Raw genomic sequence first — 57,157 nt, 5'->3', positions numbered from 1 at the left:
CGCTCTGTACATGGGCGCCCGGCTGGATCTCCTTGCCCCGATAGGGGGCAAAGGCTTCCTGGCCGAAGATTTCCCGGGTCAGGCGAATGCAGGTCCGGAAATCCTCCCAGTCTTCGTCCACGGACATGTAGTTGAAGAAGACGGAGGGTTTCTGGCGCGGATCATTCGAGGTGAGGCGCACATGTCCGCGCGATTTTGAACGCATCGGGCCGACATGGGCCTGGAAGCCGTGGCCCTCGGCGGCCGCCTTGCCGTCATAGCGCACGGCGAAAGGCAGGAAGTGATATTGGATGTCGGGATATTTCACCCCGGCTTTGGAGCGGATAAAGGCACAGCTTTCAAACTGGTTGGATGCGCCAAGGCCTTTCTTGAAAAACAGCCACTGCGCCCCGATCAGTGCCTTGGAAACAAGGTTCCAGTGTTTGTAAAGAGTGATCGGCTGGGTGCAGGCCTGCTGGATATAGAGTTCAAGATGGTCCTGCAGATTGGCACCAACCCCCTGCCGGTCCGCAACAACGTCGATGCCGAGGGCGGAAAGCTGGCCGGCCGGGCCGATCCCGGAGTGCAGCAGGATTTTCGGGGAGTTGATGGAGGAGGCCGACAGCACCACCTCGCGGCCGGCATAAGCGGCCCGGATCTGGCCGCCGGTTTCAAACTCGACACCGGTGGCCCGGTTGTTTTCAATAAGCACCTTGCGCACAAGGGCGCCCTTGATCAGGGTCAGATTGCTACGTTTGAGAGCGGGCTTCAAATAGGCATTGGCGGCGGACCAGCGGCGGCCCCTGTGGACCGTCATTTCCATGTCGCCGAAGCCTTCCTGGCGTTCGCCGTTATAATCCTCCGTCACGCCGTAGCCGGCTTGCAGTCCGGCGTCGCGGAACGCATGGAACAGGGGGTTCCACTTGGTGCCGCGCTGAACATGCAGGGGGCCGTCCGTGCCCCGCCAGCCGGCCTGGCCTTCCGGGTTCTGCTCCAGGCGTTTGTAATAGGGCAGCACATGGCGGTAGCCCCAGCCGCTGGCGCCCATCTCTTCCCAGGTGTCGAAGTCGCAGGCATGTCCGCGCACATAGACCATGCCGTTGATGGATGAGGAGCCGCCAACGACCTTGCCACGCGGCGTGGCAAGCCTGCGCCCGCCCAGATGCGGTTCCGGTTCACTTTCATAGCCCCAGTCGTAAAGCGGCATGTTCATGGGGTAGGAGAGGGCCGCAGGCATCTGGATCAGCGGTCCCATATCCGTGCCGCCGAACTCCAGCACCAGAACCTTGTTGGCCGGATCTTCCGACAGCCGGCTGGCGAGCGCGCAGCCTGCCGATCCGGCGCCTACGATGATGAAATCAAACCTGTCTGTCATTCGCTCAAGCTCCGGCTGTCCGGCCGTTCTGAAGGGCCGCATGGGCGGCAATCTGTGTTTCGACATAATCCTCCACCAGCGCAATGGCTGCGTGACGGTCGGAGGGGGTGTTGCGCAGGGCCTGACGGATCCAGACACCGTCGATCATGGAAGCGGTGCCTTCGGCAATCCGGCGCGCTTCATGTGCCGGCATGAAGACTTTAAGATTGTGGGTCAGGTTGGACGTCAACCTTGAGGCGTAGATCTTCAAAAGGCGGCTGTTGCTCTGTGTGGTGCGCGATTGCACGTAAAAGGCCAGCCAGGCGGCGATGACGGCAGGCTTGAACTGGTCCTGCGCAAAATTGCCGTGAATGATCGCGGAGATGCGCTCACGGGGCGTTGCGGCCGTGGCCAGATTGCTGCGGATCGCGCGGCCGAGCTCCGTCAGAAGATGGCGCATGGTTGCGGCAAGCAATTGATCTTTTGAGCCAAAATAATGATGCACCAGACCGCCGGACACACCCGCGCGTTTCGCGATCTCCGCCATTGTAATGTCTGTGTATCCACGTTCGTGAATCGCATCGACAGTGGCGTCAATCAGGCTTCGGCGCCGCTGCGCCTCCATTCCAACCTTGGGCATTGTCTTCTCCGAAGTTCCTGGTGTCTTATTTTTAATTGATCAGTCAATCAATGAAAACTTGCAAAATAATTCCACGGATGTTTGGATTGTTTGGTGGCAGCCTGTTAAACAAAACACCAGAGGCGGTTCTGCCCATGATCACATTCGCTTCTTGCAGCAAAGAACGAATCCAATTTCCCGAAGGAGGTTTACTCATGAAATTCACAGCGACACTCGCTGGAGGTCTTGCAATTGGCCTGATGTTGTCCGGAACGGCGCTGGCAAGCGACCCGGAAAGCTGCAAGACCGTGCGTTTTTCTGATGTGGGCTGGACAGATATTACGGCGACGACTGCGGCCTCCTCAGTGGTTCTGGAAGCGCTTGGCTACACGCCGGATGTGAAGCTGCTCTCCGTACCCGTGACCTATGTATCCTTGAAAAACAAGGACATCGATGTGTTCCTCGGGAACTGGATGCCGACTATGGAAGGGGACATCAAACCCTATCGCGAAGATGGTTCCGTGGAGACTGTGCGGGCCAATCTGGAAGGGGCAAAATACACCCTGGCCGTGCCGCAATACACTTATGACAAAGGCCTGAAGAGCTTTCAGGACATTGCCAAGTTCCGCGAGGATCTGGACGGAAAGATCTACGGCATCGAGCCGGGCAATGACGGCAACCGCCTGATCATCGGTATGATTGATGAAAACCTGTTTGACCTGAAAGGCTTCGAAGTTGTCGAATCCTCCGAGCAGGGCATGCTGTCCCAGGTGGCCCGGGCAACCAAGCGGGACAAGGATATCGTGTTCCTTGGCTGGGAGCCGCACCCGATGAATGCCAATTTCGACATGGCCTATCTTGAAGGCGGGGATGATGTCTTCGGCCCGAACTATGGCGGCGCCACTGTCTATACCAATGTGCGTGCTGGCTATACCAAGGAGTGCCCCAATGTTGGCAAGCTCCTGGAAAATCTCGAATTCTCCCTGCCGATGGAAAACGAGATCATGGGGGCGATCCTGACAGACGGTGAAGATCCGAACAAAGCTGCCGCCGCCTGGCTGAAAGAGCATCCGGCGACTTTCGAAACCTGGCTGGACGGCGTGACAACCTTTGATGGCGGTGACAGTGTCGCGGCCGTCAAGGGCGCCCTTGGCCTTTAAGCAGGCACAATCCACCGAGAGCGCCGGCCAAAGTGCCGGCGTTCAAGCTTTTTAAGAACGAAAAACAAGAAGGGGCAGCAGGTTGGACTGGCTGACAGAACACAAGATACCGATTGGACCTTGGACTGAAGATGTTTTCGATTGGCTGACAAAGCATGCCGCCGATTTCTTCGATTGGGTGTCTTACGTTCTGGCAAACCTGATCGACGGTATCATGTGGGTGCTGCAGGCCCCGCATCCGCTTGCCGCTGTCGTGATTGTCGCCGCCCTGGCCTATGTGGTTAAACGCTCGGTAGCCTTCGTGCTGTTTGTTGCGGCCGCGCTGCTGATGATCATCAACCAGGGCTATTGGGAAGAAACCACGGAGACGCTGTCCCTGGTGCTTGCCGCTTCGGTGGTCTGCATGGCAGTGGCGGTGCCGGTTGGCGTCATGGCGGCACACCGGCCGCGTTTTTATGCCTTTCTAAGGCCGGTTCTGGACATGATGCAGACGATCCCGGCAATGGTCTATCTGATCCCGGCCATGATCCTGTTTGGCCTCGGTATGGTTCCAGGGCTGGTTGCCACAGTCATCTTTGCCATTCCGGCCCCCATCCGTTTGACGCAGCTTGGCGTGTCTTCGACGCCGACGGCCCTGATTGAAGCCGGCGAGGCGTTCGGGGCCACCAAGTTCCAGCTCCTGTGGAAGGTGGAGTTGCCCTATGCGCTGCCGCAGATCATGGAGGGACTGACCCAGACCATCATGCTGTCCTTGTCCATGGTCGTGATTGCCAGCATGGTCGGCGCGGAGGGGCTTGGAGTCGAAATCATGCGGGCTCTCAACACGGTGAACATCGCCAAGGGCTTTGAAGTGGCCGTCTGTATTGTGTTGATTGCCATTGTGCTGGACCGGTTCTGCCGGAGAAAAGAAGGAGGCGGGCAGTGAGCGGTCAGACATCCCAGGCAGTTGTGTCCTTCCACGGTGTCGACATCGTTTTCGGCGAAAAGCCGGAAACGGCGCTGCCGCTGATTGATGCCCGCAAGACGCGGCAGGAAATCCAGGCCGAGACCGGCCAGATTCTCGGGGTCGCCGGGGCGGATTTCGAGATCTATGAAGGCGAAGTGCTGGTGCTCATGGGCCTGTCCGGCTCAGGCAAGTCCACGCTGTTGCGCGCGGTCAATGGTCTCAATCCGGTGATCCGGGGGGAGGTCAAGGTTCATGACGGCGAAACCTATGTGAACCCTGAAACCTGTTCCCCGGCAGAACTCAGGGCCTTGCGCCGGGGCCGTATTGCCATGGTGTTCCAGCAATTCGGTCTTTTGCCCTGGCGTACTGTCTCGGAAAATGTCGGCTTCGGCCTGGAACTCTCGGGCCTCACCAAAAAGGACCGGGCCGCCAAGGTGGCCGCGCAGTTGAAGCTGGTTGGCCTTGACGGCTGGGGCGAAAAATATGTGCATGAATTGTCCGGCGGCATGCAGCAGCGTGTGGGCCTTGCCCGCGCCTTTGCCACCGATGCGCCGATCCTGCTGATGGACGAGCCGTTCTCCGCCCTTGACCCGCTGATCCGTGACAAGCTGCAGGATGAGCTGCTGGACCTGCAAAAGGAACTGAACCGGACCATCATCTTTGTCAGTCACGATCTGGATGAAGCGGCCAAGATTGGCTCGCGCATCGCCATTATGGAAGGCGGCCGGGTGGTCCAGCTGGGCACACCGCAGGAGATCGTCAAGAACCCGGCGGATGACTATGTGGCTGATTTCGTCAGCCACATGAACCCGCTGAATGTGCTGCGCGCCCGCGACATCATGGTGCCGCCTGGCAGCCTGCCGGGATCGCTGGCCAGCGGTGTGACCTGTGAGAGCAGCACGCCGGTGCGCGAGATCGCCCGGCTGAAAAAATCCAGCTCAGACCCGGTGGTGGTTCAAAAAGACGGCGCGATTGTCGGTGTGATCGGCGAAGCCGAACTTCTGGAGTGTATGCTGAAATGACCCCGTCTGTGCGCTGCAGGCGCGGGGCACAAGGGCTGCGACCACATGAAACAGACCTTTTCAAAGGTGGATGACGTTCGCCGCGCCATGGGCTTCCTGAGCCTGGAAGAGACAATGGACCTGGGCAGCAGGAACAGGGTTCTTGATCCCTTTTCCGTACTCATTTCCGCAGGAATTCAGGTCGGAGAGGGCAACATATTCTATCCGGGCGTGACGCTTCAGGCCGATGGTGCAGCTGAAATGCGGATCGGTGACGAAAATATCTTCCACAGTGGCACTCTTTTTCTGGCAACACGTGGCCATATCACCGTCGGGTCTCACAACCAGTTCGGCGATGGCGGTTTTACTGCAAAGTCGAACCGTCCTGGCGCCTTTATCGAGATTGGGGACAGAGGCCGTTATAGCAACAATCCCACGCTGCTTGGTCAAACCCGGTTGGGCGATGGCGCACAAGTGCTCGGGACCATTCTGGTCGAGTCTTGTATTTTGCAGTGCGGAGGCAGTTTTGAGGAACCGGATCCGGATTTGCGGGCCGCTGTTCTGAAAGGTTGGGGCTTGGCGCGGAACCTGAAAGTCGCCAGAGGCTACGTCATCAACGGCGCTGGTCCATTTGACGAGGCGCTGCCGCTGCCACAAAGCCACTTTCACCCAAAAGCCACATAGAGGGCGCGCAGTTGTCTCGGATCAAACGCGATCTGCCCTAAAAGATCCGGCACAAAAAGCAAAACGGGGCCATAGGGGCCCCGTTCGAAACTCGCGTTTTCAGGCAGGCTGTCTGGCCGCCTGTGCCATGAAAGACTTAGAGCAGTTCCAGCTGGGCTGCCTGCTTGCCGCGGCCGCGGCGGTCGTCTTCAGCGACGAAGGAGATCTTGGCGCCTTCGACGGGCGTTCCGATACCGGCCTGCTCGAACGCGGTTACGTGAACAAAAACGTCCTTGCCGCCATTTTCAGGCGTAATGAAGCCGAAGCCACGGTCGTGGTTGAAGAACTTGATGGTGCCGTTCTCACGCATGGAGAAACCTTTCCGTTGGTTTGGCGTCTGCCGGATTCCCGGCGGACGCGAGAAAACGAGAAGTCAATAAGAAACGGAAAGCTTGGGTTTTCAGAGCAGCGCTTAAAAGAGCGTCACCGAAGTCAGTCTCACCGGGTCTTTCGTCATGTCCCGTACGGCGCAACGCGCGCCGATGCTCGGCAATGTAGGTCCGAGGTGCGGGCAAGGCAAGTGAAAGAAACGTGAGAATTCGTCCTAAGGAGGTTTGTCAAGGGTGCAAAGGGGGCGAATTGCCAAAGAAACAGCCTGTGACTGCGGTCACAGAACCAAAGACCGGCCAGGGCTAAAGTCCTTTCATGAGCTGAGGCAACGACGAACCGCCTCACAGAACCGAAGGGACACCGACATGTTCAGGAAAATCGCACTCACCGCTTCTGCGCTGGCTCTTGTCGCCGGTGTCACGCTGACCGCCCAGACAGAAACCGCACATGCCGGGAACGGCTGGCGGGTTGGAGCCGGCATCGCCGGAGGCCTGGCCGCAGGCGCTATCATCGGCTCAGCGCTTTCTCGTCCGCGCTATGTGGCTCCGCGCTACTATGCTCCGCCCCCGGCCTATTATCCGGCTCCGGTGGTCACCTACCGCCCGGCGCCCTGGACCCCGGCCTGGTACAATTACTGCCACGCCAAATACCGGTCCTTCAATCCGAACACCGGTTATTTCCTGGCCTATTCCGGCCAGTACAAGTTCTGCCGCTAAGCCGGTCCCGGCACGGGACACCGTGCAACCGGCCAAGCCCTGCAAGGTGTGCCTCCCCACCTTGCAGGGCTTTTCATGGGGTGGTTCCGGACAGGCGCCTGGCAGCCCGCATGGTCGTTTCAAGCTGGTTGAGAAAGCGGGACCGGTCCGCCTTGGTGAAGGCCGGGCCGCCTTCCCGGATCTCGCCAGCCTCGCGCAAATGGGTATTGAGGTCACGCATGGCGAGCCGCATGCCGATGCCTTCTTCCCGGAAGGGTTTGCCGGTGGGGCCGATCACCAGAGCCCCTTCCTTCACGCAGCGCGCGGCCAGCGGCACGTCCGCCGTGACCACCACATCCCCGATGCTTGCCCTCTCCGCAATCCAGTTATCGGCCTCATCGGGGCCTTCGGGCACGACCACCCGCTTGATCAGGTCGCCCTCCGGCAGCCGCATCCAGCTGTTGGACACAAAGACAATCTCCACCCCGTGCCGCTCCCCGACACGCACGGCCTCCTGCTTCACCGGGCAGGCATCCGCATCCACATAAAGTCTGGTCATTTGAGGTCCTTTCCGGCTGCCGTTTCCAGATAGGCCATCAGCCCGTCGCTGGCCCGGTGGGCGGTGGCAAAACAGGCCTGTAACAGGTAGCCACCCGTCGGGGCTTCCCAATCCAGCATTTCTCCGGCGGCAAACACCCCCGGCACCGCCTTTAGCATCAGGTCCCCGGCGACCGCGTCAAGCGGAACACCGCCTGCCGATGAAATCGCCCGGCTGATGTCATAGGGCGCCTTGCAGGAAAGGGGCAGGCTCTTGATCAGTCCGGCCAGGGCTTCGGCTGAGCCGGGCAGGGGGCCGGCCTCACGCAACAGCGCCTGTTCGGCAGGGAGGAGCTTCAGGGTCTTCTTCAGAAAGGTGGCCCAGGACTGTTTGCCGCGCGGGCGGGCCAGCTTTTGGGCAAGTGTCTCCTCACTGGCCGCCGGGCGCAGGTCGAGGGCAATGCGGGCTGATCCTTCGCAGGCAATGGCCTCCCGGATCGCGGCGGAGAGGGCATAAACAGCGCCGCCCTCAAGTCCCTGGTCTGAAATCACCGCCTCGCCCAGCACTGTGTCGTCTCCAAGGCGGAGGCCGATCCGTTTCAGCGGGGCACCTGCAAAGCGCTCTTTCAGAACCGCGCTCCAGGCGATCTGAAAGCCGCAATTGGCGGGCTTGAAAGGGTGAAGGGCAACGCCCTTGTCTTCCAGCGCCGGGCACCAGGCGGCATTGGACCCAAGCTTGGGCCAGCTTGCACCACCCAGGGCAAGCAGCACCGCACGCGCCGGAACGGTGATCGTCTCGCCGGTTGCCGTTTCAAGCTGCACGGCCAGAGTGCTTTCAGGGGCGCTTTCCCTTGTCCTGCTTTGCCCGGCAGTCTCTTCTTGCGCAAACCCGGTGAAGCTGTGGCGCATCATCAGCGTCACCCCATTCTGCCGCAGCCTGCCCAACAACGCCCGCAGCAGGGGCGAGGCTTTCATGGCCTTCGGGAACACCCGGCCGCTTGTGCCGGTGAAGGTCTCCTGTCCGAGCCCCTCGCACCAGCCGGTCAGCTTGGCCGGGGGGAAGGCCTCAATCATCGGCGCCAGAAAGGGCTCCGCCTCCCGGTAGCGGGACAGGAACCGGGGCAGGTCTTCGCTGTGGGTGAGATTGAGCCCGCCCCGGCCGGCCATCAGGAATTTGCGCGCAGGCGAGGCCATCCGGTCGGCCACCGCAACGCGATGGCCTTCGGCCGAAAGCCGGTCGGCCGCATAAAGCCCGGCAGGGCCGGCACCAAGGATCAGGACATCAAGCATGAGGCCTTATAGAGCCTTCGCTTCAAAACGCCACAGGGGTGTTCCGCGTCTCTGCGACTTTTGGAGGAAACAGCGCCCGGAAACGGAACAGAAACGCAAGATTTTGTTATCGCTATTGTGGCATGCTTTGGGATCACCCGTTGCGGAGTGGCCCCAGAACAAGGGCCAGTCCCGGAAAAAGGGGGCTTTGATGGATAAGGCGGCCGAGCTGATTGTCGTAATGGATCCGGACCCAGCGGTCCGGTCGGCATTCGAGCGCCTGTTTGGCGATTTCTACCGGCTGGCCAGTTTCGGCGACCCGGAAGAAGCCCTTGTGTTTTTGAAGAAAAATCCCTCAACCGCGGTTGTGTTCTCCAGCTACAATCTGCCTGGGCTCAGCGGCTCTACCTTCTTAAGCGCAGCCGAGCAGATTGCGCCGCAGGCCGCGCGGGTCATGCTGACGCGCGAAACTTCTGCTGAGGCCATCAAGAAGACGCTGAATGAAGGCCATGCCTTCATGTATCTTGAAAAGCCGTGCCAGCAGAAGGACCTCGCTGCGGCCCTGGACAGCGCGCTGGCCCACCATGCGCAACTGGTCAAGGACAGGGGCATGCTGGAGCGGACACTCGCAGGTTCGGTCAAGCTTTTGATCGACATGCTGGGTCTGTTTCATCCCGAGGCGTTCCAGCGCACCGGGCTAGTGCGCAAGCAGGCGCTGAAACTGGCCCGCAAGATGGGCATGCGCAAGACCTGGGAACTGGAGATGGCCGTGTTGCTGTCGCCGCTCGGTGAAGCGCTGCTGCCCAAGCAAATCCTGGCCCGCTACCGGGCAGCCCGCAGCCTGACGGAACAGGAACGGGACGTGCTGGAACGGTCCCCCGCCCAGACCCGGGATCTTCTTTTGAACATTCCGCAACTGGAAAAGGTGGCCGAACAGCTTTACCTGTCCTCCCGCGGCTTTGACGGCTCCGGCTTTCCAAAAGACGGGCCGAAGGGTACAGATATTCCGGTGGTCTCGCGCATCATCAAGCTGCTGACGGACCTGTGGTATGCCAGCCCGCAAAACGGGCCGGATGCGGCTGCTTTTGAAGCGCTGACCATCAACCGGCGCAAATATGATCCCGATCTTCTGGCCGCAGCAAAGGAAGTGCTGCTGGATGACGTGCCCGAAGAGCGCAAGATGCGCATCATCGAATGCCACATCCGCTCGCTCCGGCCGGGCGACATCCTGGTCGATGATGTGCTGACGCAAAACAGCCACGAACTGGTACTGGCGCGTGACCATACGCTGACACCCACAACCATCCGCCGCCTTGTCCATTTCGATCAGACTGCCGGTGTGCGCCAGCCCATCCGGGTGGAGCGTCAGATGGCGTCAGAAGAGGCCGTGGGATAGGTCCCTCCACTGACCGGTAGCGCGCGCGATGCGGGGTTCCGTCAGCGGGGTTTGCCGTCCTTCCGGTCCGCAAGCTCCGCCTCATAGGCCTTGGCAACCCGCAGAAACCGGGCGTGGGCGTAGTTCACGGCAAGGATCAGGCCCCACCAGCCATATTTGCGGTATTTGCGGGCAAAATAGGCTTTCAGAAAACTGACTGGAAATTCGGTGAGCAGCCGGCTGCGCGGCAGTTTGCGGCCCCTGGCGCGCATATCCTCCACCTGCATACCGGAGTAGCGGTTGTATTTGCCAACCTGAAACGCCAGTGACCGGATTGAGCGGTGGGCCATGATGCCGGACAGATCTGCGATTTTTGCCCCGTCATCCGGGCGCACCGTGTCATGCACGATGGAGTCGGAAAACCGGCCCTTGCGCCGGTCGTAGAGCCGGATCTGGTGATAGCCATAGGCCCAGGCGGCGGGGTCTGCCTCATGGGCAAAGATGTCGCGGATCATGATCCGCCAGCCATCCGCCGCTTTGTAGCTGCCATCTGCAAATTTCGCCTGGATCTCGGCGGCCAGCTCTGGTGTGACTTCTTCGTCCGCATCCAGATTGAGCAGCCAGTCATTGCGGCACTGGTCTTCGCCGAAGCGCTTTTGCGGGCCATAGCCGGGCCAGTCATGATGCAGCACCCGGGCGCCGAGTTCTGAGGCCACCTTGACGGTTTCATCGGCTGACCCACTGTCAATCACGATCACCTCATCGGCCCAAGTGATCACGCTTTGGATCGGCCTTGCAATGCGGTCGGCTTCGTCTTTGGCAATGATGAAGACGGAGAGGGGCAGGCGGTCGCTCATGGAAGGGTCCGGCAAGTCTTGAAAACGGAGCGGGGTCTGGCCCGGTGCGTTCTTTTAGCCGCACCGGGCCGGATTTTGAAGCCGCAAGATCAGGGTTTCACACGGGCAAAGGCGGCGTCCAGCCCCGGCAGGGTGAGGGTGCTACCCTCCAGGGAGCCGGAAAAGCCGGGGACGGGCAGAAGATCAAGGGCCCGCTCGCCCAGGTCGATCACCGCAGGCGCGTCTGCCAGATTGAAGGCGCACAGGAGGGTTTCGCCCTGATGGCTGCGGGTAAAGACCAGGGTCTCCCCGGCACTGTCTGCAAAGACAATGTCCCCTTTCAAAAGCGGCAGCTGCTGCTTGCGCCAGGCAAAAAAGGCCCGGTTCCGGTTCAAGATGGAGGCCGGGTCCACGTCCTGATCAAGCGCTGCAAGGGCCAGGTGCTCCGCGGGAACCGGCAGCCACGGGGCGGCCTCCGAAAAGCCGCCATGCACGCGGTCCCCGTGCCAGGGCATGGGCGTGCGGCAGCCGTCGCGGCCCTTGTAGTCCGGCCAGAAGCGGATGCCGTAAGGGTCCTGGAGCTGGTCAAAGGGCACATCGGCCTGGGGCAGGCCCAGTTCTTCGCCCTGATAGAGGCAGGGCGTGCCTCTGAGGGAGGCACACAGGGCTGTTGCCAGCGGGGCGAACCGGTGCGGGTCCAGCTCTGCTCCCCACCGGGTGGCAACCCGCATCACATCATGGTTGGACAGCGCCCAGCTGGCCCAGCCGCCTTCAATGCCATGGGTCATGTCTTCAACGATCTGGCGGATATAGCTGGCGCCGTGCTGGGGCGTCAGAAGATCGAAACTATAGGCCATATGGATGCGCTTGTCCGCTTCCGTATAGGAGGCCGTCAGCTCGACAGCCTGGCCATCCGCGCCGATTTCTCCGACCGAGGCCGTGCCCGGATAGCTGTCCAAAAGCGCGCGGAACCGTTCCAGAAATTCAAGATTCTCCGGCCGGGTCTTGTCGTAAAGATGCTCCTGGAAGCCGTAAGGGTTGGTGGGATCGACCGTTGACGGCAATTCATTGGCGCTGAGCGGGGGATTGTCCCGCAAGGCGGCGTCGTGGAAATAGAAATTCACCGTATCAAGGCGGAAGCCGTCCACGCCCCGCTCCAGCCAGAACCGGGCCGCCTCCAGCACGGCGGTCTGAACCTCGGGATTGTGAAAGTTCAGATCCGGCTGGCTGGCCAGGAAATTGTGCATGTAATACTGGCAGCGGCGGCTGTCCCATTCCCAGGCCGGGCCACCAAAGATCGACAGCCAGTTGGTGGGGGGGGTGCCGTCCGCCTTTGCATCGGCCCAGACATACCATTCTGCCTTGGCATTGTCCTTCGACGACCGGCTTTCCTTGAACCACGCGTGCTGGTCGGAGGTGTGGGAGATCACCAGATCAATCATGACCTTCAGCCCGTGCGCATGGGCGGCGGCGGTCATGCGGTCGAAATCCGCCAGGGTGCCGAACATCGGATCGACGGATTCGTAGTCCGACACGTCGTAACCGAAATCCTTCATCGGCGAAGTGAAGAAGGGGGATAGCCAGACCGCATCGGCCCCGAGTGAGGCGATATAGTCCATCTGCCCGGTAATCCCGTTGAGATCTCCGATGCCATCGCCATTGCTGTCCTTGAAGGAGCGGGGATAGATCTGGTAGATCACCGCGCCGCGCCACCAGTCCAGATCTTTGGCCTGCCGGGAGGCGTCCGTGCGGGCTGTGTCGGCATCTTCAAACATGCAGGGTCTCCACGCCGCGTCCCGTGCGGCACTCAAAATTTCAAAGCGCTTTGAACCGCTACAGACAGGGGATCTTCAGGTCAAGATGGCGTTTTGAAAAAGACGGGGGCTGCTGCAGCAGGCGCACAAAAGGCAGAGATTGTCAGGCACGGCGCGGGCGTGGAGCCGACCGGTGCGCGGGCCCCAAGAAATCGCGGCATGCGGCGAAGTCCTCAATCTTAAACTATTGTGCCAAAACGAAAAACCGGCCCTGAAATTCAGGGCCGGTGACTCGTCTGAAAAATCTCGAAAAACGATTTTGTCCGGAACGCGCAGATGAATAAACGCTTCTCGTGACAGGTCAATGAAAGATTCCGTAGGGTTTTGCTGAATTTTTACGCAATTTTGACGAGGGGTGCCGCTGAAGATACCCGAAATCTCATTTTGAAAATAAAATAAGATATTGAAATAAAAGATATAATAAAAATTGAATGACGTTTTCGTCAATTTCTTCTTGCAATGCCGACGGGAAGCTGGAACTGTCCCGATCAACAAATTGTCATTTCTGCCAAAGTGAGTTTGGGAGGCATCCGCCCGGTTTGAAGCCGTGCGCCTGTCCGCTCAGCTGGAGCGCCGGTCTAGCCTGCAGACGGGTTGGCCCTCTTTCAGAGGGGCTTCTCGGGTTCTCTTTGGTATAAAGTCGATACCGGACCGGACAGGCGGTCCCTGCTGCTAGGGGGATACCCCTGCGGGGCAACCGGTCAGACCAACTGGAGGAACTCTCATGACGGCAGCAATGGTGGGCTGGGCCCATATGCCTTTTGGCAAACATGCGGACGAAACGGTGGAAAGCATGATCGTCAAGGTGGCGGTCGAGGCGCTTCACGACGCGGGCATTGCCCCGGAAGAGGTCGATGAAATCCTGCTCGGGCATTTCAATGCCGGGTTTTCGGCCCAGGATTTCACCGCGTCGCTCGTGCTTCAGGCTGATCCGGCGCTTCGGTTCAAACCGGCTACACGGGTGGAAAATGCCTGTGCCACGGGGTCTGCGGCCGTGCACCAGGGCGTGCGCGCGATTGCCTCCGGAGATGCCCGTATCGTTCTTGTGGTTGGCGTGGAGCAGATGACCACGACGCCGGGACCGGAAATTGGCAAGAACCTTTTGAAAGCCTCCTATCTGAAGGAAGAAGGGGATATTCCGGCCGGGTTTGCCGGCGTTTTCGGCAAGATTGCCGATTCCTATTTCCAAACATATGGCGACCAGTCCGATGCGCTGGCCAGAATCGCCGCCAAGAACCACAAGAACGGGGTGAACAACCCCTATGCCCAGATGCGCAAGGATCTTGGCTTTGAGTTCTGCCGGGCGGAAAGCGAGAAGAACCCCTATGTTGCCGGTCCGCTGAAACGCACGGACTGTTCACTTGTGTCCGATGGGGCGGCGGCTCTGGTTCTGACCGACACGGCGACCGCGCTTGGTATGAAAAAGGCGGTGGCCTTCCGCGGCATGGCCCATGTGCAGGATTTCCTGCCCATGTCCCGCCGGGACATCTTAAAATTCGAAGGCTGCTCCAAGGCTTGGGGCGAGGCTCTGGGCGATGCCAATCTGGCGCTTGAGGACCTGTCCTTTGTCGAGACACATGACTGTTTCACCATCGCCGAACTGATCGAATATGAAGCCATGGGCCTGACGGCAGAGGGCGAAGGGGCACGGGCGGTTCTGGAAGGCTGGACCGAAATGGGCGGCAAGCTGCCGGTCAACCCGTCCGGGGGCTTGAAGTCCAAGGGCCACCCCATCGGCGCCACCGGGGTGTCCATGCATGTGCTCACCGCCATGCAGCTCACCGGAACCGCCGGGGACATTCAGGTCAAGGACGCGGAAATCGGCGGCATCTTCAACATGGGTGGCGCAGCCGTTGCCAATTTCGTCTCCGTCCTTCAGGCGATGAAATAAGATTTCTGTCTTTCAGGAGTGGTTCGGATCCTCTAAGACCACCGCGCCACTCCTCGTCCCACGGGCTGGCCGCCCATCTGCCAGCCGGGAATCTCAGGACGCAAAGGCGGCCGTATGGCCGCTCCTATCGCAAGTGCTGAGACGCGTGTGCTGGGTGTGGCCCGTCAGCTGCCCGCTACTCAGTTTTCCCACGCAGCGCACTCGATTGCTGCTTTCGCTGGAATGACGGCGGGGGCAAACCGGCGTGTTGCTCCGGGTGCCGTCCCGGCCCAGCGAAGCCCGTAACAGGATCCAGTCTGCGAAAACCGGGACATCTCACCATTTCCAATGGGCTTCGGGGTTCCGCGAGCGCCGTCCCGGATCAGATCCGGGACCGGCCCCTTTGGTGTGGTTGGCATCAAGCTCCTACTGGATTGCCGCCATGGCGCGGCTGAAGCCGGTCAGAGGGATTTCAACAGCTTGCCGGCTACCCGCTGCCGGGGCGAAATCGATTTTTAGCTTTGCCCCCGCTTTCATGGCCTCGATCATGTCTGGCGTCGCTTTAGCCGACAGGAAGCAGCCGCGGCCGTCACAGGTGCCCACATCCAGGTCGCGCATCGGCGTGCCGTCCACCGACAGCTTGATCTTGCCTGGAATATAGAACCCCAGCGGCAGCTGCATCTGCAGCACCGGGGCGGCCTTGTTGGCCGGATAGATGATATCGACCTTGAAGAGCAACTGGCCGCTGTCTTTGACGCGAACGCTCTGGGACGCTTCGCAAATCAGCGCATCGGCGGCGCGCGAGCCGCCGGCGCATCGGGTCTGCCACAGGGCGTCACCGGTTGCCGGGGCAGGAGGAGGGGTCTCCTGGGCGCTGGCGGGAAGGGCAACGCTCAGGAGGCAGCAGGATGTGGCGGCGGCCACGAGAAAGGCTTTGAGGGAAGACATATTTACGATCTTTGTCTGGATGGGTCGCGTCCGGGCGAAGTCATAGCGTTCAAAGCCAGCCCCGTCACGCAAAACGTGCCGGATTTCGCCAGACAGCGTCCGGATTTTCCGCCTGCCGCAAGGGCAGTTTTGCAGCTCCGGAAACCGGAATCGGCCAAATGCCGGGAACGGAAAAAACTATTCCCCTTCCGCGCCAAGCTTTGAAAACCGGTGCCCGGCACCGGTGGCTGCAGCCCTCTACATTAGAGCCATCAAACTGGGATTGGAGACCCTTGACGATGGCAATCCGCCGTGGCGACAAAGTGAAAACGCTGAAAAAGCCGGAAGACCGGCTGGACGTCTTCCCGGCGTTCATGAAGGTGGCGGGCCGCAAGGTGATTGTGGTTGGCCATGGCGGCGAGGCAGCGGCGAAGGTCCGTCTTCTGGGCGAGACCAATGCGCAGATCACTGTGATCGCCCGGGAGATCGAACCGGATCTTCAGGAGGCTGTCGATCTGTTCCAGGCAGACCATCTGGCCGAAGACTTCCGTCCCGCCCATTTGACCGGGGCCGCTCTTGTGTTTTCCGCGCGTGAAGATCTTGCGCTTGATAAAGCGGTGGTCGGCGCCGCCCGGATCATGGGCGTGCCGGTCAATGCGGTCGACAAGCCGGAGCTGTGCGATTTTTACACCGGGGCGCTGGTCAACCGGGCGCCGATTGCTGTTGCCGTCAGCTCCACCGGGGTTGGTCCGGTTCTCTCCCGCCACATCCGCGCGCGGATTGAGGCAATGCTGCCTTTGGCCACCGGAGAGCTGGCCCGGCTGGCGGAAAGCTTCCGTGATGCGGCCACAAAGGTGATTGCCGATGGCGCGCTGCGCCGGACTTTCTGGGCCCGTTTCTTTTCCGGCTCTGTCGCAACCAACCTTTATGCCGGACGCGCCGGTGTGGCGCGTGCCGAAGCGCAGCGTCTCCTGAACGGCATGGCCGACGAGCCGGGCTTTGTCTGGCTGGTCGGGGCAGGCCCCGGTGCGGAAGATCTCCTGACGCTGCGCGCGCAGCGCCTGCTGCAGGAGGCGGACGTGATTGTCCATGACGCGCTGGTGCCGGCAAGCGTTGTTGCCATGGGCCGCCGGGATGCGGAGCGGATTTCGGTCGGCAAGCGCAAGGGCGCCCATTCCGTCCCGCAGTCGGAGATCTGCCATTTGCTGGTGGAGCTGGGCCGCAAGGGGCATAAGGTGGTGCGGCTGAAAGCCGGTGATCCGATGATTTTCGGCCGGGCGGCGGAAGAGATGGATGCCCTGCGGAAAGACGGGATCGGTTTCGAAATCGTGCCAGGTGTCACGGCTGCCTTTGCGGCAGCAGCCTCGGCCCAGATCCCGTTGACCCTGCGCGGAGTTGCCTCCAATCTGGTATTTGCCACCGGCCACAATGCCAAGTCCGAAACCCTGCCCGACTGGGCCGGGCTGGCGCTGAAAGGCGCGACGGTTGCTGTCTATATGGGCCGCACGGTGGCCTCAGCTGTTGCTGACAAAATGATCAGCGCCGGCCTGAAGCCGGAAACTCCCGTTGCTGTTGTTGAAAACGCCGCCCATTCCGACGAGCGCCTGTTTGCCGGCACCTTGTCCGAGCTGGCGGTCCTGTCGAACCGGGCGGAGATTGACGGCCCGGTCCTTATTGTCATTGGCGAGGCTGTTGGCCACGCCGCCCTTCACAAGGCCGAACCGCTGGCGCCGCTTGATGTGGCCCGCGCGGCGGTTGCCTGAGGCAAGAAAGAGACGCGATGAAAGTCATTACCGCCAACCGCCTGTTGAATGGCGATGTCGTCTGGCTTGGAGAACACGGCACCTGGGTCGAGCGGGTCACGCTGGCCCGGGTCTATGACGGCAAGGAGGCCGTTGCCGAAGGCCTCGCCCTTGGCCAGGAGGCTGAACGGAACCAGGAGGTCGTTGGGGTCTATGACATGGCGGTGACCCTGGAAGACGGCGTCATTGTTCCGGTGCGTCTGCGCGAGCGCATCCGCGCCGCAGGCCCGACCACCCACCCGGAGCTCGGTAAACAGGCCCAGCCTGTTTCCGCCTGATCACCCACCACCACGAGGGAAGGGCTGCGCCAGCACTCACGGCCCCGGCAGCGCCCGCAAGGAGAGTTCAAGATGTACCGCTACGACGAATTTGACGCCAGCTTTGTCAATCAGCGCACGGAACAGTTCAAGGATCAGGTCCGCCGCCGCATGGCCGGCGAATTGTCTGAAGACGAGTTCAAGCCGCTCCGGCTGATGAACGGGCTCTACCTCCAGCTACATGCCTATATGCTGCGGGTCGCCATTCCCTATGGCACCTTGAACAGCCGCCAGATGCGCAAGCTTGCCCATATTGCCCGCACCTATGACAAGGGCTACGGCCATTTCACCACACGCCAGAACATTCAGTTCAATTGGCCCAGGCTGGAAGACACACCGAAGATCCTGGAAGAACTGGCCGAAGTGGAAATGCATGCCATCCAGACCTCGGGCAACTGCATCCGCAATGTAACGGCGGACCACTTTGCCGGGGCAGCGGCGGACGAGATCGCCGATCCGCGCCCCTATGCGGAAATCCTGCGGCAATGGTCGTCTCTGCATCCGGAATTCTCGTTCCTGCCGCGCAAGTTCAAGATTGCGATCACCGGTGCGCCGAATGACCGGGCCGCCGTTCAGGTCCACGACATTGGCCTGCAGCTGGCCCGCAACGACGCGGGGCAGATCGGTTTCGTGGTGTTTGTCGGCGGCGGGCTTGGCCGCACGCCCATGATTGGCCGTAAGGTGCGTGACTTCCTGCCGGAAGAAGATCTTCTAGCTTATTCCGAAGCGATCCTGCGTGTCTATAACCGCTATGGCCGCCGCGACAACAAGTATAAGGCGCGGATCAAGATCCTGGTGCATGAGACCGGCCTGGACGAGCTGAAGGCGGACATTGAGGCGGAATTTGAAAAGATCCGCTTCGGGGTTCTGCGCCTGCCGGATGAGGAAGTGCGCCGCATCGAGGCGTATTTTACCCCGCCACCGCTGGAAGTGGGCGCCCCTGAGGCCGAGGCCGTCGAGGCGCGGCGCGCCAGCGATGCCGCCTTTGCGCAATTTCTGGCCCATAATCTCAACCCGCACCGGGTTCCCGGTTATACGTCCGTGACCCTGTCCATGAAGCCGATCGGCGGCATCCCGGGCGATGCGTCCGATGCGCAGATGGAGGTGATCGCGGATCTGGCGGAGCAGTTCGGCCATGACGAAATCCGGATCAGCCACGAGCAGAATGTCATTCTGCCCCATGTGAAACTGGAGGATCTGCCTGCCCTGTTCGACCGTCTGACGGCGGCGGAGATTGCCGAGGGCAATGCGGGTCTGATCACCGACATCATCGCCTGCCCGGGCATGGATTACTGTGCCCTTGCCACGGCCCGATCGATCCCGGTCGCTCAGCGCATTTCGGAGCGGTTCGGCACGGCGGAGCGCCAATCGGAGATTGGCGAGCTGAAGATCAAGATCTCCGGCTGCATCAATGCCTGCGGGCACCATCACGTCGGACATATCGGCATTCTCGGCCTGGAGAAGAAGGGCGAGGAATTCTACCAGGTGACGCTTGGCGGCTCCGCCAATGAAAACGCGTCCATTGGTGAGATCGTTGGCCGCGGCTTTTCCTCAGATGAGGTGGTCGATGCCATTGAGACCCTTGTGGACACCTATCTCGGTCTGAGATCGGGCAAGGAGGAAACCTTCCTGGAGGCTTACCGCCGGGTCGGGGAGGAGCCCTTCAAGGAGGCCCTTTATGGCGCTGCATGATACATTTTCCCTCGGAGTGGATCCGGAGCTCGGTCTTCAGGCAGAAGCTGCGGCACTGAACACGCAGTTTGAGGATGCCCCGGCCGAGGAGATCTTGCGCGGTGCGATCCGGCATCAATTTGCCGGCCGTATTGCCATGGTCTCCAGCTTCGGCGCGGACAGCGCGGTGCTGTTGCATATGGTGGCGCAGATCGATCCCACGACGCCGGTCCTGTTCATCGACACGGTGAAGCTGTTTCCGGCAACGCTTCTTTACCGGGATGAACTGGTCGCCCGGCTTGGCCTCAGCGATGTCAGAACCTTCAAGCCGGAAAAGGAGGATATTGCGGAGAAGGACCCGGCGGGCATGTTGTGGATGTCCGATACGGATGCCTGCTGCCATATCCGTAAAGTGGTGCCGCTGGAACGGGCGCTCACCGGGTTTGAAGCCTGGGTGTCCGGACGCAAACGGCATCAGAGCGCGACCCGTTCCAGTCTGGAGCATTTCGAGATTGACGCCGGGCGCGTGAAGGTCAATCCGCTGGCCGAGTGGTCGGCGGCCGAGGTGCTGGACTATGCCCGCGCCCATGACCTGCCACCCCATCCGCTTGTGGCCCAGGGCTATCCGTCCATCGGATGCCTGCCCTGCACCAGCAAGGTCGCACCGGGGGAAGACCCGCGTGCCGGGCGCTGGCGCGGACAGGAAAAGACCGAGTGTGGTATCCACTGGCCGACCCATGGCAAGGAAATTGACGGCAGCGGGATCTGACCTGCGCCGGGATCAGGGCAGGTCCGGGAAGGGGAAAACCGGTTTTTCTCCGGAACTGCCGCAAGAACAACGAGTTAGAGTGAGCCTCGGGCTTTGTGTGAGACCGGAATGCTCTGGAATGTGAGGACGCAGGAATGGCCACGATTTTCAAGGACGGTGAGTTCGCCGAAGAAAGCTGGACCCGGCTAGAGGCAGATGCCGCGCAAACGGCCAGCGGTGAGGCGGATCTGCTGGTGCCGCAGACGCAGTTTCTGGACGCAGCAGACGCTTTTCTGGCCCGCTCCGGGAAAACAGCGGTTCTGGTTGAAGCCGGAGATGATGTGGAGCTGATCCAGCCCTATCTGGACCGGCTGGCTCATGTGGCGGTCGACTTCCCGAGCTTTGCGGACGGCCGTAGCTTTTCCGCAGCGCGCGTGCTGCGGGAACGGATCGGGTATCAGGGCGACATCCGCGCGGTTGGAAGCTATATCCTGGATCAGGTGCCGCTGGCCCGCCGCTGCGGGGTGTCGTCTTTCGAACTGTCCAAGCCGGAAGTGCTGAAGGCGCTTCAAGCTGGCGAGTGGCCGGAAGTTACCAAATACTTGCAGCCGGTCGGCACAGTGGACGAAATCCCCGAGGGCACCCGCCCCTGGGCCCGCCGCTCCGTCCGCGATGTGGCTGTGGCGGCAGAATAGCGCTTTCCCAGGTTTTGCCTAGGGTCCCTCACGCGGTTGAAATGCGCACAGCAATATATGTGTGACAGCCTCACAGCGTGCGGGGCTGCTTTATCTTAGCTGGGCACCGGCAAGAACCGGATTTCGAAACAGGCGCCCTTGTCCTGCGGTACGTGGGTGATGGTGCCGTGGTGGGCCTGAAGAAGGGCGCGGATGATGCCCAGGCCCATGCCGGTGCCGCCGCTGGCGCGGCGGGTGGTGAAAAACAGATCAAACACCTGATCCTGATTGCCCGGCGAAATCCCGGTGCCAGTATCCCTGACCGTGAGCACTAGCCCGTCGGCAGACCGGTCCGGTATGAACACGATCCGGTCGGCCCCGTGGCGCCGGGAATTGTCGATCAGGTTTTCAAACACGATCCGGGCATTTTCCGCCGACAGCGGCAGCAGGCAATCGGCTGTCATGTCGATGGAAATGCCCTGAAATCGGGCGCGGCTGGTCTCCAGCACATTGCCCATCCGGCAATTGCCGCCGATCTGGACGCTCTCGGCGCGTGCAAGGTCCCGCAGCCGGTTGAGCAGCCGCGAGGCCCGGTCCGTATCGGTCAGGATATTGCCGAGAAATTTTGCCCGTTCGGCCTCCGTCAGGTCCCCGCCGCCATCGCGCAGCAATTCGGCCGCCCCCTGGATGGCGGTCAGCGGGGTCTTCAGCTCATGGGTGACATGATTGGCGAAGGTATTGATATAGTCGTTGCGCTCAAACAGCTTTTGCGACGTCTCCAGCATGCTCTGCGAGAGCTCATGGATCTCCCGGTTGCCATGAAGGGCCAGCGGCTTAAGCGCGTCCCGGTCGCCGCGGCCAATTTTGCGTGAGCGCTCCGTCAGAGCCTTGATCGGCGCGGAAATGCCCCGGGAAAAGATAGCGCCGACGATGAAGGTGGCGCCGAGAATGAAGGCCAGAACCCAGAAGACGGTTTCCCGCTTCAGGAACATTTCCTTCAAGATGTTGCTCGGCGTGCGCGAGGCATAGACCGCCCCGGCCACCCGCCCGTCGACCAGCACCGGCAGGGCCACAAACACCCGCACGCTGGTGCCCCGGCTGAGGGAGTAGATCGGCTGGGGATTGTTGACCACCCGTTTGCGCAGCGCGCTGCCATAGCGCCCGGCAAGGGCGCTTTTGACTTCTATCACATGGGCGAGCGACCGGCCTTTTTCGGTCCGTCCCGCAATCACGACGCCTTTGGGGTCCAGCACCCGGAACCCGGCCAGGGTCAGCCTTTGGGTCTGAAGCAGGATCGGATCAAGCTGCTTGCCGACCTTTGTATAAACACGTGCAACCGGCGAGGAGGCGGGCCGTGCCTCTGGCCGGCTTGGCAGGACCGGTGTCTTGTTGAGATTGAGCACCGGCAATTGCGGTGTCCATCCACCTTTGAGGCGATCGGAAGCACTCCGCTCTTTCTTTTGTGGAGACGGGCTGCCACTTTCCGGGGACGCGGCTGCAGTCCGGGCCGGGCCGAGGGGGATCTGACGGGCCCGTGACTGGGACAGAAGCTGGGCGGTCGTTGCTGCGATTGCCGCCGACTGGGCAATCAGCTCAGCCTCTGTTGTTTCAATCAACTGGTTTTCATAGACCCGGAAGAACACGATGCCGGCAAGCGGCACCAGCAGCATGATGGCCAGAACCAGGGCAATCACGAGGCTGAGCGGAGGGCGCCAGCGGTCCCGGAACGCGCGGGGGAACAGGCTCAGCACAGGTCAGCCCGCTGCATCGCACGGACCGAGACGGAAGCCGACCCCGTGGACGGTTTCAATGGCATCCTTGCAGCCGGCTGCTCCGAGCTTGGCTCTGATGTTGCGGATATGGCTGTCGATGGTGCGGTCTGAAACGTGAATATTGTCCCGGTAGGCCTGTTCCAGGATCTTGTCCCGGGTGAAGACGATCTTGGGCCGGGTCATCAAGGTGGTCAGAATGTCGAATTCAATGGCCGTCAGTCCAATGGCGCTGCCGTCGACCCGCACCTGCCGTTCCTCCTTTTCAAGGCTGATCAATCCTTGCTCAAGCCGGGACACGTCCGTAGACGCGGCGGAGACAGGGGCTCCATAGCGTTTGAGAATGACGCCAACCCGTGCAATCAGCTCCCGCGGGCTGAACGGCTTGGTCACATAGTCATCGGCGCCAAGCTCCAGGCCGATGATCCGGTCAATTTCATCATCCCGGGCGGAGAGGAACAGGATCGGCACGTCGGAGGTCTTGCGCAGCTCTCGGCAGACGTCAAGACCATCCATTTCCGGCAGGCCGATATCCAGAATGACAAGAGCGGGGGTGAACAGGACAGCCTTGTCCAGCGCCTCCTTGCCGTGGGTGGCGATCTCATGGCTGTAGCCGGCTTTCTGGAGCGCGAAACAGATGACATCCCGGATATGCGGGTCATCATCGACAACGAGAATGGTTCTGGTCTGCACTGAACGTTTCCGAAGAAAAGTTGGCCTTGCCGGGCTGCAACGCCATTGAATGACAGGGGCTGTCCAAACCGGCTTTCTCTCAAGAGATAGCCGAGGCTGGCTCAGGTTTCCAGCCACCAGCCATCGCGGGCGAGGCTGCGGGGCAGGGTCCGGTCCAGAACTGGAGCCCGGCGCCAGCGGCGGCGCACCGGTTCTGCAAGCCGGTCGGCAGACCAGGGCGTAAAGGGGCAGGGGCGGAACCTGAGCGGGACCTTGAACAAGCGCAAAACCATGACAGCCACCTCGCAGTCGGGTTGGTCGGCGGGGCTTTGAGGCAAAGGGTCAGCCGCAGAATGCCCCAGGGAACAGACCCTTTTTGCCGGAGGGGCTTGCAGGGCCGTGTCAGGCCATGTGCAGATTTTGTGCAGTTTCAAAAAAGACGGGTGGAACCCAAGCGGGCGGCACACTCCCGCCCGCGCTTGTGTGGTCTGGAGATAGGCCGGGGTCAGCCCAGCCAGCCATCTTTTTTCAAGGTCCGGTAGGTTTCATCCAGGGCCTTTTCCGCCGTTGCCACCAGAATGTCTGCTTCTTCATGGCTGAGCACAAGGGGTGGAGAAATGATCATACTGTCACGCACGGCGCGCATGACCATGCCTTGCCGAAAGGAAATGTCGCGGCAGAGTGTGCCAACCGTGCCGGTCTCCGGGAAGCTTTTGTGCAGGTCCTGTTTGTCCGGCACCAGTTCCAAAGCGCCCATGAGGCCGGTCATGCGGGCTTCGCCCACTAGTGGGTGATCCCCCAGTTTCTCCCAGCGGCTCTTCAGGTAAGGGCCGATATCGGTCTTGACCCGGTTGACCAGGCCCTCGCGCTCCATGATCTCCAGATTGGCAAGGGCGGCTGCCGCACAGACCGGATGGCCGGAATAGGTGTAGCCGTGATTGAAATCGTCGCCGCTTTTCATCAAGCCGTCCGCGACCCGGTCCGAAACGAGAACACCGCCCATGGGAAGGTAGCCGGAGGTTAGGCCCTTGGCGATCGGCATCAGGTCCGGGGTCATGCCGAAATAGGTCGAGCCGAACCATTCGCCCAGCCGGCCGAAGCCGCAGATGACCTCATCGGCCACAAACAGAATGTTTCGCTCGTTCAAAATGCGCCGGACTTCCGGCCAGTAGCTGTCGGGCGGAATGATGACGCCGCCAGCTCCCTGGATCGGCTCGGCAATGAAAGCGGCAACCTTGTCTTCACCGATCTCGTCAATCGCCTGTTCGAGCTTTTTCGCAGACGCAAGCCCAAACTCTTCCGGGCTCATGTCCTGGCCCTCGCCAAACCAGTAGGGCTGGTCGATATGGTGGACACCGCTCACGGGAAGGTCACCCTGGGCATGCATGGCTTTCATGCCGCCCAGGCTGGTTCCGGCCAGGGTTGAGCCGTGATAGCCGTTCCAGCGGCCGATAATCACCTTCTTGTCCGGTTGGCCCATCTTGTCCCAATAGGTGCGGACCATGCGGAACACGGTGTCATTGGCCTCCGATCCGGAAGAGCAGTAAAACACGGTGTTGATGTGATCGGGCGCCAGCTTGGCAAGCTTTTCAGACAGGGCGATCGCCGGCGGATGGGACGTTTTGAAGAAGGTGTTGTAATAGGCCAGCTCGTTCATCTGCCGGTAGCTGGCCTCGGCGATTTCCTTGCGCCCATGGCCCACCTGCACGCACCACAGACCGGCCATGCCGTCCAGGATCCTGTTGCCCTCTGAATCGGTCAGCCAGACGCCGTCGGCGCTGGTGATGATCCGGCTGCCCTCTTCATTGAGAGACTTCATGTCCGAGAACGGATGCCAGTGGTGGGCCGCGTCAAGCTCCTGCAGGGCCTTGGTCGGATAGATGTTGGAATGGGCCGTCATGGCTGGTGCTCCAAAGAAAGAAAGGGGGAAGCGGACCGCTCAGACATTGAGCAGGAGGTATTCCCGCTCCCAGGGGCTGATCACGGACATGAAGGTTTCGAATTCCTCGTATTTGATCGCCCGGTAGGTGGCGACGAACTTTTCGCCGAACACCTCGATCATCTCGTCGGATTTCTCGAACTTGGCCACCGCTTCGGGCAGGCCGCGCGGCAAGGACTTGGCCAGTTCCGTGCAGTCGTCCTTTTTCGGTGCGTCGGGTTTCAACCCGTTGACAATGCCCAGATAGCCGCAGGCCAGGCTGGCAGCAATGGACAGATAGGGATTGGCATCGGAGCCGGGAATGCGGTTTTCCAGGCGGCGGGCATCCGGGCTGGAATAGGGCACGCGCAGCCCGACCGTGCGGTTGTCATAGCCCCAATAGACATTAACCGGCGAGGTCGAGGTCTTGGAAAAGCGCCGGTAGGAATTGACGAAGGGCGCCATGATGCAGGCCACACGTGGCAGGAACCTCTGGTGGCCCGCGATGAATGACAGAAAGGCAGGTGTTTCCGCACCGTCTTCATCGGAAAAAATGTTCTTGCCCGTGTCCAGATCGACCACGGACTGATGAATATGCATGGCCGAGCCGGGCTGGTGGGACATGGGCTTGGACATGAAGGTGGCATACATGTCATGGCGTAGAGCTGCCTCGCGAATGGTGCGCTTGAACAGAAATACCTGGTCGGCCAGGATCAGCGGGTCGCCATGGCGCAGGTTGATTTCCATCTGCGCGGCACCTTCCTCATGGATCAGCGTGTCGATCTCCAGGCCCTGTTTTTCCGAAAGATCATAGATGTCGTCGATCAGGTCGTCGAATTCGTTCAAGGCCGAAATGGAGTAAGACTGGCGGCCCACTTCCGGGCGGCCGGAGCGGCCGGTGGGTGGCTCCAGCGGATAGTCGGGATCCGTGTTCGGGCGCACCAGATAGAACTCGATTTCCGGGGCAATCACCGGCTTCCAGCCCTTGGCCTCGTAGAGCTTCAAAATGCGCTTGAGCACATTGCGCGGGGCCGTTTCCACAGGCTCGCCTTCCCGCGTATAGGCATCATGAATGAGCTGGGCTGTCGGGTCGCTCTCCCACGGTACAGTGGTCAGCGTGCTGTAGTCGGCCCGGAAATAAAGGTCGCCATCGGTCGGGTTGTGCTGAAACCGGTCGTCATCATCGGGATAGTCGCCGGAAATCGTCTGCGCAAAGATCGAGGCAGGCATGGTCATGACCGGGCCGGAAAAGAACTTCTCAACCGGCATCATCTTGCCGCGGGCGACCCCGGCAATGTCCGGCACGATACATTCTATGTCCTCGATATTGCGTGCATGCAGCCAGTCCTTGGCGGCGTCTCCGTCCGGGACACCGCGCAGACTATCGATGGCATGTTTGTTGTCTTTTGTCGGCGGTGTATCGCTCACGTCAGGCTCCAAAGGTCTGGTGCGGATCGGGCTGGAAAGAGCGCCCGTCAAATCTACTCTGCGGCCTTGCCCTGGCAGTAGCCGGACAGACCGGACAGAGAGCGCAGGAGGTCGAGGAGAAGTTTGTGATCACAAAATGACATGGAGTGGAATGCGGATCAAGCGTTCCGGGCGCTGTTCAAGATGGCAGTTCCCAATAGCCCCATGCCGTCGCTGATGTCCCCGGCAAGTGCAGCCCGCAAAGCCGCTATATTTTTCTGCTCAACCGCGCGGATGGCTTCCTTGTGCTGATCGATCAGGCTGGCCGTGCCCACCCGTCCGTAGACCGTGCGCATGAAGGGGGCGAATTGCAGCCACAGACTGTCAATCAGAGGCAGCAGAACCTTGGACCCGGACGCCCGGTAGATATGGAAATGAAAGGCGTGATTGAGCCGCATATAGGCTTCCGCATCGCCGCTGTCGATGCAGCTATCGATCTCGTCATCAAGGGCCGTCAGGGTGGTCACATCGGCGTTGTGAAGGTTGGGTAGGGCGCGTTGCGCCAATTCTGGCTCTAGCAGCAACCGGGCCTTTAGCACTTCGTCGAAGCGCTCCGGCGTCATGTCCGGCACTTGAACCCGGCCGTTGCTTTTCACTTCCAGGGCGTTTTCAGCAGCCAGCCGCTGCAGCACTTCGCGCACCGGCATGGGACTTACCCCCAGCTCTCCGGCAAGGCCGCGGATGGTCACAGCCTTTCCGGGAATGAAGCGTCCCGTCAGAAGTCCGGCCCGGATGGCTGCATCCACCTGTCCGCGGGTTGTCTCCCGGCGCTTTGACGCCATCGTCACCACCGCCGCAGGTTCGGCGGGACCTGAGGAACTGTTTGTGCGGTCGGACTGCCGGGCCATTGCGGCCGTCTTCCTTTCATCTGGACGCTGCGATTTTGCGATCTGCCTTGACAGGCTTTTCCGAAAGTGATCACATTTTTAAAAAGGACGCAAACAAAAGCTGCGGGCGGGCCGGGTTTGCCGGGCAGCGCTCCGTAAGTTGTGAAAGCAGGGTTTTATGAACGAGCTTCCCCATCAGATTCTGGAGCATCCGGCGGAGCCGGGATGGAAGACGGAATTTGATGCCTTTCTCGCTGCCAATCCGGATCTGGACACGCTGGAAGTTATTTTGCCGGACACCAACGGGGTCTTGCGCGGCAAGTGGCTGCCGGGCAAGACCCTGCCGAAAGTGTTCGAGCAGGGCGTTGCCTTTCCATATTCCCTGTTCGGGCTGGATGTGTGGGGGCGGGAAGTGGAAGCCACGGGCATGCATCTGGAAACCGGTGACAAGGACGGGGTTTGCTGGCCGATCCCGGAAACCTTGAAGCTGGTGCCCTGGACAGACCGCAAGACCGCACAGGTGCTGTTGTCCATGTATGACCGGGACGGCCAGCCGTTTCTGGCCGACCCGCGCCATGTGCTGGAAAATATGGTGGATCGGCTCCAGGCCGAATTCGGGGTGACGGCTACGTGCGCCTTTGAACTGGAATTCTACCTGTTTCAGGAAAGCGACGGCGACTGGACGGAACAGCCCAAGCCGCTCTTTTCCACGCATCTCGGCCCGGCCCGTCAGAACATGTATGCGCTGTCGGATCTGGAAGCGCTGCTGCCGGTGGTCGATGACCTGCGCAAGGCCTGCGAAGTGCAGGGCATTCCGGCCGATGCGGCGGTCTCCGAAGCCGCACCCGGACAGTTCGAATTGAACTTGCACCACCGGCGCAATCCGCTGCTGGCCGCCGATGATGTAGTGCTGCTGCGCCGTCTGGTGGCCGGGGTTGCCCGCAAACACGAACTCAAGGCCTCCTTCATGGCCAAGCCGTTCGTGGAATGGCCGGGCAACGGCATGCATGTGCATGTGTCGATGGAAGACGGTAACGGCAATCTGTTTGCCGATCCGGAAACGGGTCCCGAGCGTCTGGGGCATGCCATTAACGGCCTCTTGAAGACCATGCCGGAAGCCTTGCTGCTGTTTATCTCCACGTTCAACGGCTTCCGCCGCATGCAACCGGGCTCTTATGCGCCTGCCTCAATCTGTTGGGGCTATGACAACCGGTCGGTGGCCCTGCGCGTTCCGGCCTCCAGCCCGGAAGCGGCGCGGGTGGAGCACCGGATCGCGGGGGCGGATGCCAATCCCTATCTGGTCCTGACCGGCATTTTGGCCGGCATGATGCAGGGACTGGTGCTGCAGAAAGATCCGCCGGCCCCGGTGACCGGCAATGCCTATGAAAAAAGAAAGAAGCGCCTGACGCCCTGGATGGACGAAGCGATTGACGCGTTCGAAGCCTCCAAGCTGATGAAACAGGCGGTGGGACGGGAAATGCACAAGGTCCTGACAGAGATCAAAAGAGAGGAGTTGAATGAGTTCGGGCGGGAGATCTCCTCGCTGGAACGCCAGACCTATCTTTGAGGCGTTTCCTGCTCAAAATCGGCGCTGGACAAACAAGATCCCCAGCGCCAATCTGCCAGTGAAAGATGACCGTAGCAGACCCGAATGTCTGTTTACAATCAGGGACAAGGCCGGAAAGGCTGCCACCGAACCTCCGAGGGGAGACCAGAATGAATTTGAAATGTGTGTTGACCGGAATCGCCGCCCTCAGCCTCATGGGCGGGGTTGCCCATGCCCAGGACCGGACCGTGAATGTCTACAACTGGTCCGACTATATCGATGAGTCGATCCTGGAAGATTTCACCAAGGAAACCGGTATCAAGGTTGTCTATGACGTCTTTGACAGCAACGAGGTTCTGGAGACCAAGCTGCTGGCAGGTGGGACGGGCTATGATGTCGTCGTGCCGACCGGCAGTTTCCTGTCACGCCAGATCACGGCCGGTGTCTTTGAAAAGCTGGACAAGTCCAAGCTGCCGAACCTGAAGAACATGTGGAAGGATATCGAGGAGCGCGTCGAGAAATACGATCCGGGCAACGCGTATTCCATCAACTACATGTGGGGCACCACCGGCCTCGGCTATAATGTCGACAAGGTCAAGGCGATCCTTGGCGATGATGCGCCCGTGGACAGCTGGGACCTTGTGTTCAAGGAAGAGAACATTTCGAAACTAAAGGACTGCGGTGTGTTCATGCTGGACGCGCCGACGGAAGTGTTTCCGGCTGCCCTGAACTATCTTGGCATTGACCCGGACAGCAAGGACCCGGCGGATATCAAGAAGGCTGGCGAGTTGCTCACGAAGATCCGGCCCTATATCCAGAAATTCCACTCTTCTGAGTATATCAATGCGCTCGCCAATGGTGATATTTGCCTGGCGCTTGGCTGGTCCGGCGATGTGCTTCAGGCCCGCGACCGGGCGGCCGAGGCTGACAATGGCGTGACCGTTGAGTACAGCATCCCGAAGGAAGGCGCGCTGATGTGGTTCGACCAGATGGCGATCCCGGCAGATGCTCCGCACAAGGAGGAAGCGCTTGAATTCCTCAACTACATCATGAAGCCGGAAGTGATGGCGAAAGCCTCCAACTATGTCTATTACGCCAATGGCAACAAGGCCTCGCAGGAGTTCCTGAACGATGATGTCATCGGCGATCCGGCCATCTACCCCTCTGAAGAGGCGATGAAGAACCTTTACACCGTGACGGCATATCCGCCAAAGGTGAACCGGGTCGTCACCCGGACCTGGACTGCGGTCAAGAGCGGTCAGTAAGGACAAGCAACAGCGCCGGGCAGCCTCAAGCGGTCCGGCCCTTTTCTTGGCACGTCTCTTTTGGGGTAGGGGATCACAGTGGCGAAGAAATCGATTGGACCGGTGCGGCGGGAGTTCAGTCCCTGGGAAAGTCCGGACCACCCACCCTTTATTGAGTTCCGCAATGTTACCAAGAAGTTCGGGGACTTCACGGCGGTCAGGAACCTCTCTCTGAAAATCTATGAACGCGAGTTTTTTGCGCTTCTGGGCGGGTCGGGCTGCGGCAAGACCACCTTGATGCGTATGCTGGCCGGCTTCGAGACGCCCACATCCGGGCAGATCTTTCTGGACGGGCAGGATCTGGCCGGCATCCCGCCCTACCGGCGGCCCTCCAACATGATGTTCCAGTCCTACGCGCTGTTTCCGCATATGAATGTGGCAAAGAACATCGCCTTTGGCCTGAAGCAGGACAAGGTGCCTGCGCAGGAGATCGAAGACCGGGTCGCGGAGATGCTGCGCCTGACCAAGCTGGAGCAATTTGCCAAACGCAAGCCGCATCAGTTGTCCGGAGGCCAGCGCCAGCGGGTGGCCCTGGCCCGCTCGCTTGCCAAAAGGCCCAAGGTTCTGCTGCTGGACGAGCCCCTGGGCGCGCTGGACCGCAAGCTGCGCGAGGAAACCCAGTTCGAACTGATGGCGCTGCAGGAAGATCTCAAGATGACTTTCCTGATTGTTACCCATGATCAGGAAGAGGCCATGACGGTGGCCGACCGGATTGCCGTAATGGACAAGGGTGAACTGGTCCAGGTGGCCACACCGGCTGAAATCTACGAAGCGCCCAACTCAAAATTCGTCGCCGACTTTATCGGTGACGTCAATCTGATCGAGGCCAAGGTGTCAGAGACCTCTGCGGAGGGCACGAAAATGGTCGCTGTTCACGACGGCTTGGCCATTGAGTGCGACCAGACGACGGCGGCCGGGGTCGGTGACACGGTCTGGTATGCGATCCGTCCGGAAAAGATGCGGATCAAACAGGGCACGGCTGAGCCCGGCCAGGTCAACCAGATCGGCGGTATCGTCTGGGACATTGCCTATCTCGGTGACGTCTCGATCATCCATTCCAAGGTGGGCGAAGACGACGGGGACACGCTCCGGGCGACGTTTGCCAACGTGTCGCGCTTGGTCGAAAACCCGATCAACTGGGACGATCCCGTGGTGCTGAGCTTTGACCGGGACGCCGGTGTCATTCTGACGCGATAGGAGGGGTTGATGGACGAGGAACACATCGCCGCACCGCCAAGAAGAAGCCTGGGGGGGGGGCTGTTGATCGCCGTACCCTATCTCTGGCTGTTCATCTTCTTCCTGGCGCCCTTCCTGATCGTCTTCAAAATCTCTTTGTCGGAAGTGGCGATTGCCATTCCGCCCTATCTGCCGACCTTCGATCTGGGAGAGGGCTGGCAAGCCTTCAAGGACAATCTCGCCGCCTTTTCCCTGGACAATTACATCTGGCTGACCGAGGACGACCTCTACTGGAAGTCCTATGTGTCCTCGGTCACCATCGCGGCGATCTCCACCGTTTTGACCCTGTTGATCGGCTATCCGATTGCCTATGGCATGGCCAGAAGTCCGCAAGGCTGGCGGCCAACGCTTCTGATGCTGGTCATTCTGCCCTTCTGGACCAGCTTCCTGATCCGGGTCTACGCCTGGATCGGCATCTTGAAGAATGAGGGACTGTTGAACCAGTTTCTGATGATGCTCGGGGTGATTGACCAGCCGCTGGTCATCATGAACACCAACATTGCCGTCTATATCGGTATCGTTTATTCCTATCTTCCTTTCCTGGTACTGCCGCTCTACGCCAGCCTGGAACGGCTGGATGGCAGCTTGCTGGAAGCGGCTGAAGACCTCGGCTGCCCGCCCTGGAAAGCTTTTTGGAAGATCACCGTGCCGCTGTCTCTGCCCGGGATCATCGCTGGGTGTTTTCTGGTCTTCATTCCGGCCGTGGGGGAGTTTGTCATTCCCGATCTGCTGGGCGGGTCCGACACGCTAATGATCGGCAAGACCTTGTGGGTTGAGTTCTTCAACAACCGGGACTGGCCGGTGTCCTCGGCCGTGGCGGTGATCCTGCTGCTGATCCTGGTGATCCCCATCGTTCTGTTCCAGAACCAGCAGCAGAAAATGGCGGAGAAAGACGGATGACGCGCGGCCCGACCTGGTTCAACATCACCTCGCTGGTGCTCGGATTTTCGTTTCTTTACCTGCCGATCGTGCTGCTGGTGATCTATTCCTTCAATGCCAGCCGTCTGGTGACGGTGTGGGGCGGGTTCTCAACAAAATGGTATGTGTCCCTGCTCGACAATGAGCAATTGCTGGATGCGGCCTGGGTCACATTGCGGGTGGCCTTCACGTCGGCGACCATCGCAACCGTCTTCGGCACTCTGGCCGCGCTGGTTCTGGTGCGCTCCGGGCGGTTTGCCGGCCGCTCGCTGTTTTCCGGCATGATCTTCGCGCCGCTGGTGATGCCCGAAGTCATTCTCGGACTGTCGCTGCTGCTTCTCTTTGTGGCCATGGACACGGCACGGGGGTTCTGGACCGTGATGCTGGCCCATACGACCTTTGCCATGTGTTACGTCGCTGTCGTTGTGCAGTCGCGTCTGGTCGGCTTCGACAAGTCGATCGAGGAAGCGGCGGAGGATCTGGGGTGCCCGCCGGTCAAGACCTTTTTCCTGATCACCTTGCCGGTCATCCTGCCAGGGGTGATTGCCGGATGGATGCTGGCCTTCACCCTGTCTCTGGACGATCTGGTGATCGCCAGCTTCACCACCGGTCCCGGTGCGACAACCTTGCCAATGAAGATCTATTCCCAGGTGCGGCTTGGGGTCACACCGGAAATCAATGCTGTCTGCACCATTCTGGTGGGGCTGGTCACGCTTGGGGTGATCGCCGCATCCATTGTGACCAGGCGCCAGCAGGCCCAGCGGGAGCGGGACGAACGAGCGGCATTCGGGGCAGACGGGTAGCGAAATGGGAAAGGCCCGCTGGTATCAGCCTGCACGGGGCGGGCGCACCAGGTAGATCAGCAGCCAGACCGGCACGACAATGAATGCGCCCAGGATCATGTTCGGGATCGCCCAGTCGCGGAATTCAAGCAGATAGATCCACAGCTGCAGCGGGCTCAGACCGGCCGAGGCCAGTATGTCTTCCGCCGTGATGTCGAGAAAGGACAGCCCGGCCCCGACAAGCAGGGAAAAGATGGCGATCTTGATCAGGGTCGGCCAAAATGGGTACACGGGATGCGGGTCTTTCACTTGTGGCGTGCGGCAGAAGATAGCAGGGACTGATTTGCTCCTGCCCGGTCAGATCTAGTCTTGGCTTTAAGCATTTAAAAACCATAAACACCTTGCAAAAAACGAACCCGTTGCGATGCGGAAGGCCTGTCTTGCCGCTGGCTACGTGTGTTTTATTGCCTCTTCTTTGCGTGAGTGACGCGGTAGTCATGTTTTTCGCTGCAATGCGACAATGATCCCTTGACCGCAATGCACCAAGCGGCGAATGTGCGCGGCACGCACCATGCGGTCCTAACTGGGAGTGAAACATGAACAAGATATACCCGGACGCAAAGGCCGCCCTTGACGGGCTGACCTTTGACGGCATGACGGTGATGGCTGGCGGGTTCGGCCTCTGCGGCATTCCGGAGAACCTGATCGTTGCGCTCAGGGAAACGGGCGCCAAGGACATCACGGCGATCTCCAACAATGCGGGCGTGGACGATTTCGGCCTTGGCCTGCTCCTGCAAACGCGCCAGATCAAGAAAATGGTGTCGTCCTATGTGGGTGAAAATGCCACGTTCGAAAAACAGTATCTGAACGGCGAGCTGGAGCTGGAATTCAACCCTCAGGGCACGCTGGCCGAGCGCATCCGCGCCGGCGGGGCCGGAATTCCCGGCTTTTACACCAAGACCGGTGTCGGCACGCTCATTGCCGAAGGCAAGGAGCACAAGGATTTCAACGGGGAAACCTACATCATGGAGACCGGTCTGGTCGCCGATGTCTCTCTGGTAAAGGCCTGGAAAGCGGACAAGGAAGGCAATCTCGTCTACCGCAAGACTGCCCGCAATTTCAATCCGATGATGGCAACTGCCGGGAAGGTCTGCGTCGTGGAAGTGGAAGAGCTGGTCGAGATCGGTGAGCTTGACCCGGACAACATCCACACCGCCGGGATCTTCGTCGACCGCATCATTGTCGGCAATCACGAAAAACGCATTGAAAAGCGCACCACGCGCGCAGCCTGAGGAGATACATCATGGCCTGGACTCGTGATGATATGGCGAAGCGCGCCGCGCAAGAGCTTGAAGATGGGTTCTATGTGAACCTGGGCATCGGCATTCCGACGCTGGTATCCAACTACATTCCGGAAGGGGTGCATGTCGCCCTGCAGTCGGAAAACGGCATGCTGGGCATGGGCCCGTTCCCGACCGATGACGAGGTTGATGCCGACCTCATCAATGCGGGCAAGCAGACCATTACCGAATTGCCGCAAACCAGCTACTTTTCCTCTGCCGACAGCTTCGGCATGATCCGCGGGGGGCATATCGACCTGTCCATCCTGGGGGCGATGGAAGTGGCCGAGAACGGCGATCTTGCCAACTGGATGATCCCGGGCAAGATGGTGAAAGGCATGGGCGGCGCCATGGATCTGGTCGCCGGTGTGAAGCGGGTCGTGGTGATCATGGATCACACCTCCAAAGCGGGTGATCCGAAGCTGCTGAAAGCTTGCACCCTGCCGCTGACCGGAGTGCAATGTGTTGACCGGGTTATCACAAATTTCGGTGTCTTTGACGTCGTGGAGGGCGGCCTGAAAGTGGTCGAGCTGGCTCCGGATGTGACGCTGGAAGAGGTAAAGGAAAAGACGCAGGCAACCCTCGTCTGACCCGGATCCGGTAAATTGGGGGGAAGCGCTGACTGGGCTTCCCCGTTTTTCCGGCAGAGATATGCGGGTCCCGATTTTTGTCCGGACCTTTGATAGGCATCATTCCAGGAATGGTGCCTTTGCCGTTTCATGGCCTGGGCTGATGGCCAAAATACCCTGAAAGACATGCTGGATGGTGCGTGTTTTCGGACAGATTGGATAGTATTTTATCAATTTAATCAAAACAAATACGTAAAAATCGATTTTTAGCGGCTGAAATATCTCCGGTTTTACAAATCTAAATTTAACGCTTTAAGCGAAGGTGTGTCATATCGGGCCTTATACGTATAAATGACATGGGAAAAAGTTAACAAAACAGACCCTCTCACCTGTGAATAAATCCGATAAAACCCGCAAAATGGGCTCACCGGCTCCTAGATTCCGCCATGGAAGCTTTTCCAGCTAAAGAACACTTCAACGTTTACGAATTGACGGCAATTCAGAAGGTGCTGATCAACCCGGTTGCAAGACTTTCTCAGTAAATTATCGCAGTTTTCAAAAGGGGTCAGCCGTGCCAGGAACGCCGAGAGCCATGGAAAAACTTTTGGAAGTCCTGTCGTCCTGGCTTCCGAGCCTGCGCAGCCGATTTGTAATACTTGTCGCAGGGTTGTTTCTGGCCCTGTCGGTCGTCATGATCATGGTTGCAAGCTATCTGGACCTGCGCGATGAAGAGCAGCGGGTTGTATCGGATGCAAGGGCCATCGGCGCTACCGTCAGCCGGCTGGCGGTGCCGCACCTGATCAACCACCACTATCTCATTCTGGAGCAGGAGCTGGAAAGCATCGCCTCAAGCGGTGTGGTGGAATTGGCTGAGGTGCATGATCCGGCCCGTTCGGTGACCATCGACAGCGACCCGGCAACCAGCTATTTCGACGAGCGGCAGCAGCAGCCGCTTGTTGCAGAGGTCTACAAGACCGGCGAAACCCGGATGCACCAGTCCCGGGACCGGATCCAGATCGCTCTTCCCGTCCGCGACATTTCCAACGGCACATTGCTGGGCGTGGCCTTTGTTGCAGTCAAGCGGGCCCCGGCCGAAGGCATGCTCTTCACCATATGGAGCCGCAATTTTGTCATCACGCTGGTGCTGCTGGTCTTCTGCGTTCCCGTCACCGTGCATTTTGCGGAGAACTTCGTCCGGCCGATCAAGGAACTGACCCAGACCGCCCATACAGTGAGCGCGGGCAATTTCGATGCGCCGTTTCCTGTGGAACGTCAGGATGAGATCGGGGGTCTCGCCCGGGCGTACCGGGATATGGTCGCTACGATCCGCAACAACATGGCGCGCATCCATGAACTCGCCTTTGTGGATTCGGTCACGAAACTCTCCAACCGAGAGCATTTCCGCCAGCATTTCACCAAGAACCAGATCCGCGCTGATGGCACGCAGAACCGCATGTCGATCCTGTTCATCGATCTGGACCGGTTCAAGCGGGTCAATGACAGCTATGGACATGACCACGGGGATGCGCTTTTGAAGGAAATCGCCTCGCGGCTGCGGCGTTTGCTCAAGTCGGCGAATGGCTGTGTCTCGCTTGCGTTGCCTGCGCCGCTGGATCAGGACCCGGAAACGGGAGAGCCCCGGAAGGGGGACATCCAGCCGCTGGTGGCCCGGCTTGGCGGCGACGAATTTGCCGTGCTTATCCCAGCCGAAGAGGGGATGAAAAATGTCTATCTGCTGTCAGAGCAGCTGGTGCATTGCATCGAGCAGCCGCTGGAGATCCACGGTCTGACCATGACGGTTGGGGCCAGTATCGGCGTGTCCACCTATCCCGATGACGGCGAGGACTATACCGCCATCTTGAAAAATGCGGACATTGCCATGTATGCCGCCAAGCGCACGGGTGGGAACAGGGCGTGTTTCTACAATGAGATCGAGCGGGACACACGTTCCGGCGAACGTATCCGCCTGGAAGCCGAGCTCAAGAAAGCCTTGCTGCGGGACGAGATCCGCATCGTGTTCCAGCCCAAGATCGACTGTGCCAGCGGCACGGTGGTCGGCGCGGAGGTGCTGGCCCGCTGGGAACATCCGGAAAAGGGCCTGCTGGGCCCAGGTGTCTTCATCGAGGTGGCCGAGGAGAGCGATCTGATCACGCGGCTCGGCGACCGGGTGCTGGAGCTGGCCTGTGTTCAGGGGCGCACCTGGCTGGACCATGGCCAGCGCATCCCGCTGGCGGTCAATGTGTCGATCCGTCAGCTGGAAAAACCTGGTTTTGCCACGCGTGTGCTCGACATTCTGGACTTTACCGGCTTTCCGGCCGAGCTGTTGCAGCTGGAAGTGACCGAGACTGTGGCCATGGCCGATCCGGAGCGGGTGTCCGCCACCACAAAGCCGCTGCTGGAAGCAGGGATCACCTTTGCCATTGACGATTTTGGCACCGGCTATTCCAGCCTCGCCCATTTGCAGCGCCTGCAGTTCAACACCTTTAAAATCGACCGCAGCTTTGTCAGCGGTGTTGCCAGTGATCTGCAAAGTCGGTCCATTGTCCAGACCATCCTGGCCATGGCCAGAAGCCTGGATTATGAAGTTGTCGCCGAAGGCGTGGAGACCAGCGAACAGCAGGATTTCCTCACAGAGCATGGCTGCAGTATTGCGCAGGGCTTCCTTCATGCCCGGCCCATGCTGGCCGAGCATTTCGACGCCTGGCTGCTGACGACCAATCCCGATGGCAGCCCGCGCTACGATTTGCCGGCCGCCAAGACCCAGTCCGGCACACCGCACCTTGCGGAGACCGGCTAATACCATAAGCAACTGCGCTTGCTATTAAGAGGTCTGCCGGAGACGGTCGAGCGGTTGGATCTGACTATTCTGCTGCTTTGGGCTTCTGCCGTTCTGCAAGCGGCCGGATTGCCGGGAAATCCGTATCCGTCAGGGTTTCCTTGGCCAGCAGCAGCTGGGCGCCTTCTTCCAGATCGGTGCGGTGGGCGACCAGAAGATCCTTGGCCTGTTGGAAAGCGGTTTCAACCCGGGCCTTGATCGCCAGATCGATTTCCCGCTGGGTGTCGTTGGAGACCTCCGCGATGTCCCCGGCGGGCTGGCCCAGAAAGGCCTGCCGCTGAGTGGCATAGGCCCGGTTCCCGAGGCTCTCTTCCATGCCGTAGCGCATGACCATGTCCCTGGCGACCTCCGTCACCTTCTGCAGGTCATCGGAAGCGCCGGTCGAAATCTCCCCAAAGACAACGTCTTCCGCAGCCCGGCCCCCCATCAGAACGGCCATGCGGTTTTCGAGATCTCTCGCTGACAGCAGGAACCGGTCCTCCGTCGGGCGCTGCATCGTATAGCCGAGGGCACCAATGCCACGCGGGATGATCGAAATCTTGTGCACCGGGTCGCAGCTGTCCAGATTGGCGGCCACAATCGCATGGCCCATTTCGTGATAGGCGACCGTGGTACGCTCCTTTTCGGAGAGAATGCGGCTGCGTTTTTCAAGCCCGGCAATGACCCGTTCCACGGCCTCGTTAAAATCCTGCAGGGTCACCGCGTCGGCCTGGCGGCGGGTCGCCAGAAGCGCAGCCTCATTGACCAGTGTTGCCAGATCCGCCCCGGAAAAGCCTGCGGTGAGCTGGGCGACCTGATCAAGATCCGTTTCGGGCGCCAGCTTAATCTTCGCCACATGCACATCAAGAATGGCGCGCCGCCCGGACTTGTCCGGCCGGTCTACGAGAACTTGCCGGTCGAAGCGCCCGGCCCTGAGCAAGGCCTGATCCAGAATTTCCGGCCGGTTTGTGGCAGCCAGAAGGATGATGCCGCTGGACGGATCAAACCCGTCCAGTTCGGTCAGGAGCTGGTTGAGGGTCTGCTCTTTTTCGTCATTCGTACCCATGGCACCGCTGGAGCGGGCCCGTCCAAGGGCGTCCAGTTCGTCAATGAAGATGATTGCCGGGGCTGCCTTGCGGGCCTGCTCAAACAGGTCCCGGACCCGGGCGGCACCGACACCGACGAACATTTCGACAAATTCGGAGCCGGAGATGGAAAAGAACGGAACGCCAGCCTCACCGGCAACGGCGCGCGCCAGCAGGGTCTTGCCGGTGCCGGGAGGGCCGACCAGCAGGATGCCCTTGGGCACATGGGCCCCCAGGCGGCCATAGGATTTCGGATCTTTCAGGAAGTCGACCACCTCCTTCAGCTCCCGCTTGGCCTCGTCCACCCCGGCGACATTGCCGAACCGGACTTTCACATCCGTTTCCACATAGACCTTGGCCTTGGACTTGCCGACGGTCATCATGCCACCGATGCCCTGTTTTTCAGCAAAGCGGCGGATGACGAACATCCAGAGGCCGAAAAAGAGCAGGACCGGCAAAACCCAGGACAGGAGATCCCGCAAGAAGGTGCTCTGAACCACGCCGGTGAATTTGACGTCGTATTTGCTTAGCTCCTCGGCCAGCGGAACATCGACCCGCGTTGTGACAAAGTATTTCTTGCCATCCTTCAAGGGCTCCTTGAATTTGCCTTCGATGGTATTGGTCTTGATCGCGATTTCTTCGATCTTCTTGTCTTTGAGATATTGCTCAAATTCGCTGTAGGGGATCGGCTCCACGGTCCTTTAGGTCGCCCACCAGCTCTGGAACGTGAACACCAGCATGATGGCAATGAAGGCGTACCAGAGATTGATCTGATGTTTCTTGTCCATGAAAACACATCCCGGCAATGAACAATGCAATGGCGCCATTGGGGCGATTTGGGAGCAGCCTGTCAAGGCGGGGGGACGGAACGCCTTGTTTGTCAGACCGCTTTTGCCGGCGTGTTGCGGCGGGACGTGCTGGTGCGGAAAGACCGGGCGCTGGAGCGGGCCAGATAGATCACCGGGATCAGCCCGACAAGCACAATGGCAAGCGAGGGCAGGGCGGCCTCCTCGAAGGCCTCGCGGGAGGCCGCCTCAAAGACGGTGGTGGCCAGCGTGTTGAAATTGAAGGGCCGCAACAGCACGGTTGCCGGTAGCTCCTTCATGCAGTCGACAAAGCTGAGCAGGGCGGCGGACAAGAGCACCGGCTTCAGCATGGGCAGATGCACCTGGGTCAGGGTCTGGCCCGTATTTCGGCCAAGGGTGCGGGCGGCCATGTCGAGATGGGGACTGATACGTCCGAAGCCCCCCTCTACCTGGCCATAGGAAACGGCAAGAAAGCGGACGACATAGGCATAGACAAGGCCGGTGCCGCTGCCGAGCAGCAGGAGGCCGGTGTTGATCCCGAACCAGGCCTCCATGCGCGCATCCAAAAAATTGTCAAACCCGGCGAGCGGAATGAGAATGCCGATGGCCAGAACCGTGCCCGGGATCGCATAGCCGATGGAGGCAAGGCGGACAGCAGCCTTCAAGGGGCCGTGATTGTTGAGGCGCAGGGCATAGGCGAGCGCCACGGAAATCAGAACTGTCAGAAGCGCTGCGGCCGCAGCCAGGCTGAAACTGTTCCAGACGATCTGGAAAAAATCTCCCGTCATCAGACTGTCCAGCCTGCGGCTTGCCCGGTCGGCCAGCATCAGGCCGGGAATGACAAAGCCGATCAGGACCGGCAGCAGGCACAGGGCCAGGACAGCGCCAGCCCGAAGCCCCTTGAGCTCGAACCGTTTTGGCGCGCGTTGCCTGGCGCTGCCCCCGGCATCAAAGCGCTGTCTGTGCCGCCCAGCCCGCTCCAGCCACAGCAGCAGCAGCACCATAGCCAGCATGGCCAGCGCCAGTTGGGCCGCCCCGCTGAGGCTGGACCGGTTCAGCCAGACATCATAAACGGAGAAGGTCAGGGTTCTAACACCGAAAAACGTGACCGCGCCAATGTCGTTCAGGCATTCCATCAGTGCCAGGGAAACGCCGATGGCAATGGCCGGCCGGGCCAGCGGCAGGGCCACCCGGAAGAACAGGCCGGCCGGGCTGGCGCCAAGCGTGCGTGAGACATCGAGCGTGGCAGCGGACTGGATCAGGAAACTGGCTCTGGCGGTCAGATAGACATACGGGTAGAGCACCGCGCTCATGACAAAGATGGCCCCGCCAAGTGAACGGATTTCCGGGAACCAGTAGTCTCGTGACGTCTTGAAGCCGAAAAGCGCCCGGATGCCGCTTTGCACCGGCCCGGTATAGTCAAGAATCTCGATATAGGAGAAGGCGATGATATAGGTGGGCACTGCGAGCGGGATCAGCAGCGCCCAATCGAGGATCCTTCGGCCTGGAAAGCTGCACATGGTCACGAGCCAGGCAAGGGCAACCCCCAGACTTCCGGTGATCAGCCCGACACCAAGCATCAGCAAGACGGTTGTTTTCAGGGAGCCGGGCAGAACGGTCGTCAGAAGCCGGGTCCAAAGGTCCCCGGTCGGGCTCAGTGCGATCCACAAGATGGCCGCCATCGGCATCAGCACAAGCGCGGTGATCACCAAGGCAGCAATTTGCCAGATCCGGTCAGCCAGGGTGAGGGATGGGGTGCGGAGCAAGGGCGGTCTTCGTATTCTTGAACTGTGACCAAGGTCTACTGGCAAATGCTTGAAAATGCAAAAAAGCGCCGTCCTGAAACGGCGCTTTTCGCGGTTCCGGTCAAGCCGGATCAGCTTGCCGGTGCTGACGGGCCGGTCAGGACGCCGGGCCGTCGTCGAAGCCCACCTTGTCGACCAGCTCACTCGCGGTCTTGCGGTTCTTGGCGATGTCCGCGAGGGACAGGTCGTCCGGGGTCAGTTCGCCCCAGTTCTTCACCCGCTCGGACACCGGAACGCCCGGGGTCACCGGATATTCGAAATTCGATTCCGCATAGATTTCCTGGGCCTCATGGGAGGTCAGGAACTCGATCAGCTTCATGGCCGTGTCCATGTGCGGCGCGTTCTTGGCCAGCACAATGCCGGCGACGTTCACATGGGTGCCCCGGTCCGCGGCGTTCGGGAACAGGATGCGCACGGATTTGGCCCATTCCTTCTGCTCCGGTTCCTTGTCGTTGGTTTCCATCTTGCCCATGTAATAGGTGTTGCCGATGGAAATGTCGCATTCACCCGCATAGATGGCCTTCACCTGGGCGCGGTCGTTTCCGGCCGGTTTGCGGGCCAGATTGTCCCGGACACCGGCCAGCCATTCTTCCGTCTTCTCAGCACCGTGATGCGCGATCATTGAGGCAATCAGCCCGATCGTGTAGACGTGCTGGCCCGAACGGGTGCAGATGCGGCCCTTCCATTTCGGATCGGCCAGTTCTTCATAGGTGATGCTGTCCTGATCAACCCGGTCCCTGGAGGCATAGATAATGCGCGCGCGCGTGGTCAGGCCGATCCAGTGGCCGTCCGGATCCCGGAACTGGGACGGGATGTTTTCGTTGACGACATCGGAGACAACCGGCTGGGTGATGCCAAGCTGCTTGGCGCCGTCCAGACGCCCAATGTCAACGGTCAGAAGCACGTCGGCGGGAGAGTTCTTGCCTTCGGCCGCGATCCGCTCGCCAAGGCCCTTGGAGGCGAACACGACATTCGTCTTGATGCCCGTTTCCGCCGTGAAGGCGTCCAGCAGGGGCTGGATCAGAAAGGGCTGGCGGTAGGAATAGATATTCACCTCATCGCTGGCAAGCGCCGGGGTGCCGGCAAAGGTCGCGGTGGTTACGGCAAACGCGCCAGCCAGGGCGCCAAGGGTCATACGCATTGAAGTCTCCCAAAAAACCATCTGGTTTCCCGACCCGGTCTCCGCCGGATCCGATGGGCGCCTATATGTCGTTCAGGCCGGGTCAAGTCAATAAACTTAAGAATATCAATAGTTTAGAATTGTTCAAAACAGTATTCGTGAGGGGGTGCTCCTTGTTTCAAAAACAAAGAAAAAACAGGAGTTTATTTATCATATTTTCCAAATTTTGCGACGAAAATACATGCCCCGCCTAACCTTCACGAAACCGTGAGCAGGAGGGGCCGCACCTTTGCAAGGTCCGCCGCCGGACCGGGCCGGTTTCCGTTCAGGCGCCGCGGCAGGCCAAGGGTTTGTCTGCGGGGGCTTCTACTCTGACAGCACCCGCTGGGTTGGAAAGATGATTTCCACAAGGGTTCCCTGATCCGGAGTGGAATCGATGTGGAAGCTTGCCCGGTTGGCTTCCACCAGCGCTTTTGTCAGCGGCAGGCCCAGACCCGTTCCACCACCCCGGCTGGAGGTGTGCAGCTGCCGGAAAGGCTCCAGCGCTGCCGTCAGCTGTTTTGCGGTCATGCCGGTGCCCGTATCCCGCACCCGCAGCGCCACTTCACCGTTGCTTTCCAGCACCGTGGACAGGATCACCTGTCCGCCGGACTTGTTGTATTTGATCGCGTTGGACAACAGGTTCAGCACGATCTGGCGCAGGGAGCGCGGATCGGCGACCACATCGGGCATGGTGTCAGGCAGGCTGGTGCGGATGATCACCCGGTCCCGGTTGGCCTGGGGCTGCATCAGGGCCACACATTCGTTGATGACGTCATTGCTCGACACGGCGGTAAAGTTCATGTCCAGCTTGCCCGCCTCGATCTTGGAGAGATCCAGAAGATCATTGATCAGGCTCATGATATGGGAGCCGGAGGTGCGGATGTCTTTCAGGTAGTCCTTGTAGCGGTCATTGCCGATGGGCCCGAAGCGTTCTTCCATCATGACCTCGGAAAACCCGATAATCGCATTGAGCGGCGTGCGGATCTCGTGGCTGATCTTGGCAAGGAAATCGGATTTCTGAGAATTTGCATTCTCCGCCTGGCGCTTGGCTTCGGTCAGTTCCTCTTCCGCCGACTTCCACTGGGTGATGTCGCGCAGGACAGCGCAATATTTGGCTTCCTCATCACGGCTGGTGATCCGCCCCATGGTCATGAACAGGGGGATGATCCCGCCGGCCGGCACCTGTCCGAGCACTTCGCGGCCGTCATTCAGGATGCTGGCCACGCCATTTCGGGACAAGCCGTCCAGATAATCGGACGCGGCCCGGTGGCTTTCCGGGGCCAGAAACGATGTCAGAGGCGCACCGATCATATCGGTCCGGCTGGCGCTGAACAGGGCTTCGGCAGAGCCGTTGACCTTTAGGATCGTGCCGTGCTGATCAAGAACCAGAACGCCATCGGTCGCCGTCTCCAGGATCGTTTCCATCTCGGAAATCTGATTGCGGGCGCTGTCCAGTTCCGCGCGCACTCCGGCAAAGAAATTCGGCGCTGCAGGGGCCGCCACCGGCTGGGCCGGTTTCAACGGGCGCTCGGTGATTGAAATCATCAGACCCCGCGTGCCGTTCCACGGAACGGAGTGCATATGGGCATCCACATTTAGAACGCCGCCATCGGCCATGCGCATCTTCAGGGCCTCGTCGACTTCCCCGTCAACGCCAACCGCATCCGCTAGATCGTCCGTATCGTCAATGAAAAGGGCTTCCAGACCGCCCGCTTCCGACAATTTTGAAATGGTCGGATAGCCAAGCATTTTGAGCAGCGCCTTGTTGGCGTAGAGCACTTCCCGATCATGCACGATGGATATGCCGATTGGCAGGCGGTCCAGCAGGGTCGGGTCAATCGGTCCGGCCTCCGGCACCAGCTCCTGCGGCAGCTCAAGGATCGGGCTGTCCTCCTCACCGCCGGAATCGGGAGCGTCGAAATCGTCCAGATCCCCTTCAAGCCTTGCGCCAAGGGCTTCGGCGATTTTGCGGAAGGCCTGGCGCTCGGGCCGGGAGAGGCCGGATGTGTCGACAGGCACCACCCGTGGCCGGGCCGTCGCCAGCGGAATAACCTGGCCGGTCTTCTGGACCGGGCCGTCCTCGTGTTCAGCGGCAGCCCCATCGCGCGGGGGCGTGTTCGCACCGCCACCTGTGTCCTGCTCTTCGTCTCCAAAGGCGGCGGTTTCTTCAAAGAATTCGCGCTCTTCGTCATCGGAGAGAGTCGAGCCGGTGTCCTCCACCGCGTCCGCTTCGTTCACATCTTCCTCCGGACGGGAGCTGCGGCCATCCGGGGAATTGTCCTGCGCGGTGCTGCCAATGACAGGGATCCCGGCACCGTCATCCGCGTCAGAGGTGTCCGGCTCCTGATCGGCGTCCGCATCAACCATAATGTCCAGGCGGTCCTCGTCAGTCTCCTCTATAAAGTCGGCAAAAGAGATGTCGAGCAGCGGTGTCGTGCTGACTTCTGCCGCCAGAAAGGCCTCGTCGTCAGCAAGATCTGACGTGTCTCTGGGGCTCGATGAAAGGGTCTGCGCGTCAAGGCCTTCAGTTTCATCTGCTCCGTGCGATGCTAGCGCGCTGTCCGGGTTGTCGATGAGTTGGGAGGGATCGGGCGTCTCGAACAGGTCCGGCGATTTTTTCTCCGCAGCCTTGTAGGACTTTGCAAGGCTCTTGACCGCACTTTCGATTTCAGAGGGCTTGAGTTCAGCCGACCCGGTGATGCCAGTTGGAATGTCCGCATCGTCCGGCTTGGGGGCAGGCGCCGCGCTGGAGGCAGCCGCTGAGCCCGCCTGATTTCTCGCGCGGCGCGCGGGAACGGAGACTTCGGCAATATAGCCGCCATTTTCATGGGTGAAGCTTCGATCGTCTTCGTTCGCCCCATCTTCGTCCACACTAACAGCGCCCGCTTCATCCTGCTGGTCATCGTCCTGCTGCGGCGCTGCGGCCTTCGGCCCGGTGTCTTCTGAGCCGTCCGCGTCTTTGGCGTCATCCGGAGCGGTGTTTTCAGCGTCTTTCACGGAGTCCGCAGGATCGTCAAAGGGGCCCTTGCTGTCCTCAGCCGCGTCCAGTGCGGCGGCCGCCTTTTTCAGATCGTCCGATAGGCTTGTGTCTTCGAAAGGCTGGTCTTCGCGCGGGCTGTCGTCCGGCGCCGGCGCTGAAGGCGGCGCACCGGCCGCAGTGCCAGCCGGATCAGCCCCTGTCTTGCCCTTGAACACGGCCAGAGAGCCGACCAGGGCTGCGGCGCTGGCTCCCAGAAAGGTGCGGCCCCCAAGGGAATTGGGCTGGGCTGGTTTCAAGTCTTCCAGCCGAGCCTGGGCAGGTGCGGTGTCCGGAGCAGGGCCCTCGGCGCCATCGTCAAAAGCGTCTTCGGGGAGGCCGTCAGGATCTTCAAGCGCATCCGCTTGCGGCGGTGGCTGGCGTTTTTCTGCGCTGTCCTCGTCCGCGCGGTCTTCAGCGCCGTCAGTCTCCTTCGGGTCGAACAGGCCGTCATCCGCAAGCTCAAGTGGAGTGCCAGCGTCTTTGTCTTCGTCTTTGCCTTCTGGCGCGGAAGCTGGCGCGGGAACAAAGCCATGCGGGTCCTGAACCGCATCGGAGGTGCGGCAGACGCCAAAGCCACGGTAGCCTTCAAACCGGCGCTCCCGGTCAAAGGCGGGCAGGGCGGCCATGTCGACCGGCACCCGGAGAGCAGCACCGCTCACGGGCCAGTCAACAGTCTTGCCGCTCCAGGTGTCGCGCCGGTCCAGCGCCCTTGCAATCTGACCGCGCGGGTCCAGGCCGAACCGGTCAGACACTTCTTCCCATGTCAGGCCGACAATATCGGTCGCGTCCGGGCCCAGCACATCGGCAAATTCATCGGAGAGGAAGGTGAAGCGCTGGGCCATATCCATCTTCCAGGCAAAGCGCACCGGGCGGCGGCGCGGCTGGAACACGAACGCCTCTGGCGTGCTGACCGGGGTCAGCTCAGGCAGGGCATCCTCATCCCGGCCGTCGTCGTCCTCCGGCCTGTCGTCTGGAGCCGGCGCTTTGGCCTCGTTTTGCCCCTCATTCGGCAGCGCCTCCTCAAGAAGGTCCGCCTCCACCTCTTCCAAAGGGTCCGCCTCAAGAGCGCTTTCGTCGTCTAAAGTCCCGTCCGAAGCATTCTCTGAAACATCTTGCCCGTCACTTTCATCATGCTCCATATCCGCTGCAGTATCCGCGGCAAGAGACACGCTGGGCTCCCCGCTTGCCGTAACTTGGCCCGCATCTTCAGCGGCCTTGTCTCCGGCCGGGCTGCCGTCTGTGTTCTCAGCGGCGGCCGGCTTGCCGGTGTCTCGCTGCTCCGGCCCGGCCGCTTCCAAAGCGCCGCCGTTGTCCTGAGGCATCTCGGCTTGATCAAAGGAGGAAAAATCTTTTTCTACCTCTGCGTCATCTGTCGCAGCGTCCAAAGATGTCGCGGTGGAGGGCATGCCGTCCTCGGCCGTGGCCGCCCAGGCAGTGCTGGCGGAGGTTTCGGCGGCCGCCTGAGCGTCACCTCCGCCTTCCTCTGGCGTGTCGTCCGGGAACTGCACATTGGCATTGTCCGCCAGGGGCGTGTTGCTCAAGACAACAACTTTCGGCCCGGCCGGGATCTGCAACACGGCGCCATCGTGAAACCGCCCCTCCAGATCAAGCGGGCCGAACAGGACCCTTTGACCTTTTGGCAGATCAAGGTCTTCCGGGGTGCTTCCCAGGGCGCCGAAACGGGCATCCACCGTGCCGCCGGTCATCAGATAGGCGGTGATGCCATCGCCTTTCAACAGCTGCGCAAAGGCCGGGATGGGCTCTCGCGTCAGTGTTAAGCCCTTGTCCGTACACACGATCAGCGCAGCATTGCCGCCATCCTCCAACGCAATGCGCTTGCACTGGCAGGTCAGGAGCATAACCCGCAGGCCCTTGTAGAACCGCAGCCGGTCGATGCTGAATTTCCCGGTCTGGCCGGTCTCGGCAATTCGGGCGATATGGGGGCGGGCAGGGGAACGCTCAAGCGAGGTCAGGCCGGACAGTTCACGCACGTTCTGGGCTGAAAAGAATGCGGCTCCGGCCGCATTCGCCCACAGGATCCTGGAGCCGTCGGCCGACCAGAGCCAGGCTGCGCGCGTGTCGGCAGCCAGTTGGACCAGATCATTCATGGCACTGAATTCCAGGAATGATTGGGTCTGAGTGTCCATCGCTTTGCTCCAGGGGGCGGCGATACCGGAAAGAAAAGGGACTGCCGCCAATTCGCGTGCTTTTGTAAACATTCTGTTAATACAAGCAAAGCTTGACAACGTCCACGTAAAGCAAGGTTGCTAAAGGACTTACATGAAGGCGTGGTTAATCTGACAGGGTTCGTTTGCCGGATTGCCATCTGCGTGTTACGAATTTTTGGCAGGAACAAATCTCAAGAATTGCGGGCGCCCCCTGCCCGTGAGCCGAGGAGCGCCAAGATGAGCACTGACAAGACCGGGTTCGAAGTCCCTGAACAAATGCGTGATTTCGCAGAGAAAAGCGTCGATCAGGCCCGCAAGGCCTTTGACGATTTCATGGGCGCCACCCACAAGGCCGTCTCCAATGTGGAAGACAGCGCCAATGCGGTGCAGGCCGGTGCGGCCGATGTGAACAAAAAGGCGCTCGGTTACGCGGAAGAGCATGTGAACGCAGCGTTCAAATTCGCCCAGGAACTGGTCAAGGCGGAGAATGTCGAAGACATGATGAAGCTTCAACAGGCGTATCTGCGCGGCCAGATGGAAGCGCTTGGCGAACAGGCCCGCGAGGTCTCCAACTCCGCGAGCAAGGCGGTGCAGGACGCGGCCAAGGCCGCCCAGAAAAAGTAACACCGGACCAAAGCCGGACACACTTCCGGCCCTCGGGGGGGGCAGGCCCCCCCCTAGCCCCGAAAGGGGCAACAAGACCCTCAGGGACCTCCGGAAGCCTTCCGGGGGCGGCGGCGGCGGCAGGGCCCTGCGTTCCGTCCTCAATAGCAACTTTTTCTCCCCCGCAGACCGGCGTTTTCGTCGGCTCAGGCGTGCGGGTGTATCCGGCGCCCCGGACTGCACCCACGGACTGAACCCACGGACTGGCCCCCCCTCCCGGACTGGCCGCTCTCCCGGCCGGCCTGCGGTGCCAGTCTGGAGCAGGCTGTGGCGCTGGCTTTGGCCCGATGCGCCCGGATAGCCCCCAAGGCGGTAGGGACCCTAGCGCTCCTGACCCTTCCGGCAGCGACCGTCCCGAAAGACCATCCGTATAAGTGGCAGGACGGGAAACCGTTCTCTAGATCATGTGAAAAATATGCAACCATGACGCGTTGTGCAGTGCAAAAAAATATTGCAACGCAGCAAGAGATGTCCTATATAGGGACTGCGGATGACGACAGGGTCCGCCGGCAGATGGACCGGCGGGATGAATTTGCACCGATGATCGCGTCCGGACCCAAGGAGATGAGATCATGACTGACACGACGACGACCGCCAAAGCGGCCCCGAAAGCACGCACCACCAAAGCCAAGACCGCAGCTCCGGCTGGGGTCGCGTTCCCGGACTTTGAGGCTTTTGCAATGCCGAAAATGGAAATCCCGGCTGCGTTCCGTGAAGCCACTGAAAAAGGCATCGAAAACGCCCGTGAAGCTTATGCCAAGGTCAAGACCGCTGCAGAAGATGCGACCGACCTGATGGAAGACACGTTTGAAACCTCCCGCCAGGGCGTGGTTGAGTTCAACCACAAGGCTGTCGATGCGGCCAAGACCAATGCGGATGCGGCCTTCACCTTCATCAAGGACATCATGTCTGCCAAGACCCTTGCTGAAGCCATTGAGCTGCAGTCCACCTTCGCCCGCCAGCAGTTCGACACTCTGAGCGCCCAGTCCAAGGAAATGCAGGAACTGGCCACCAAGCTCGGCACCGACGTGTCTGCTCCGGTTAAGGAAGCCATGGAAAAGTCCTTCAAGGATCTGAAGGTCAACTGAGCTTTTTTAAGCTGAGGGCCAAGCCTGCCCGCAGGCGGCCCCAAAAACCGATGCCCGGGATTGTCCCGGGCATTTGCTTTTCAACAGGCCGGATTTTTCCGAAAATTCGCGCTTGCCGGTTCCGGAAAACAGGGGTAGAAGACGCCCTTGAAAATGGCGGTCCGGGCCATTAAGGTCCGCGCCACTTGAACGCCTTAGCAGACGTAGCTCAGTTGGTTAGAGCGTCGGATTGTGGCTCCGAAGGTCGGTGGTTCGAATCCACCCGTCTGTACCATTCTTCCAGAAAGTCAGAATTTCGCGAACGCGTGGACCGGGGCGTTGGGATCGGTTCGCCGCTGAAGTCCCGGTTTGTGGATATTTGAACGGCGCGAAGGTGCCAGACTTATCGCCTGAGGCTCAAGGCAAATCCGTTGGAGGCAGGCAGCGCAAGGCAAAGCCGATCAAACGCGATTTGCTTCAAAGACACTTCTCAAAATACATGTTGAAGAGAATGGAGTTTCCGTCGTCTGAGCGCACGGTATAGTGCCCACCTTCGTCCTTTGAGGCCGGGCCCCAGGTGAAGCCCTGCTGAGTTGTCATTTCAGGCTCAGGCAGTCCCCGGAACATATACGAGCGCATCGGCCCCCAAAGCGTACTGGTTCCCGTTTGGCCATCTGGTGTGGTGAAGGAGAAGACGAGGCCAATCGCTGGTATCTTCCTGCTTGAGCCTTGAATGGGCCATAAGCCCGTTCCTTCTTTCAGAACTTTTGCCTCTATGCCCTTTTCCGCCAGGAACCAAAGCGACGGCCCCGGACACATTTCCGCCAGGGCGGGAGTTGAGAGGGGTGCGAGGGTGGCCAGGGCGAGAGTTGACAGCAAGCCAGCAGAACGGGTCCATGTCCTTGAGAAACAGCGCATTGTGAGGCTCCGGAAACGAAAGGGAGAGGGCTGGAAGCGAAATGATCCGAAGGTCAGCGTGACACAGAAATCCCAAAGGCGCATCACAATTCATTCAACCTTAAATTATTTTTTTGACAACTACACCAGCCTGCTTCTGCGGGTATTTGACGGCTGAAGAGCTGTTGTCCTAAGGGGGAAGCAGAATCCACGCACCCGCTCTGGTGGCTGGGCGTGGTCAAGATAAGATCCGGAAAGCGCGGGCGGGCGGACGAACCTCTGCCGGGCTGCAGAGTGGAACGGTTCTGGACTGGTTGAGTAGGAATGGGGGTGACATGGTGAAGGACACGAAGGAACTCAAGATACGGATCAAACGGCTGCCGGGACAGGTGTTGCTGGCGCTGGTCAATGCGACTGCGCTGCTGGTGATTGCGGCCTGTCTTCTGGTGATCGTGGTCCTGAACCGGGTGGACCATGTGGGCGCGCAGCTGGGGGCAACGGTGAGTGAGGCGGCGCTGGCCCGGCTGGAGATGACCCCGGCCACTTTTGAAGAACGCCTGCGGGAAATGGAAGGGCGGACCGACTATCTGGTCTCTTTGCTGACCGCGCCCGGAGCGCCGGAACATTGGGAAATGACCCATCAGGTTGCGCAGCTCAACGAGACCCTGACCAGTGTCAAGCAGGTGGCCGACCTGATCGGCGCTGGCGGGCCGGACGTGCTGGATGCAGCTTTCAAACAGGCCGGAGCGACACTCACCGACACCCTGTTCGTGCTGCGCAGCTGCAAGAGGGCGCGGGAGGCGTCAGACCGGGCAGAGTCTGCGTCCAAGTCCTGAAGCTGCGGCCTTAAAAGCCGCTTCTGCAGGACCAGTCCTTCTACAGTCTCTATCCGTTGAGATTGGTATCACCCCTGAAAAACGTCCGCCCATTCAGGGTGTTTTTGACGTTGGGCATTCACATAGGGGCAGAGTGGCACGATCTTTGTCCCGGTTTCGCGGGCGTCAGCCACCAGCCGCTCCACCAGGGCCTTGCCGACACCAAGCCCGCGCAAGGTGTCCGGAACACCGGTGTGGTCCGCAATGATCAGGTGGTCGTTGACAATGGAAAAGGTCAGTTCCGCCGGATCATCAAATCCGTCGACCGCGGCCACATATCGGCCCTTGGCGCCGCTCTTTTCCAAAGTGATCTGTATACGGGGTGTTTCAGACATCGAGGTCTCCAAAAGCTTGGTCAGACACCAGGTGCGGCTAACCTGCCGGGACTGGATCTGCGGTGAGGGGATTTTACCGGTCTCAACTGAGAGCCTCCTCCAGGGAGAGGGACGCTATTCCCTGGAAGGGGCCTTTTTTGCAGGGGCGTTGCGGCGCCTTATTCAGGCAGAGCGCGTTTCACCGGATTTGCCTTGCGCTGTCTGACATCAAAGATGTCAACGCAAAGGACAAAGCGGTTTGAAACCGGAGCAACGCGATAAGCTTTAAGCAGCCAGATCAAACAGCAGGAACTCGGCCGGTTCCTGAGCTGTCAGGTCGATCCGGCCGGGCTCCAGCAGGCCGAGCCCGTCTCCGGCTGTCAAGGTTTGGCCGTCCACACTCACCTTGCCCTTGACGATCTGGATCCAGGCCTTGCGGCCTGCAGCGATCTCATGGGAGACGCTTTTATCGGCGCTCAGCAGGCTGGCATAAAGGCTGACATCCTGGTGAATGATCACCGAGCCATCGCGTCCGTCGCGGGAACCGATCAACCGGAGCCGGTCCTGCTTCTCGCTGTCGGCAAAGGTCTTTTGCTCATAGCCTGGGGCGAGGCCATCGGCTTGCGGAACAATCCAGATCTGCAGGAAATGGACCGGGTCCTTGTCCGAATGGTTGAACTCGCTGTGGCGCACGCCGGTGCCCGCGCTCATGCGCTGCAGGTCACCTGGACGGATCACCGAACCGGTGCCAAGGGAATCCTTATGCTCCAGGCCGCCGGAGACGACATAGGAGAGGATCTCCATATTCTGATGCGGGTGGGTGGGAAACCCGGCGGATGGAGCCACCTTGTCCTCATTGATCACCCGCAGCGCTCCGAAGCCGATATGGTTCGGATCGAAATAGGAGCCAAAGGAGAAGGTGTGTTTGCTTTTCAGCCAGCCGAAATCGGCATCGCCGCGGGCATCTGACGGACGGAAGATCTGGGTCATGTGTCAATCCTTTCCCGAACGTTGGGGGCATGGAACCACTCCATGCGCTGTTGAGGGAAAGATTGGCCCGTTGGTGCCACTTTACAATTCCGGCGTTGATTAACGATTAGTCCAGTAATATTGAACAATATTCTTCGGCAAATCTATTGAATCGCTTTGGGCAGATCCGCCCGCTGCTGGTTATGCCCGGCGATACGGCGGGTTTTCTCGCTGTCCACTGCCAGGGGCCTGCCTGCAGGATCAAATGCCGTCTTGAAGGTGAAGGCAGCGGCTGTGGGCCCGTCATCGCCGAGCCGTTCCAGGTGCTCAACGGCTTCTGCCCAGCCCGGCTTGTGGCCGACCGGAACCCACCACAGCACATAGGGCGGATAGTCGATGGCGTCGTGAAAAAGGGGCCCAAGCCGCAGGATCTTGCCGTGGGCGCCGCGGTAAACGGCGGCAAGGGCCGATTCCAGATCCTGCCAAAGGGAAATAGTGGAGGGAGCCCAGCCGTCACCAGTGTCGCTCCAGTATTTGGGAAACACCTGATCGCCCCAGAGCTCCGTGCCCGCCTCATCCTCATAGCCTGCCCGGGCAATAAAGCCGTCCGAGCGTTCCATGGCGGCCCAGATCCCCGGTTCGCTGGAGAAAAACGGGTCATTCACCGGTTCATCCGCACGGGTTTTGAATTGAGCAAATGTATAAAGCGCAAGCCAGTGGCCGGACATGGAATCTCCCCTCAGTCCAGGCAGAACCCTGTCGTGTCTCAAGGCCTTGCGCAAGGGGGGCTCTCCCATGAGATTGCCATTCGATGAGGCTTTGAAACAGCTTCTCCTGCCAAAGGGTGTTGACGTGCCCCCTTTGATGGACCATTCCCCTCTGCCTGACAGAATAAACGGTGCAGCACGCCCTCAGCCAGTCTGCGGGACTGGCCGGAAAGGAGACCAGTTTGGACGATCTCAGCCTTTTATCCCTCAGCCTCCTGGCGGTTTCCCTTCTGGCCACCGGGGTGGTGGCGGGGATTATTGCCGGATTGCTCGGAGTTGGCGGCGGCATCGTGATCGTGCCGGTTCTCTATTACATGTTCACCGCGCTTAAGATGGACCCTGACGTGCTCATGCATGTGGCTGTTGGAACGTCCCTTGCGACGATCCTGGCCACGGGCACCTCTTCGGCCCGCGCCCATTTCAAACGGGGCAGTGTGGATTTGGATCTGCTTAAACGCTGGTGGTGGGCAATTGCCCTCGGGGTGCTGGCGGGCGGTACGCTTGCGGGAAATATCTCCGGCGGAGCGCTGACCCTGGTTTTCGGCATCGTCGCGCTGGCCGTGGCTGCCAACATGCTGTTCCGCAAGGACGGCTCCCACCTGGCGGACAAGCTGCCCGGTTCGCCGGTCAAGGAATTGCTCGGCGTGTTGATCGGCGGCATTTCGGTGATGATGGGCATTGGCGGCGGCACGCTCGGCGTGCCCACCCTGACCCTGTTCAACTACCCGATCCGCAAGGCGGTCGGCACGGCGGCGGCGATTGGTCTGATCATCGCCGTGCCCGGTACGCTGCTCTCGATCTTTTTCGGCCTGGGCGCAGAGGGAAGACCGCCCCTGTCGCTGGGCTATGTCAACCTGATCGGGTTTCTGCTGATCATTCCGGCCTCCACCCTCACGGCACCGCTGGGCGCCAGAATAGCCCATGCCATTGACCCGGCCCGGCTCAAGCTGGTTTTTGCGCTGTTTCTCGGCTTTACCGGGCTGCGCATGATCTATGGGGTACTGCTCTGAGGGGCCTGGCGGCCGGGATGCCAAGGCGAATTGCCGTAAAGACAATGTCAACTGACCGAAAGCCGTCAGATCGCTTGCTATCAAATGACATTGGAATAAGGTGCTTTTTCGGATGACGCAGCAGCATCCGTGATAGGTGAATCAAAAGGTTTGATTGGTTTCCGGTCTGTCTTGCGCTGATAGTAAACGCTCCGATGCCGGACATCATTCCCAGTTCCTGGTCGCAAATGCTTGAGAAGACTGTAACCCTCAGCCTGAGAGGCTGCGCGCACGGGGCGCTTATTTCTGTTCCAGTCTTGCCAGGCGTGATTGCGCTCGGCCTGGTGTTCGGCACGGTGGCAGCCCAAAAGGGGCTGAGCCTGTTTGAAACCGTTCTGATGAATTCCGTTGTCTTTGCCGGGGCCAGCCAGTTCGTGGCCATGGAAATCTACAAGGATCCGCTCAACTGGGCGACGCTGATTGCCATGGTCGGGGCAACCGGTGCTGTCAATATGCGCATGCTTCTGATCGGCGCCAGCCTCAGGCCCTGGCTGGGGCAGGTTCCCGCCTATCAGACCTACCCGGCCCTGTTCTTCCTGACCGATCTCAACTGGCTATTGGCTTTGTCTCAATATGACAAGGGGGACCGGGACTGGGGCGTTTATCTTGGCAGCGGGATGCTGCTGTGGGCGGTCTGGTCTCTGGCGGCAGTGCCTGGCTTTTTCGCCGGGAGCCTGATTTCCGATCCGAAAATCTACGGCCTCGATGTGGTTCTGCCAGCGTTTTTTGCCGCGCTTCTGGTGCCCCTTTGGAAGGGCAAGCGCCAAACCTATAGCTGGCTGATTGCTGGCGGCGTGGCTGCTGTTACCTGGGCACTGCTTGGCGGCTATTGGAGCATTTTCACCGGCGCCATAGCGGGGGCTGTTGCCGGGGCGTATCTTGATGACTGAGGGCGCTTTTTCAGCAGACACCATGTTCCTGATCGCCGTCTTTCTGATGACGGCGATCACCTATTCCCTGCGCGCCGGAGGCTATTGGGTGATGGGGCGCCTGCCGATCACCCCTCGCATGCGCCGCGGTCTGGAGGCCTTGCCCGGCGCGATCATTGTCTCGACGATCCTGCCCATCATCCTGAAGGGTGGCCTTGTGGTCGGTCTGTGCATGATCGTGGCCACTGCCGCGCAGCTCAAACTGAAGAAGGAATATCTGGCGGTCATATGCGCTGCCGCCGCTGCCGCTGCATTTCGGGCAGGCGGACTTTAGACCGTAGCATGGTCCTGCGGTCGCAGACCGCAATCCGATTCCGAGGCTCCACAGCTAGGAGACAGGCTGCAGGCGGGGGCGGAGCACGTCCCGCGCCCTGTCCAGCGTTAGCGCCCTGCCGCCGCCCGCTTCAATCCGGGGCCAGGCCAACGTCCCGAGATCATAGCCAAGCTGTTGATCGACGATCTCCACGGTTGCATCTGAGGCATCCCCGGCCCTTGCGGCAACCCGGTCTTTCAGCGTTGCGGCTGGAGCTTCCAGCCACAGCCCGGCAAAGGCGGCGTCGACCGTAAGGGCAATGGCCTGGATCTTTGACCGTTCTGCTTCGGCAGCAAAGACTGCATCAAAAATGGCAGAGTGCCCGGCCGCCAGAACCGCCTGGATCTCGACGTCCAAGGCCTTGTAGACCCGGTCTGAAGCCTCTTTGGTATAGGCAGCGACCGGGGCTTTTTCGGTCTCGGACATGTTGAGCAGGCGCTTGCGCATTACATCCGTGCGCAGCACGCGCGCGCCCGGTGCCCTGCCAAGCTCCGGTGCCAGCCCATAGGAAAGGGTGGTCTTGCCCGTGCCGGACAGACCGCCAATGGCGGTCAGACAGGGCTGTGAGGGCTCCAGAAACGCCAGGGCGAAACGGAAGTAAGTTCCGGCTTCCTGCCGCTGGCGCTCTTTTTCGGCCGGATCGGACTGCTCAAGCGCAGCGCTGGCGGCAATTTTGGCCCGGATGGCAGCCCGCATCATCAGGTAAAAGGGCAGCGCGGCGAGCCCTTCGGCGGTGTGATCCAGGCGGGACAGGTCCAGATAGCGGTTGAAGACCCGGTTGGCTGCCCGTTTCTGGCCCCGTTCCCACAGGTCCATCAGTAAAAATGCGAGATCATAGAGCAGGTCGCCGGTCGCAATCGCATCGGAAAACTCCACCGCGTCGAACAGAACCGGCGCACCCTCGACCAGCACGATGTTCCGGGTATGGGCATCCCCATGGCACCGCCGGACGAGGCCTTGCTCTCCGCGCTTCAAGATCAGCGGCCGCAGATCCTCCAGCAAGGCGCGGGCGCGGGCCGTCAGGGTCTTGACTTCAGCGGCGGGAAACAGGTCCGGATGCGCATGAAACGCGGCGTCGTTCTGGTCCAGATAGCGGGCCAGCTCCGCATGAAAGGCGGCGCCGTCCCGCACCGGGGCCACCTCATGGGCGGCTGCCATCATGCGGGCCAGGGCATCCGACAGGCTGTCCGCCAGCGGGCCCTGATGCGCCAGCGCGGCCAGCTCGTTTTCCTGGTCAAACCGGGTCATCTCCACCACCCACTCGACCGGGTCTCCCGGACCGTTAAGCGCCAGCTGGCCATCGTCGCTGCGGGTGACAGGCAGAGCCTGACGGTAAATCTGTGGCGCGTTTGCCTTGTTGCAGCTGATCTCCGCCTTGCAGGCCGCTTCCCGAAGCGTCAGCGTCGAATAGTCCAGAAAAGGGAAGCTGATTGCACGTTTGACCTTGTAGGCACGGCTG

At 60.4% G+C, this 57,157-nt stretch carries 49 protein-coding genes, 1 tRNA gene and 1 pseudogene (2 of these 51 running past the window's edge); 27 read left to right on the top strand and 24 right to left on the bottom strand.

Annotation, left to right across the window (positions count from 1 at the left end):
* On the bottom strand, positions 1-1,354 hold the 5' portion of the coding sequence (gene betA, locus ACXAH0_RS17650) for a choline dehydrogenase (RefSeq protein ID WP_475177551.1). 305 nt of this gene lie to the left of the window's left edge; 1,354 of the gene's 1,659 nt are visible here — the first part of the coding sequence; it begins with the start codon at positions 1,352-1,354; the stop codon falls past the left edge of the window.
* Between the two features lie 4 nt (positions 1,355-1,358).
* The gene (gene betI / locus ACXAH0_RS17645) at positions 1,359-1,973 is read right to left on the bottom strand and encodes a transcriptional regulator BetI (protein ID WP_475193513.1); all 615 of its coding nucleotides are present in this window, start codon (positions 1,971-1,973) and stop codon (positions 1,359-1,361) included.
* Between the two features lie 194 nt (positions 1,974-2,167).
* On the opposite strand from betI, the gene ACXAH0_RS17640 reads away from it, so the two are divergent.
* From ACXAH0_RS17640 to ACXAH0_RS17625, 4 genes are all read left to right on the top strand, one after another.
* Positions 2,168-3,112 carry a choline ABC transporter substrate-binding protein gene (locus ACXAH0_RS17640; RefSeq protein ID WP_475177539.1) on the top strand — a complete coding sequence of 315 codons (945 nt, stop codon included), beginning with the start codon at positions 2,168-2,170 and terminating at the stop codon, positions 3,110-3,112.
* An 82-nt stretch (positions 3,113-3,194) separates the two neighbouring features.
* Positions 3,195-4,037 carry a choline ABC transporter permease subunit gene (gene choW, locus ACXAH0_RS17635; protein ID WP_475193508.1) on the top strand — a complete coding sequence of 281 codons (843 nt, stop codon included), beginning with the start codon at positions 3,195-3,197 and terminating at the stop codon, positions 4,035-4,037.
* Positions 4,034-5,080 (top strand): choline ABC transporter ATP-binding protein, encoded by a 1,047-nt coding sequence (gene choV / locus ACXAH0_RS17630; RefSeq protein ID WP_475177528.1) that lies wholly within the window; start codon positions 4,034-4,036, stop codon positions 5,078-5,080. Before choW ends, choV begins: the two co-directional genes overlap by 4 nt.
* Positions 5,081-5,125: 45 nt before the next feature.
* Entirely contained in the window at positions 5,126-5,743 is a 618-nt protein-coding gene (locus ACXAH0_RS17625; protein WP_475193505.1) for an AraC family transcriptional regulator, read from the top strand.
* A gap of 136 nt (positions 5,744-5,879) precedes the next feature.
* On the opposite strand, the gene ACXAH0_RS17620 is transcribed toward ACXAH0_RS17625, so the two are convergent.
* A complete protein-coding gene (locus tag ACXAH0_RS17620; protein ID WP_141188395.1) occupies positions 5,880-6,092 on the bottom strand; it encodes a cold-shock protein in 213 nt (70 codons plus the stop codon).
* A 385-nt stretch (positions 6,093-6,477) separates the two neighbouring features.
* Here ACXAH0_RS17620 and ACXAH0_RS17615 point away from each other — a divergent pair, with 385 nt between their 5' ends.
* Entirely contained in the window at positions 6,478-6,828 is a 351-nt protein-coding gene (locus ACXAH0_RS17615; protein WP_475177515.1) for a BA14K family protein, read from the top strand.
* Positions 6,829-6,901: 73 nt separating this feature from the next.
* On the opposite strand, the gene ACXAH0_RS17610 is transcribed toward ACXAH0_RS17615, so the two are convergent.
* Together ACXAH0_RS17610 and ACXAH0_RS17605 are read right to left on the bottom strand one after the other, a co-directional pair.
* Positions 6,902-7,366, bottom strand: coding sequence for a YaiI/YqxD family protein (locus ACXAH0_RS17610; protein WP_475177507.1), 465 nt, complete (start codon positions 7,364-7,366; stop codon positions 6,902-6,904).
* Complete coding sequence (locus ACXAH0_RS17605; RefSeq protein WP_475193503.1) at positions 7,363-8,634, bottom strand: TIGR03862 family flavoprotein; 1,272 nt, start codon at positions 8,632-8,634, stop codon at positions 7,363-7,365. Before ACXAH0_RS17605 ends, ACXAH0_RS17610 begins: the two co-directional genes overlap by 4 nt.
* A 190-nt stretch (positions 8,635-8,824) precedes the next feature.
* Between ACXAH0_RS17605 and ACXAH0_RS17600 the strand changes: the two genes are divergently transcribed.
* Positions 8,825-10,009 (top strand): HD domain-containing phosphohydrolase, encoded by a 1,185-nt coding sequence (locus ACXAH0_RS17600; RefSeq protein WP_475177497.1) that lies wholly within the window; start codon positions 8,825-8,827, stop codon positions 10,007-10,009.
* A 41-nt stretch (positions 10,010-10,050) separates the two neighbouring features.
* On the opposite strand, the gene ACXAH0_RS17595 is transcribed toward ACXAH0_RS17600, so the two are convergent.
* Together ACXAH0_RS17595 and ACXAH0_RS17590 are read right to left on the bottom strand one after the other, a co-directional pair.
* Entirely contained in the window at positions 10,051-10,845 is a 795-nt protein-coding gene (locus tag ACXAH0_RS17595; RefSeq protein WP_475193500.1) for a glycosyltransferase family 2 protein, read from the bottom strand.
* Between the two features lie 89 nt (positions 10,846-10,934).
* Complete coding sequence (locus ACXAH0_RS17590) at positions 10,935-12,599, bottom strand: alpha-glucosidase (RefSeq protein ID WP_475193497.1); 1,665 nt, start codon at positions 12,597-12,599, stop codon at positions 10,935-10,937.
* A gap of 763 nt (positions 12,600-13,362) precedes the next feature.
* Here ACXAH0_RS17590 and ACXAH0_RS17585 point away from each other — a divergent pair.
* Positions 13,363-14,529 carry an acetyl-CoA acetyltransferase gene (locus tag ACXAH0_RS17585; RefSeq protein WP_475177487.1) on the top strand — a complete coding sequence of 389 codons (1,167 nt, stop codon included), beginning with the start codon at positions 13,363-13,365 and terminating at the stop codon, positions 14,527-14,529.
* A gap of 405 nt (positions 14,530-14,934) precedes the next feature.
* Here the strand turns inward: ACXAH0_RS17585 and ACXAH0_RS17580 are convergent, their stop codons facing one another.
* Positions 14,935-15,456 (bottom strand): invasion associated locus B family protein, encoded by a 522-nt coding sequence (locus ACXAH0_RS17580; protein ID WP_475193495.1) that lies wholly within the window; start codon positions 15,454-15,456, stop codon positions 14,935-14,937.
* A gap of 278 nt (positions 15,457-15,734) precedes the next feature.
* On the opposite strand from ACXAH0_RS17580, the gene cysG reads away from it, so the two are divergent.
* The 5 genes from cysG to ACXAH0_RS17555 all read left to right on the top strand — a co-directional run bounded on the left by cysG (position 15,735) and on the right by ACXAH0_RS17555 (position 20,668).
* On the top strand, positions 15,735-17,198 hold the full coding sequence (gene cysG, locus ACXAH0_RS17575; RefSeq protein WP_475177477.1) for a siroheme synthase CysG: 1,464 nt from the start codon (positions 15,735-15,737) through the stop codon (positions 17,196-17,198).
* Positions 17,199-17,215: 17 nt separating this feature from the next.
* Positions 17,216-17,515 (top strand): DUF2849 domain-containing protein, encoded by a 300-nt coding sequence (locus ACXAH0_RS17570; RefSeq protein WP_475193492.1) that lies wholly within the window; start codon positions 17,216-17,218, stop codon positions 17,513-17,515.
* A gap of 72 nt (positions 17,516-17,587) precedes the next feature.
* On the top strand, positions 17,588-19,246 hold the full coding sequence (locus ACXAH0_RS17565; RefSeq protein ID WP_475193490.1) for a nitrite/sulfite reductase: 1,659 nt from the start codon (positions 17,588-17,590) through the stop codon (positions 19,244-19,246).
* Positions 19,233-19,994: a phosphoadenylyl-sulfate reductase gene (locus ACXAH0_RS17560; RefSeq protein WP_475193486.1), complete on the top strand. Its 762-nt coding sequence runs from the start codon at positions 19,233-19,235 to the stop codon at positions 19,992-19,994. The genes ACXAH0_RS17565 and ACXAH0_RS17560 overlap by 14 nt, the downstream gene beginning before the upstream one ends.
* 134 nt (positions 19,995-20,128) lie before the next feature.
* Positions 20,129-20,668, top strand: a complete 540-nt coding sequence (locus ACXAH0_RS17555) for a DUF934 domain-containing protein (RefSeq protein ID WP_475193481.1) — start codon at positions 20,129-20,131, stop codon at positions 20,666-20,668.
* A 95-nt stretch (positions 20,669-20,763) separates the two neighbouring features.
* On the opposite strand, the gene ACXAH0_RS17550 is transcribed toward ACXAH0_RS17555, so the two are convergent.
* The 6 genes from ACXAH0_RS17550 to ACXAH0_RS17525 form a co-directional block, all read right to left on the bottom strand.
* Positions 20,764-22,398, bottom strand: coding sequence for a HAMP domain-containing sensor histidine kinase (locus tag ACXAH0_RS17550; RefSeq protein ID WP_475193477.1), 1,635 nt, complete (start codon positions 22,396-22,398; stop codon positions 20,764-20,766).
* Between the two features lie 3 nt (positions 22,399-22,401).
* Positions 22,402-23,109 (bottom strand): response regulator, encoded by a 708-nt coding sequence (locus ACXAH0_RS17545; protein ID WP_475193474.1) that lies wholly within the window; start codon positions 23,107-23,109, stop codon positions 22,402-22,404.
* A gap of 101 nt (positions 23,110-23,210) precedes the next feature.
* Positions 23,211-23,381: a hypothetical protein gene (locus tag ACXAH0_RS17540; RefSeq protein WP_475193472.1), complete on the bottom strand. Its 171-nt coding sequence runs from the start codon at positions 23,379-23,381 to the stop codon at positions 23,211-23,213.
* A gap of 212 nt (positions 23,382-23,593) precedes the next feature.
* The gene (locus ACXAH0_RS17535; protein ID WP_475193470.1) at positions 23,594-24,988 is read right to left on the bottom strand and encodes an aspartate aminotransferase family protein; all 1,395 of its coding nucleotides are present in this window, start codon (positions 24,986-24,988) and stop codon (positions 23,594-23,596) included.
* Between the two features lie 39 nt (positions 24,989-25,027).
* Positions 25,028-26,434, bottom strand: a complete 1,407-nt coding sequence (locus ACXAH0_RS17530) for a glutamine synthetase family protein (RefSeq protein ID WP_475193468.1) — start codon at positions 26,432-26,434, stop codon at positions 25,028-25,030.
* A 158-nt stretch (positions 26,435-26,592) separates the two neighbouring features.
* On the bottom strand, positions 26,593-27,321 hold the full coding sequence (locus tag ACXAH0_RS17525; protein WP_475193464.1) for a GntR family transcriptional regulator: 729 nt from the start codon (positions 27,319-27,321) through the stop codon (positions 26,593-26,595).
* Positions 27,322-27,478: 157 nt separating this feature from the next.
* On the opposite strand from ACXAH0_RS17525, the gene ACXAH0_RS17520 reads away from it, so the two are divergent.
* From ACXAH0_RS17520 to ACXAH0_RS17500, 5 genes are all read left to right on the top strand, one after another.
* Positions 27,479-28,867 (top strand): glutamine synthetase family protein, encoded by a 1,389-nt coding sequence (locus ACXAH0_RS17520; RefSeq protein WP_475193461.1) that lies wholly within the window; start codon positions 27,479-27,481, stop codon positions 28,865-28,867.
* Positions 28,868-29,016: 149 nt separating this feature from the next.
* Positions 29,017-30,111, top strand: a complete 1,095-nt coding sequence (locus ACXAH0_RS17515) for a polyamine ABC transporter substrate-binding protein (RefSeq protein WP_475193457.1) — start codon at positions 29,017-29,019, stop codon at positions 30,109-30,111.
* Positions 30,112-30,189: 78 nt separating this feature from the next.
* Positions 30,190-31,347, top strand: coding sequence for an ABC transporter ATP-binding protein (locus ACXAH0_RS17510; RefSeq protein ID WP_475193454.1), 1,158 nt, complete (start codon positions 30,190-30,192; stop codon positions 31,345-31,347).
* A 9-nt stretch (positions 31,348-31,356) separates the two neighbouring features.
* Positions 31,357-32,286 (top strand): ABC transporter permease subunit, encoded by a 930-nt coding sequence (locus ACXAH0_RS17505; RefSeq protein ID WP_475193448.1) that lies wholly within the window; start codon positions 31,357-31,359, stop codon positions 32,284-32,286.
* Positions 32,283-33,107, top strand: a complete 825-nt coding sequence (locus ACXAH0_RS17500; RefSeq protein WP_475177426.1) for an ABC transporter permease — start codon at positions 32,283-32,285, stop codon at positions 33,105-33,107. The genes ACXAH0_RS17505 and ACXAH0_RS17500 overlap by 4 nt, the downstream gene beginning before the upstream one ends.
* A 24-nt stretch (positions 33,108-33,131) precedes the next feature.
* Here ACXAH0_RS17500 and ACXAH0_RS17495 read toward each other — a convergent pair whose 3' ends face one another.
* Positions 33,132-33,377 (bottom strand): DUF6460 domain-containing protein, encoded by a 246-nt coding sequence (locus tag ACXAH0_RS17495; protein WP_475177422.1) that lies wholly within the window; start codon positions 33,375-33,377, stop codon positions 33,132-33,134.
* Between the two features lie 305 nt (positions 33,378-33,682).
* Between ACXAH0_RS17495 and ACXAH0_RS17490 the strand changes: the two genes are divergently transcribed.
* From ACXAH0_RS17490 to ACXAH0_RS17480, 3 genes are all read left to right on the top strand, one after another.
* Complete coding sequence (locus tag ACXAH0_RS17490; protein WP_475177418.1) at positions 33,683-34,378, top strand: CoA transferase subunit A; 696 nt, start codon at positions 33,683-33,685, stop codon at positions 34,376-34,378.
* Between the two features lie 11 nt (positions 34,379-34,389).
* Positions 34,390-35,016 (top strand): CoA transferase subunit B, encoded by a 627-nt coding sequence (locus ACXAH0_RS17485; RefSeq protein ID WP_475177414.1) that lies wholly within the window; start codon positions 34,390-34,392, stop codon positions 35,014-35,016.
* 571 nt (positions 35,017-35,587) lie between these two features.
* Complete coding sequence (locus ACXAH0_RS17480) at positions 35,588-37,792, top strand: putative bifunctional diguanylate cyclase/phosphodiesterase (RefSeq protein WP_475193443.1); 2,205 nt, start codon at positions 35,588-35,590, stop codon at positions 37,790-37,792.
* A 64-nt stretch (positions 37,793-37,856) separates the two neighbouring features.
* On the opposite strand, the pseudogene ftsH reads toward ACXAH0_RS17480, so the two are convergent.
* The 4 genes and pseudogenes from ftsH to ACXAH0_RS17460 form a co-directional block, all read right to left on the bottom strand.
* Positions 37,857-39,683 (bottom strand): annotated as a pseudogene (ftsH, locus tag ACXAH0_RS17475) (ATP-dependent zinc metalloprotease FtsH).
* Between the two features lie 92 nt (positions 39,684-39,775).
* The gene (locus ACXAH0_RS17470; RefSeq protein WP_475193440.1) at positions 39,776-41,467 is read right to left on the bottom strand and encodes an ABC transporter permease; all 1,692 of its coding nucleotides are present in this window, start codon (positions 41,465-41,467) and stop codon (positions 39,776-39,778) included.
* Between the two features lie 136 nt (positions 41,468-41,603).
* The gene (locus ACXAH0_RS17465) at positions 41,604-42,641 is read right to left on the bottom strand and encodes a Fe(3+) ABC transporter substrate-binding protein (protein WP_475193607.1); all 1,038 of its coding nucleotides are present in this window, start codon (positions 42,639-42,641) and stop codon (positions 41,604-41,606) included.
* 351 nt (positions 42,642-42,992) lie between these two features.
* A complete protein-coding gene (locus tag ACXAH0_RS17460; protein ID WP_475193434.1) occupies positions 42,993-47,834 on the bottom strand; it encodes a PAS domain-containing sensor histidine kinase in 4,842 nt (1,613 codons plus the stop codon).
* A 258-nt stretch (positions 47,835-48,092) separates the two neighbouring features.
* On the opposite strand from ACXAH0_RS17460, the gene ACXAH0_RS17455 reads away from it, so the two are divergent.
* From ACXAH0_RS17455 to ACXAH0_RS17445, 3 genes are all read left to right on the top strand, one after another.
* Positions 48,093-48,479 (top strand): phasin, encoded by a 387-nt coding sequence (locus tag ACXAH0_RS17455; RefSeq protein WP_475177388.1) that lies wholly within the window; start codon positions 48,093-48,095, stop codon positions 48,477-48,479.
* A 611-nt stretch (positions 48,480-49,090) separates the two neighbouring features.
* On the top strand, positions 49,091-49,606 hold the full coding sequence (locus ACXAH0_RS17450) for a phasin (RefSeq protein WP_475177385.1): 516 nt from the start codon (positions 49,091-49,093) through the stop codon (positions 49,604-49,606).
* Positions 49,607-49,803: 197 nt separating this feature from the next.
* Positions 49,804-49,880 (top strand) — tRNA-His (locus ACXAH0_RS17445).
* 182 nt (positions 49,881-50,062) lie between these two features.
* Here the strand turns inward: ACXAH0_RS17445 and ACXAH0_RS17440 are convergent.
* Complete coding sequence (locus tag ACXAH0_RS17440) at positions 50,063-50,185, bottom strand: hypothetical protein (RefSeq protein ID WP_475177379.1); 123 nt, start codon at positions 50,183-50,185, stop codon at positions 50,063-50,065.
* Between the two features lie 632 nt (positions 50,186-50,817).
* On the opposite strand from ACXAH0_RS17440, the gene ACXAH0_RS17435 reads away from it, so the two are divergent.
* Positions 50,818-51,318 (top strand): hypothetical protein, encoded by a 501-nt coding sequence (locus ACXAH0_RS17435; protein WP_475193429.1) that lies wholly within the window; start codon positions 50,818-50,820, stop codon positions 51,316-51,318.
* A 68-nt stretch (positions 51,319-51,386) separates the two neighbouring features.
* On the opposite strand, the gene ACXAH0_RS17430 is transcribed toward ACXAH0_RS17435, so the two are convergent.
* The 3 genes from ACXAH0_RS17430 to ACXAH0_RS17420 all read right to left on the bottom strand — a co-directional run bounded on the left by ACXAH0_RS17430 (position 51,387) and on the right by ACXAH0_RS17420 (position 53,368).
* Positions 51,387-51,692 (bottom strand): GNAT family N-acetyltransferase, encoded by a 306-nt coding sequence (locus tag ACXAH0_RS17430; RefSeq protein WP_475177371.1) that lies wholly within the window; start codon positions 51,690-51,692, stop codon positions 51,387-51,389.
* Between the two features lie 264 nt (positions 51,693-51,956).
* Positions 51,957-52,661 (bottom strand): pirin family protein, encoded by a 705-nt coding sequence (locus tag ACXAH0_RS17425; protein ID WP_475177367.1) that lies wholly within the window; start codon positions 52,659-52,661, stop codon positions 51,957-51,959.
* A 143-nt stretch (positions 52,662-52,804) separates the two neighbouring features.
* Entirely contained in the window at positions 52,805-53,368 is a 564-nt protein-coding gene (locus tag ACXAH0_RS17420; protein ID WP_475193426.1) for a DUF3291 domain-containing protein, read from the bottom strand.
* A gap of 221 nt (positions 53,369-53,589) precedes the next feature.
* Between ACXAH0_RS17420 and ACXAH0_RS17415 the strand changes: the two genes are divergently transcribed.
* From ACXAH0_RS17415 to ACXAH0_RS17405, 3 genes are all read left to right on the top strand, one after another.
* The gene (locus ACXAH0_RS17415; RefSeq protein WP_475193423.1) at positions 53,590-54,417 is read left to right on the top strand and encodes a sulfite exporter TauE/SafE family protein; all 828 of its coding nucleotides are present in this window, start codon (positions 53,590-53,592) and stop codon (positions 54,415-54,417) included.
* 227 nt (positions 54,418-54,644) lie between these two features.
* Positions 54,645-55,346: an AzlC family ABC transporter permease gene (locus tag ACXAH0_RS17410; RefSeq protein WP_475193417.1), complete on the top strand. Its 702-nt coding sequence runs from the start codon at positions 54,645-54,647 to the stop codon at positions 55,344-55,346.
* A complete protein-coding gene (locus tag ACXAH0_RS17405; RefSeq protein ID WP_475193413.1) occupies positions 55,339-55,659 on the top strand; it encodes an AzlD family protein in 321 nt (106 codons plus the stop codon). Before ACXAH0_RS17410 ends, ACXAH0_RS17405 begins: the two co-directional genes overlap by 8 nt.
* A gap of 54 nt (positions 55,660-55,713) precedes the next feature.
* Here the strand turns inward: ACXAH0_RS17405 and ACXAH0_RS17400 are convergent, their stop codons facing one another.
* Positions 55,714-57,157 carry the 3' portion of a bifunctional aminoglycoside phosphotransferase/ATP-binding protein gene (locus ACXAH0_RS17400; protein ID WP_475193409.1) on the bottom strand. Its footprint extends 104 nt past the window's final position, so the window shows 1,444 of its 1,548 coding nt (coding positions 105-1,548); its start codon lies beyond the right edge, outside the window; its stop codon occupies positions 55,714-55,716.

Source organism: Roseibium sp. AWQ4_290, assembly GCF_056160985.1.
Note: the sequence above shows the minus strand (reverse complement) of the source record. Positions and strands in the feature narration are given on the sequence as shown.

Bases quoted from the DNA above. Each gene is read 5' to 3' on its own strand.
- ACXAH0_RS17615 (WP_475177515.1), top strand. From the start codon at position 6,478: ATGTTCAGGAAAATCGCACTCACCGCTTCTGCGCTGGCTCTTGTCGCC.
- ACXAH0_RS17570 (WP_475193492.1), top strand. From the start codon at position 17,216: ATGAAAGTCATTACCGCCAACCGCCTGTTGAATGGCGATGTCGTCTGG.
- ACXAH0_RS17520 (WP_475193461.1), top strand. From the start codon at position 27,479: ATGAACGAGCTTCCCCATCAGATTCTGGAGCATCCGGCGGAGCCGGGA.
- ACXAH0_RS17565 (WP_475193490.1), top strand. From the start codon at position 17,588: ATGTACCGCTACGACGAATTTGACGCCAGCTTTGTCAATCAGCGCACG.
- ACXAH0_RS17590 (WP_475193497.1), bottom strand. From the start codon at position 12,599: ATGTTTGAAGATGCCGACACAGCCCGCACGGACGCCTCCCGGCAGGCC.
- ACXAH0_RS17555 (WP_475193481.1), top strand. From the start codon at position 20,129: ATGGCCACGATTTTCAAGGACGGTGAGTTCGCCGAAGAAAGCTGGACC.
- ACXAH0_RS17535 (WP_475193470.1), bottom strand. From the start codon at position 24,988: ATGACGGCCCATTCCAACATCTATCCGACCAAGGCCCTGCAGGAGCTT.
- ACXAH0_RS17420 (WP_475193426.1), bottom strand. From the start codon at position 53,368: ATGTCCGGCCACTGGCTTGCGCTTTATACATTTGCTCAATTCAAAACC.
- ACXAH0_RS17610 (WP_475177507.1), bottom strand. From the start codon at position 7,366: ATGACCAGACTTTATGTGGATGCGGATGCCTGCCCGGTGAAGCAGGAG.
- cysG (WP_475177477.1), top strand. From the start codon at position 15,735: ATGGCAATCCGCCGTGGCGACAAAGTGAAAACGCTGAAAAAGCCGGAA.
- ACXAH0_RS17480 (WP_475193443.1), top strand. From the start codon at position 35,588: ATGGAAAAACTTTTGGAAGTCCTGTCGTCCTGGCTTCCGAGCCTGCGC.
- ACXAH0_RS17595 (WP_475193500.1), bottom strand. From the start codon at position 10,845: ATGAGCGACCGCCTGCCCCTCTCCGTCTTCATCATTGCCAAAGACGAA.
- ACXAH0_RS17525 (WP_475193464.1), bottom strand. From the start codon at position 27,321: ATGGCCCGGCAGTCCGACCGCACAAACAGTTCCTCAGGTCCCGCCGAA.
- ACXAH0_RS17625 (WP_475193505.1), top strand. From the start codon at position 5,126: ATGAAACAGACCTTTTCAAAGGTGGATGACGTTCGCCGCGCCATGGGC.
- ACXAH0_RS17460 (WP_475193434.1), bottom strand. From the start codon at position 47,834: ATGGACACTCAGACCCAATCATTCCTGGAATTCAGTGCCATGAATGAT.
- ACXAH0_RS17620 (WP_141188395.1), bottom strand. From the start codon at position 6,092: ATGCGTGAGAACGGCACCATCAAGTTCTTCAACCACGACCGTGGCTTC.
- ACXAH0_RS17465 (WP_475193607.1), bottom strand. From the start codon at position 42,641: ATGACCCTTGGCGCCCTGGCTGGCGCGTTTGCCGTAACCACCGCGACC.
- ACXAH0_RS17455 (WP_475177388.1), top strand. From the start codon at position 48,093: ATGAGCACTGACAAGACCGGGTTCGAAGTCCCTGAACAAATGCGTGAT.
- ACXAH0_RS17435 (WP_475193429.1), top strand. From the start codon at position 50,818: ATGGTGAAGGACACGAAGGAACTCAAGATACGGATCAAACGGCTGCCG.
- ACXAH0_RS17490 (WP_475177418.1), top strand. From the start codon at position 33,683: ATGAACAAGATATACCCGGACGCAAAGGCCGCCCTTGACGGGCTGACC.
- ACXAH0_RS17450 (WP_475177385.1), top strand. From the start codon at position 49,091: ATGACTGACACGACGACGACCGCCAAAGCGGCCCCGAAAGCACGCACC.
- ACXAH0_RS17560 (WP_475193486.1), top strand. From the start codon at position 19,233: ATGGCGCTGCATGATACATTTTCCCTCGGAGTGGATCCGGAGCTCGGT.
- ACXAH0_RS17430 (WP_475177371.1), bottom strand. From the start codon at position 51,692: ATGTCTGAAACACCCCGTATACAGATCACTTTGGAAAAGAGCGGCGCC.
- ACXAH0_RS17500 (WP_475177426.1), top strand. From the start codon at position 32,283: ATGACGCGCGGCCCGACCTGGTTCAACATCACCTCGCTGGTGCTCGGA.
- ACXAH0_RS17605 (WP_475193503.1), bottom strand. From the start codon at position 8,634: ATGCTTGATGTCCTGATCCTTGGTGCCGGCCCTGCCGGGCTTTATGCG.
- ACXAH0_RS17640 (WP_475177539.1), top strand. From the start codon at position 2,168: ATGAAATTCACAGCGACACTCGCTGGAGGTCTTGCAATTGGCCTGATG.
- ACXAH0_RS17485 (WP_475177414.1), top strand. From the start codon at position 34,390: ATGGCCTGGACTCGTGATGATATGGCGAAGCGCGCCGCGCAAGAGCTT.
- ACXAH0_RS17425 (WP_475177367.1), bottom strand. From the start codon at position 52,661: ATGACCCAGATCTTCCGTCCGTCAGATGCCCGCGGCGATGCCGATTTC.
- ACXAH0_RS17505 (WP_475193448.1), top strand. From the start codon at position 31,357: ATGGACGAGGAACACATCGCCGCACCGCCAAGAAGAAGCCTGGGGGGG.
- ACXAH0_RS17440 (WP_475177379.1), bottom strand. From the start codon at position 50,185: ATGACAACTCAGCAGGGCTTCACCTGGGGCCCGGCCTCAAAGGACGAA.
- ACXAH0_RS17405 (WP_475193413.1), top strand. From the start codon at position 55,339: ATGACTGAGGGCGCTTTTTCAGCAGACACCATGTTCCTGATCGCCGTC.
- ACXAH0_RS17580 (WP_475193495.1), bottom strand. From the start codon at position 15,456: ATGTCTTCCCTCAAAGCCTTTCTCGTGGCCGCCGCCACATCCTGCTGC.
- ACXAH0_RS17410 (WP_475193417.1), top strand. From the start codon at position 54,645: ATGCTTGAGAAGACTGTAACCCTCAGCCTGAGAGGCTGCGCGCACGGG.
- ACXAH0_RS17600 (WP_475177497.1), top strand. From the start codon at position 8,825: ATGGATAAGGCGGCCGAGCTGATTGTCGTAATGGATCCGGACCCAGCG.
- betI (WP_475193513.1), bottom strand. From the start codon at position 1,973: ATGCCCAAGGTTGGAATGGAGGCGCAGCGGCGCCGAAGCCTGATTGAC.
- ACXAH0_RS17540 (WP_475193472.1), bottom strand. From the start codon at position 23,381: ATGGTTTTGCGCTTGTTCAAGGTCCCGCTCAGGTTCCGCCCCTGCCCC.
- ACXAH0_RS17515 (WP_475193457.1), top strand. From the start codon at position 29,017: ATGAATTTGAAATGTGTGTTGACCGGAATCGCCGCCCTCAGCCTCATG.
- ACXAH0_RS17585 (WP_475177487.1), top strand. From the start codon at position 13,363: ATGACGGCAGCAATGGTGGGCTGGGCCCATATGCCTTTTGGCAAACAT.